Origin of the sequence: Desulfatiglans anilini DSM 4660 (assembly GCF_000422285.1) — a bacterium.
Taxonomy (GTDB): Bacteria; Desulfobacterota; DSM-4660; order Desulfatiglandales; family Desulfatiglandaceae; genus Desulfatiglans; species Desulfatiglans anilini.
In genome coordinates, this window is the sequence record NZ_AULM01000015.1 from 1 (window position 1) to 57,671 (window position 57,671).

The window sequence follows — 57,671 nt, forward strand, 5'->3', positions numbered from 1 at the left end:
GCAGATTGACGCCGAGATTGGCCAAAAAGACCATTTCCGGATTGGAAACTACTTGAGTTCGGTGATCCGGTACAGGTCCAGGCGGCGGGTCTGAAGGTTGCGGACGCTGCCCTGGTAGCGCACCTCTTTGAGGAGATCGAGGTCCAGGTCGGCCAGAAGGGTCATCTCCGTATTGGGCGTCGCCTCGGCGGCGATGGCGTCGTGGGGGAAGGCGAAATCCGACGGCGTGAAGATGGCGGTCTGGGCGTATTGGATGTCCATGTTTTCCACCTTGGGGAGGTTGCCCACGCTTCCCGAAATGGCGACGTAGCACTCGTTCTCGATGGCGCGCGCCTGCGCACAGCGCCTCACGCGGAGATAGCCGTTTTTGGTGTCCGTCCAGAAAGGCACCAGCAGGATCTGCATGCCGCGGTCGGCCTGGATCCTTGCAAGTTCCGGGAATTCGACGTCGAAGCAGATCTGGATGCCGATTTTGCCGACGTCCGTGTCGAAGACCTTCAGCTCCGGTCCCCCCTGAAGGCCCCAGTACTTCTCTTCATCGGGTGTGATGTGCAGCTTGAACTGGGTGTCCCAGGTCCCGTCCCGCCGGCAGAGATGCGAGACGTTGTAGAGGTGCTCCCCGTCGTACTCGGGAAGGCTCCCGGCGACGATGTTGATGTTGTAGGAGAGGGCCATCTTGACCATCTCCTCCCGAATCCGATCCGTGTATTCGGCGAGTGAGCGCATGGCCTCGGGAGGGTCTTCCTGGTCGAACTGGGCGAGAAGCGGGGCGTTGAACAGCTCCGGAAACAGGATCAGGTCGGCGTTGTAACCCGAGATGGCATCCACGAAAAACTCCACCTGCTGGAGGAGTTCGTCGAGGGAGCTGAAAAGCCGCATCTGCCACTGCACCGTCCCAAGCCGCACATAGGACTTCCGGCCCCAGACGAGCTTCTTCTTCTTGGCCTTGTAATAGATGTTGTTCCACTCCAGCAGCACCGCGTAGCTCGCGGATGCGGTGTCCTGGGGAATGTAGTTGTAGATCGCTTTCTTGGGGTGGAAGTCGTTGGCCAACTGGAAGGTGAGGACCGGGTCGACGAGCTCCTTGTTCTTGACCTTGTCGATGTATTCCTTCGCGCTCATCTCCTTTTGATAGGACGCATACCCGGGGATTCTCCCGCCGACCAGGATCCCTTTCAAATTGAGCTGCTCGCAAAGCTCCTTGCGCGCGTCGTAGAGGCGGCGCCCAAGACGCATCTCCCTATAATCCGGATGGACGAACAGATCGATCCCATAGAGGTAGTCGCCGCCCGGGTCGTGCTGTTTGAACTTCCCGCGGCTGACGACCTCGTTGTAGGAGTGGTCGTCGTCGAGTTTCGCGTCGTCGATGATCAGGCCCAGGGCGGCCGCGACGACCTTGCCGTTGTCCTCGATGCAGATCTGGCCCTGGGGAAAGCGGCCCAGCAGGGTGGTGAACTCTTCGCGTGTCCAGGACCCGCCCATCCCTGCATAGACCACATCCATTATGTTTCGTATGTCTTCGTAATCACGGGGTTCTATGTTGCGTATTTCCAGTTTGTGTTCGATGGTCTCCGATTCCAAAACGTGTCTTCCTCCTTGGTGGGTTTGCATAGCGAAAAAGGTCTTTGTTGTCCCCGTGACCGGGCACGTGTGGCTGCCTCGGCGGCGCGGTCGGGGACGCCGAGAGGGCCACGGTCGTGTGTCCTTGGCTTTGAAAGCGGACGAAGGTTCGTGTAACCCCCGTTCTGTGTCTTTATGACCCCTAGGTCAAGGCCTGAAGGCATCGAAGAATTCCTCGACCCTGTCGGCGTGCAGGGGCTTCAGGTCGGCCAGGGGTTTGCCGGTCATGGTTTCCCTGAAGCGGGAGCCGAAGGCAGCCCCGGGAGTGCCCCGGTGAAGGATGCCCGTCCTGAACCGGTTTTCGGGCAGCATGGCCTGCGAAAGCGCAGAGGTGCGGTCCGATGGGTCATAGCCCTCCGGGAGAGGCTCCACGCGCTCCCTATACCAGCTCAGCGGGTGCGTTCCCCACGTTATGCAGGGCTGGATGACATCCAGGCAGGCCAGACCGGGATGACCAACGGCCTCCACGATCAACTCCGCGAGGTGGTCTATGTCTCCGGCATAGCCGCGCGCGACGAACGTGCACCCGCCGAGGATGGCCGTTGCCGCCGCGCTCATCGGCTCGATCTGGACGCCGTCGGCCTGAATGCTTCGCCGCTCTCCTTTGGCGGTGGTCGGGGAGGCCTGGCCCTTGGTGAGCGCATAGATCTCGTTGTTGTGAACCACGACGGTGATATCGGGGTTGCGCCGCAGGGCGTGGAGGAAATGATTGCCGCCTTCCCCGTAGCAGTCCCCGTCCCCGGTGACGACGATGGTCGTCAGGGCCGGGTTGGCGGCCTTGATTGCCGTGGCGACGGGCAGGGCGCGACCGTGCAGCCCGTTGAAGAAGTTGCAGCGCAGATAGTGGGGCAGCTTGGCCGCCTGTCCGATGCCTGAGACCAGGCACAATTCTTCGGGCGATTTTCCGAGCTTTTCGAAGGCCTGTTTGAAGGCCTTCAGGATGCCGAAGTTGGGGCACCCCGGGCACCACTGGATCTCGACCCGGTTGTCGAAGGGCCCTGCGCTACGCCTGGGTGTTTGCGTTTTTGCTGTCATGGATCCTCCTCCTGATATATTCGGCCGTCAGTGGCAGGCCGTCGTAGCGAAGCACGTGGTTTCGGAAGGGCAGGCCGTATTCACCTGCCAGGAGCCGGGCCAACTGGCCGGCCGCATTGCTTTCCACCACCCAGTACTGTTTGTCCGGAGGAAAGCGGACCTCCGGCAGCGGCCAGACCTCGGTGAAATGGACCATGCCGGCTTTCAGGCCGTCTGCGGCCAGGAGGTCCAAGGCTTCGAGGATGGCGCCCCGGCTGGAGCCCCACCCCACCAGGACGAGTGCGGCTTCCTCCACGTTGTGGAACTCGGGCGGCGCGACCTCATTTTGCAGGGCGCGCGCCTTGCGGAGCCGTTTTTCGACCATCCGGGCCGCGACGCCTTTCAAGTCCTCGGTGATGTGCCCTTCCTCGTCATGCTCGTCGCTGTCTGCAGTGACGAGGTGGGTGCCTGCTCCGGGCCGGAGGCGGGGGGAAACGCCGGTATCGGTTAGGGCATAACGCCGGTAAGGGGCCGGCACGGTAGAAGGGTCGGCCAGGTGAAACTCGGGCGCGGAAGGACGGATATCGAGATCCGCGAATGAAAATTGGGACTCCGCCAGGAACTGATCGGTCATCAGGATGACGGGGATCTGGTACTTGTCGGCCAGGTTGAAGGCGCGCACGGTCTTGTGAAAGAGATCCCGGGGGTCGGAGGGGGCCAGCACCATCTTGGGAAAATCCCCGTGGCCCCCATGAACCGCGAAGAGCAGATCCCCCTGGGCGGTCCGTGTGGGAAGGCCCGTGGCAGGCCCCGGACGCTGCGCCAGCACGATCACCACCGGGGTCTCCGTCATGCCGGCCAGGCTCACGCCTTCGGTCATGAGCGCGAAGCCCCCGCCCGACGTCGCGGTCATCGCCCTCGCGCCCGCATAGGAGGCGCCGATGGCCAGGTTGATGGCCGCGATTTCGTCCTCCGCCTGCTCGGCAAAGATGGACCAATCCTGCGCGTGGTCCGAAAGCGCGGTGATGATGGCCGTCGAGGGGGACATCGGATAGGCGGCGATGAAGTGGCACCCGGCATAGGCGGCTGCGACGGGCAGGGTGTCGTTGCCCGCCACGAGCATGAAGCGCTCGCTGCGGGGGCTGAGCGACCAGGGGCAGCGCTCCCGGCACGATGCATCGGCAAGGGACCAGCCCATTTCGGCGGCCTGCTGGTTTTTGTCGACGACCTCCCGGCCTTTGTCCGAGAATCGTCTGGCAAGGATGGCCTTCATGACGTCCGGGTCCAGTCCGAGGACCCCTGCTAGGGCGCCGGCGGCGACCGTGTTGGCGTAGAGGACGTCCCCGAAGACCTCCTTAGCCACCTTGCGGAATGGGACCGTTATGCTTTCCGGCCCGCTGTCCTGCCCGCTCAGGACCACCCCGCCGGGGTTCAAAAGGGGTCTGTATCGATCCTCTGCACCCGGATTGAGCGCGAGGAGGATGTCCGCGCCTTCGAGCGGTGAATTGACGGCCGCTTCCCCGATGCGCAGCGCGAAACGGCTTTGTCCGCCACGGATGCGCGATTCAAACTCCTGCCACGTGAAAACCGCGTAACCGCAGGACGCGACGGCCTCGGCGAAAACGGCCCCGATGCTCTGGATGCCTTCGCCTGCCGATCCGGTGATAACGACGTTGATCTCCATGGTGAACGGCTCCTTTCCACGATGCTGGTAAAAGGTTCCTGTTGTTTGTCCGCCAGGTGAGTGCCGGCGCCCCGGCCCTTTGTGGGAAGTGCTTGTGAAGTTGTCTCACTCAAAAGAGGGCGCCTGCAGTTCTCCGTATCCCATCCAGTAGCAGAGAAGCGGCGCAGGGACCCTCATGATACGCCCGGGGATTCCGGGGTCTTCTTGCAGGACACCGAAATCGTTCAGGGATTTGGTGACCACGTATCCGCGGGGAAGATTCTTCACGCGGACCAGTTCGAGGAGGCCCTTGAGATCTCGGATCTCTGCATGCTGTGAGCGGTATTTCACCTCAAAAGGGATCAGCATCCCACCGATTTGCGCAACCAGATCGACCTCGAGATTTCTTTTCCCCTTCCAGTAACTGAAGCGCACGTTCTGCGAATAGTAGCGGGTGAAAAGATGTTTGAAAACGGCTGACTCTGTTGCGGTACCGAGCGCGGCGGGATCCTCCAGCATCGTTTTCCCTTTCAGCATGACCGCGGGCGCGATGGCGGCGTCCGCAAGATAGATCTTGAACTTGGCCCTGAGCACATCTTTTCCGTATCCGAAGGGCGGCAAACGGTAAATGAGGTGCGTGGCCTCGAGGAGCTCAATAAAACTCTGAGCTGTAGGCCGTTTTACTTCCAGATTGGAGCAAAGGCTGGGCATGTCCAGGAGTCCCCCATCGTGCATGCAGAGGTAAAGGAAGGTGTGCTCCAGGTCGAGGACGCGCCGCACCCCGAATATCGCCGTCATGTCTCGTTTGAGGACTTTGTCGATGATGTCTTCCCGGAGAAGGCGCTGAGCCTGGGTGATGCTTTCGACCTGTGCGGTTTGGGGGAAGCCGCCCCGAAGCAGATATTCGTGGAAATGTCCGACATAGGCTCCCGCAGCCTCCATGCACCGGTGGATTTCCCGAGGGGTCCAGTCGAAGAGTTCTTTCAAGGACGAGAGTTCGGGAAGGTCGGGCAGTTGGAGTTTCTTGATCTTGATGTATTCATAAAAGGACAGGGTGGTCAGTTTGATGATATGCCAGCGGCCTACGCCCGATTCCTGCTCGGCTTCGACGAGCGGCACCGCGGATCCTGTGAAAGCGATGCGCCGGTGCTTCTGGAAGTCGACCTGATGCTTGATCCATGTACCCCATTGACGGATGAACTGTGCTTCGTCCAGGAAAAGGTATTCAGATCCCTCCGTTCTGGGCTCCATCTCCCGCCATGCAGCGATGACCTCGTCGATGCCGGCCAGTTTGAGCATGGGGTGATCGAAGGTGGCATAAAGGATATTGGCAGGCGGAACACCCTCCTGCAGCAGTTGCTGGATCGCCTGCAGAATGAGCGTCGTCTTGCCCACCTGCCGGGCGCCTGAAAGCATGACCGCCCGGGGGGCGGGAGGGGGCAGAAGCCAGGAGTAAAATTCACGGAAGACCGCCCGCCGCCAATGGGGGAGATCTGGGATGCTTTCCTTCCGCCACCATGGATTGAATTGGGAGAGAACCGAAAAAAGCTCTTCAGAAGGTATTTTCATGGATCGATTCTAACAAAAAAAACCATTTTGTGAAAGTATATTTTTATTAATGCACCCAAGAGCGCTGTGTGCCTGCCCCTTTCCGGTCAACTGAATCGTCGTACTCCTTTTCACTGGCCGGGGAGGAAAATCCGGCCGCCCGTTCTGGAGACATTCGGTTCCTGAAATCGTTGACCGCCCGCCCTTCGGTCGACATCGTCATTCGGCGACCTCCTGAAAATCGATCGTGTGTGCAGAAGCGATCTGAAGATCGCCCAGGTGGGAGCGATGCGGCCTAAGGGGCGGGACCTTTCACCGGGATCTGGAGAGAGGACGTCACCGTTTGGTGATGGACGCACCCGGGGCCATTGGCCTTCGACCGCGAAACCGCCGAATTGACAGAAGAGGTGCACTCCGTTACATTGACAGAAAAAAACTCCACCAACCCTCCGAGGAGCGACACGTGCTGCCCAAGATCGATCCCACCCGGACGAATGCCTGGCGGAAGCTCGCGCGGCATTTCGAGCTGGTCGAGCCCCTCCACATGCGGGACCTCTTCAAACAGGACCCCCGCCGTTTCGAAAAGTTCTCCATCCGATTCGACGACATCCTGGTCGATTATTCCAAGAACCGGATCACCGAAGAAACCCTGGCGCTGCTCTTCGAACTCGCGGAGGAGGTCCGCCTGAAAGACGCGGTCGCGAGCCTTTTCAGCGGCGAGCGGATCAACGAGACCGAGAATCGCCCGGTGCTCCACATGGCCCTGCGCAACCGCCCCGACCAGCCGGTTCGGGTGGACGGGCGGGATGTCATGCCGGAGGTGGACGCGGTGCTCCGCAAGATGGCGCGTTTTTCGGAGGCGGTCCGCGGGGGCGCCTGGACGGGATACACCGGGCGGCGCGTGACCGACATCGTCAACATCGGCATCGGCGGATCCGACCTCGGGCCGTTGATGGTGACGGAGTGCCTGCGCCCCTACGCGCAGCGGGGGCTGAACGTGCACTTCGTCTCGAACGTCGACGGCACCCATCTGGTCGAGACCCTCCGTACCCTCGACCCGGAGACCACCCTCTTCATGATCGCCTCCAAGACCTTTACCACCCAGGAGACGATGACCAACGCCTACTCGGCGCGTGCGTGGTTCCTCGAGAAGGCCGGCGATCCGGGGCATGTCGCGAGGCATTTCGTGGCGCTTTCGACCCATGCGGAAAAGGTGCGGGCCTTCGGGATCGATCCGGAGAACATGTTCGTCTTCTGGGACTGGGTCGGCGGCCGCTACTCGCTCTGGTCGGCCATCGGGCTTTCGATCGCTTGCTCCGTGGGCTTCGACCGGTTCCGGGAGCTCCTGGACGGCGCCTATGCCATGGACCGGCACTTTCAGGAAACCGCTTTCGCAGAGAACATCCCCGTGATCCTCGCGCTCCTCGGGGTCTGGTACAACAATTTCTTCGGCGCCGAAACGCACGCCATCCTGCCTTACGACCAGTACATGCACCGATTCCCCGCCTATTTTCAGCAGGGCGACATGGAAAGCAACGGCAAGTCGGTCGACCGGAGCGGCAGGCCGGCCGGCTGGCAGACCGGCCCGATCCTCTGGGGCGAGCCGGGGACGAACGGGCAGCATGCCTTCTACCAGTTGATCCACCAGGGCACCAAGCTGGTGCCCGCCGATTTCCTGGCACCGGCCGTAAGCCACAATCCGATCGGAGAACACCACGCGATCCTGCTGTCCAACTTCTTCGCCCAGACCGAGGCCCTCATGAACGGCAAGACCCGCGAGGAGGCTGCAGCCGAGCTCAGGCGCGAGGGGAAGGATGAAGCGGAGGTCGAGGCGCTGTCCGCCTACAAAACCTTCGAGGGCAACCGCCCCACGAATTCCATCCTCTTCCGGCAGTTGACCCCGCGGGTCCTGGGGAGCCTGATCGCGATGTACGAGCACAAGATCTTCGTCCAGGGCGTTATCTGGAACATCTTCAGCTTCGACCAGTGGGGCGTGGAACTCGGCAAGCAGTTGGCGAAGAGAATCCTCCCGGAGCTCGAAGGCGGGGATTCGATCGGCAGCCACGATGCCTCTACAAACGGCCTGATCAACGCCTTCAAGAAAATGCGCAACAGCCGCCCCGACTGAGGGGCCGAGCATCGCGTCGCCGGCAGAGGATCGAACCCCCTTTGTCCCCGGTTCGATCCTCGGGTCCGGCCTGGTTCAAGGTCAGCGCCTGAATGGCGCGCCTTGACCCGATGCGCCATCTAATTCAGCCCATCGCTTCAACAGCACGTTTTTTCACGGCACCGGACATTTTTCTGAGAACAGCGGAAAACAAGGCTTTGAGACGGCTTTCTGCGGCATCCGCGCGAAAAATTTTGTCAGAATGATTGCGCATAGGGGAAAGGGGTGGCACAATGTGGTATATCCTCGGCGAGGCCGTCCCCTTCGTTTCGCGTCGTGGTGTGCGGTGCCGCTTGCGCATGAGGAGCCGCAGGGGTGTCGTCCGGGGATGGTTGGGTCGAAACTGGCACGGGAGGTTTCCGATGGGTCCAGGCTCGATTTTGGCTGGAAGAGGGCTGATCGCATACGTCCAGGGCCTCGTGTTCGGCGTGCTGCTGTTAGCGGGCGGCATCGGCTGGGCAGAGGAAGCGGCTTCATCGGAGGCGTCTTTCGGGATGCCCGACCTGAACGGGTACATCGAGGCGGCGCTCCTCGCCAATGGGGAGATCCACGCGGCCGAGGAGAACTGGCGGGCTGCGGTTCAGAGGGCCGAGCAGGCTGGGGCCCCGCCCGATCCGCGGTTCAGCTACGGCTACTACGTTACACCGGTCGAAACCCGCGTGGGGCCGCAGAGGCATCGGTTCGCGCTGGCTCAGACCTTTCCTTGGTTCGGCAGGCTTTCGTTGAAAGAGCGGCAGGCCGTGTTGGAGGCCGAGGCGGTGCGAATCCGGATCGAAGAAGCGCAGGCGAACGTCATCCGGCGGGTGAAAGACGCCTATTTTGAGTACGCCTATGCAGGCCGGGCGATCGCAGTCGCCCGCGGGAACATCGAGCTGCTGCGCTACCTCGAACGGGTGACGGAGGATCGCTACAAGGCCGGGCTTTCTTCCTACGCCCAGTTTCTGAGGATTCAGGTGGAGCTTGCCAGGCTGGAGGACCGCCTGCGATCCCTCGAGGATCTCCTTCTGCCGCTTCAGGCGCGTCTGAACGCCGCCATGAGCCGCCCCTCGACAGACCCTCTGCCCCTGCCGGACGAGATCCCGATCTTGATCGCCGACAGGACGGACGCGGAGATCGCGGCGGCCCTCGCCGAGGGAAACCCCGAGCTGCGCGCCCTCCAGATCCGGGCCGAAGCCGCATCGACCGGTGCCGACTTTGCCCGGAAGGGCTTCTTTCCCGATGTCACCCTCGGGCTCGAGTTCATCCAGACGGACAAGGCCCGTGTCGGCAACCCCGACCGGAACGGCGACGATCCGCTCGTCGCCACCGTTTCGTTCAACATTCCGCTGTGGTTCGATGCACGCAAGGCTGCGGTGGAGGAGGCCCGAAGCCGGGCGGCATCGCTCAAACGACAGAATACGGGCGCCTATGACCGGCTCAGCGCCGCTTTGCAGCTGGCGCTTTTCAAGTACCGGGACGCGGGCCGCAGGATCTCGCTTTTCAGGAACAGCCTTCTCCCCAAGGCGGAGCAGGGCATGGCCGCAACCCTCGACGCCTTTCAGACCGGGGGTCAGTCGGTTCTGGACCTGATCGATGCCGAGCGCACCCTCCTCGAGTTTCAGCTCTCCTATCTGCGCGCCGTGGCGGACCAAGGGCAGTACCTGGCTGAGATGGAAAGCCTGCTGGGGCAGGAGATCCCGTGCAGGGTGCAGGGCGCCCCGGTCCATCTTCCCGGGCTCGAGCGGGCAAAAGACGGGGATGGTCAGCCGGCAGGATCCGTCCGGTAGGGTTCGGCCGGGAGCCGGGACTGGGCACGTTGCGCCGGGCGCCCCATTGCCCGAAACCCCGCGCGGCCTGCATCCGTGCATGTGTCTGATCCGCCGAGCATGCGCTGCTCGAATCGCTGCGTGGTATAGAGCGCCCAGGACCCCGCGGTACGTTCAACGGGGCAGGTTTCTCAGCTGCTGGAACACAGAGTTGTCTCGCGCGTTTCAAGGCATTCAGCCCAGGAAAGGAGTTGCAGCATGATACGACCAGGAAAAGTCCTTGCGGTTTTAGCGGTGTTTTTTTTCGTCTTCGGCGTTTTGCCTGCGGCAGCGGAAGTCAAACAGGAGAAGTGCCCCATCATGGGGTACAAGCCCACGGAGAAGCTCTTTGTGGACTATCAGGGGAAGCGCATCTATTTCTGCTGTGCGAGCTGCCCTGAGACGTTCATGAAGGATCCCGACACCTATTTGCAAAAGATGCGGGAGGAGGGAATCTTCCTGGAAGACAGCCCGGATGCCGTTCCAGGGAGAGGCCCCGGAGACGAATCAAAAGGGGATTTGAAAGGCGGCCGCTGAAGATGGAGGGGGGCGGGTCATGAACGAGGAACGGGGAAAGACCCGGGGGCGTTTTGCCGGACGCCGGGCTGGAGCGGTCCTGGCTTTGATCCTGGCAGGCGGCCTCCTCGGCTGGGGAGCGGCGATGTGGCTCATGCCGGATGAGCTGCACCAGGCCGCCCGGGAAGCGCCTGCCGAGAGGGAACAGGTCCATGCGGGTGGCGAGGCGGCCACCATCTGGACCTGCTCCATGCACCCGCAGATCCAACTCCCTGAGCCGGGGAAGTGCCCGATCTGCTTCATGGACCTGATCCCGCTCAAACAGGAGACCTCGGAAGGCTCCGCCAGGAGCCTCCGGGAGATCCGCCTCTCAGAAAGCGCCCGCAGGCTCGCCCAGGTCCAGACATCGCCTGTCATCCGAAGGACACCTGATGTGGAAACACGCCTCTCCGGGGAGGTGGTCTACGACGAGACCCGGCTCGGGGAGATCACCGCGAGGGTGGGCGGACGGATCGACCAGCTTTACGTGGATTACACCGGCGCCTTCGTCCAGAAAGGCCGGCCCATGGCGGAGATCTACAGTCCGGAGCTCTACGCCGCGCAGTCGGAGTTCATCCAGGCGGTGAAAAGCCTGTCGGATCTGCCGGAAAACGGTCTGCAACTGATCCGCGACTCGGCCCGTCGCACCGCCGATGCCGCACGTGAAAAGCTGCGTCTCCTGGGGATGACGAGGCCCCAGGTGGATGCGCTCGCCGAACGCGGCAGGCCCTCGGAGCATGTCACCCTCTATGCCCCTCTGACCGGGGTCGTCATCCGGCGGGAGGTGACCGAAGGGGTGTATGTGGCTACGGGGAGCCCTGTTTACACGGTCGCCGACATCTCGCGGGTCTGGGTGATGCTCGATGCCTACGAATCCGATCTTCCGTGGGTGCGCCCGGGGGCTGAGGTGCAGTTTCGGACGGAGGCCGTTCCGGGCCGGTCTTTCAGCGGCAAGGTAGTGTTCATCGATCCCTTCCTCGATGAGCGGACGCGCACCGCTAGGGTGCGACTCGAGGCGGAAAACCCGGATCTCCGGCTGCGGCCGGGAATGATCGTGCGGGCGGTGCAGCGGGTCGAAGCCGCGGCCGCTTCAGAGGGTGAGGCGCCCCTCCTGATCCCGGCTTCGGCCCCGCTCCTGACCGGAAAGAGAGCGGTCGTGTATGTGGCGCTCCCGGGCGGGGAGGGGCTTTACGAGGGGCGCGAAGTGGTCCTCGGGCCGCGGGCCGGGGACTGGTACGTGGTCCGGGAAGGGCTGAGGGAAGGGGAAGAGGTGGTGACGCGCGGGGCCTTCAGGCTCGACAGCGCCCTGCAGATCCAGGCCAAACCGAGCATGATGGCCCCGGAGCCGGGTGCGGCACCGGCCGGGGGGCATGACCACGCCATGGAAGGTCCTGAGCGAGGAATGCCGGGAGCCGGGAGCCGCTGGCCTGTCTCCGCTCCGGCGGAAGCGGAGCTCCGGTCGCTGATCGAGGACGCGGGCGCCCTGGAGGGCCTGCTGGCATCCGGAGACCTGAACGCCGCCAGGGTCGCCTTCAAGGGCATCCACGAGCGCATCGGTGCGATCGCCGATGAGGGGCCGGAGGGCGAAGGCGGGCTCCTGTGGCGTGAATGGACCATGCTGATCCGCAATGACAGCCTCCTCGGTTCCGAGGCGGTGGACCTGGGGGAGGCCCGGTTCCTCCACAGCGAGCTTTCCCGGCACATGGCCCGACTGGCGGAGCGCCTGGGACCGGCGGCCGGCGAGGCGCCCCCCGGGCATCCGGATGTGCCTCACGCCTTTCGCCGACAGCTCGGGGATCTGGTCATGGCCTATGTGCCGGTCTCCGAGGCCCTCGCCGCCGATGATGCCGAAGGCGCCCGAAAGAGGGTCCACGCCTTATTGGAGGTCTTTCGGGAGGTTGACGGAGGCGTGCTCCCCGGGCCTGCCCGGGGCGTCTGGGAGGATGCCGCTCGGAGGATCGAGAAGGGGATTCACGGGATGCACGGCGCGGAGGCGATCGATGATCTTCGCAGCGCCTTCGAGCCGGTCTCGAGCGGTCTCATCGCAGCGGTTGCCGCTCTGGGGGTCGTGATGGACCAGCCCGTCTTCGAGGTTTTCTGCCCCATGGCCTTCGAGGATCGAGGCGCGTCGTGGCTCCAGTTGGACGAGCAGGTGCGGAACCCTTATTTCGGCGCTGCGATGCTCGCCTGCGGTGAGGTGAAACGGCGCGTCGACCAACCCTGAGCCAGCTTATGAAAAATGACGGGCAACATATGGAAAAAAGTGATGATAGCGTTGCAATAAAAGATCAGTCCTCCTTCGTTGCGCGCATCGTCGACTTCTGCCTCAGGCAGCGGCTGGTCGTCATCCTCCTGACGCTTCTCGTGATCGGCTGGGGGGTTTTCACGGCGCCCTTCGAGTGGGAAATCGGCATCCCCAGGGACCCGGTTCCCGTCGACGCCATCCCGGACATCGGCGAAAACCAGCAGATCGTCTTCACCGAATGGCCCGGCCGTTCCCCGCAGGACGTGGAAGATCAGGTGACCTACCCCCTCACGGTTTCGCTCCTCGGCATCCCGGGGGTCCGGACGGTCCGCAGCCTCTCCATGTTCGGGTTTTCAAGCATTTACGTGATCTTCGAAGAGGGGGTCGACTTTTACTGGTCCCGCACCCGGCTCCTCGAAAAGCTTTCGAGCCTTCCCCCCGCAGCCCTCCCGGCCGGTGTCCGCCCCACCCTGGGGCCGGATGCGACGGCCCTCGGGCAGGTCTTCTGGTACACCCTCGAAGGGAGGGACCCGGAGGGGAAGCCGGCCGGCGGGTGGGATCTCGATGAGCTCAGGAGCATCCAGGACTGGTATGTGCGCTATGCCCTCCTTTCCGCCGAGGGGGTCAGCGAGGTCGCCTCGGTGGGGGGCTTTGTCCGGGAATACCAGGTGGATGTGGACCCGGATGCCCTGCGGGCCTACGGGGTGAAGTTCGAGCAGGTCCTGGCCGCTGTGAAGATGTCGAACCTGGATGTTGGGGCACGGACGATCGAGCTGAACGACGTCGAGTACATCATCCGCGGGGTCGGCTTCGTCAAGCGGATCCCCGACATCGAGAGCGCAGTCGTTGCAGTGCGGGAGGGCGTTCCCGTGCGGGTCGGCGATGTGGCGAGGGTGGCCGCGGGCCCTGCGCTCCGCCGGGGCGCGCTCGACAAGGAGGGGGTCGAGGCGGTGGGGGGCGTCGTGGTGGCGCGCTACGGGGAAAACCCGCTCGCCGCCATCCGGAACGTGAAAGAGAAGATCGCCGAGATCAGCCCGGGGCTCCCTTCGCGGACCCTGGCCGACGGGACGGTCAGCAAGGTGACGGTGGTGCCCTTCTATGACCGCTCCGGGCTGATCGCCGAGACCCTGGGGACCCTCAACACCGCGCTCGTGGAGGAGATCCTCGTCACCGTCATCGTCATCCTGATCGCGGTCATGCATCTGCGGAGTTCCCTCATCGTCTCGGCGCTGCTGCCCCTCGCGGTGCTCATGTGCTTCATCGGAATGAAGCTCTTCGGCATCGACGCCAATATCGTGGCCCTTTCGGGGATCGCCATCGCCATCGGGACGATGGTGGACATGGGCATCATCATCACCGAGAACATCCTCGCGCACCTGGAGAATGACAAGACAGGCGGAAACAGGCTGACGCTCATCTACCGGGCCACCGTCGAGGTGGGCGGGGCGGTGCTCACCGCGGTCGCGACAACGATCATCGGCTTCCTGCCCGTCTTCGCCATGGAAGGGGCCGAGGGGAAGCTCTTCAAACCCCTCGCCTACACCAAGACCTTTGCTCTGATCGCCTCCCTGATCGTGGCGCTGACCATCCTGCCGACCCTGGCGGCGATGCTGATGGCGCATCGACGGATGCTCGTGCGCGGCGTGCGCCGCTGGCTGCGGCCGGGCTTGTACGCCGCGGCGGGAATCGGCGTCGGGTTTGCCGTCAACGGGTGGCTCGGGCTCGCACTCCTGTGGCTGGCCGCCCGGGCGGCGCTCGAGGGCCGGTTGCCGGCGGGGCCGGAGCGCTGGATTTCGCGGGCCGAGAACTGGCTCCTGATCGCCCTCGTCATGATCCTGCTCTCGAAGCACTGGCTGCCGCTCGGGCCCGAGACGGGGTCCTTCAGAAACTTCCTGTTCGTTTTCGGGCTGATCGGCGGGCTCCTCGCTTTGCTCGGCCTGTTTCGGCTGGTTTACCCGCGCCTCCTTTCCTGGTTCCTTGCCCGGAAAGGCCTCTTCCTGGTCCTTCCCGCAACGGTCGTCCTTCTCGGCGCGATGATCTGGCAGGGGGCGCCGGCGATGACCGCATGGCTTCCGGAGGCCCTGCGCGGGAGCCCGCCCTTCGTCGCCCTCCATCACGTTTTCCCCGGCCTTGGGAAGGAGTTCATGCCGCCCCTCGACGAGGGCTCATACCTCTACATGCCGACCACCATGGTCCACGCCTCGATCGGGGAGGTGCAGGAGATCCTCGCGCTGCAGGACAAGGCGGTCTCAACCATTCCCGAGGTGGCGGGCGCGGTCGGCAAGCTCGGCCGCGCCGAGACGCCCCTGGATCCGGCGCCCGTTTCGATGATCGAGACGGTCATCAACTACCACCCGGAATACCTGACGGATGAAAACGGGAGGCGGCTGACCTTCCGGTTCGAGCCCTCGGGCCGCGACGTCTTCCGGGATGCCGCCGGGAGGCCGGTGCACGCGCCGGACGGTCTGCCCTACATGGTGCCGGGGCGTTATGTGCGGGATGCCGCCGGCGCCCTCATCCCCGATCCGGACGGAAAGCCCTTCCGGTTGTGGCGGCCGCGCCTCGACGCTGATTTGAATCCGGACCGTGAGGCCTGGCCGGGGATTCGATCCCCGCGCGAGATTTGGGACGAGATCGTGCGCGCGGCCGATGTGCCCGGGGTGACGAGCGCCCCGATGCTCCAGCCGATCGCGGCGCGCATCGTGATGCTCCAGTCCGGCATGCGGGCGCCGATGGGGATCAAAATCAAGGGGCCCGATCTGGAGACCATCGAACAGGTGGGCATCCGGATGGAGGGGCTCCTCAAACAGGTTCCTTCCATCGAGCCGGCCACGGTCTTCGCCGACCGAATCGTCGGGAAGCCCTACCTGGAGATCGTCGTCGACCGGGAGGCCGTCTCGCGCTATGGCATCATGGTGAACGAGGTGCAGGAGGTGATCGAGGGCGCCGTCGGCGGTCGGACGGCCACCGTGACGGTGGAGGGCCGGGAGCGCTATGCCGTCCGGGTGCGCTATCAGCGTGAACTGCGCGACAGCGTCGAGGCGCTCGGCCGGGTGCTGGTGGCTTCCCCCGTGATGGGTCAGCAGATCCCGCTCGAGCAGTTGGCCGACATCCGGTATGTGCGGGGGCCCCAGGCGATCAAGAGCGAGGACACCTTCCTGCTGGGCTACGTCCTCTTCGACATGAAGCCGGGCTTCGCCGAGGTGGATGTTGTGGAGCAGGCCGCGCGCTTTCTGAAGGAAAAGGAGCGGAGCGGGGAGCTGGTCCTGCCGGCCGGCGTCTCCTACCGCTTCGCCGGCAGCTACGAGAACCAGGTCCGCGCCCAGAAGAAGCTCGCCGTCGTCCTGCCCCTGGCCCTCCTCCTGATCTTCATCGTGCTCTACCTGCAGTTCCGGTCCACTCTGACCACCTGCATGGTGTTCTCGAGCATCTTCGTGGCCTGGGGCGGGGGCTTCATTATGGTCTGGCTCTACGGCCGGCCCGGGTTTCTGGATTTCAGCCTCTTCGGCGTGTCCATGCAGAGCCTCTTCCAGGTCCACCCCATCAACTTGAGCGTCGCCATCTGGGTGGGGTTCCTGGCCCTTTTCGGCATCGCCTCGGACGACGGCGTCCTGATGGCGACCTACCTGGACGATTCGAGGGCCGAGCGCCCGACCGATTCGATTCCGGCCATCCGCAAGGCGGTGGTGGCCGGGGCGGTCCGCCGCATCCGGCCGGCCTCGATGACCTCCGCCACCACGATCCTGGCCCTGCTGCCGATCCTGACCTCCACGGGGCGCGGCGCGGACGTCATGATTCCGATGGCGATCCCGTCCTTCGGCGGGATGGTCTTCGCCGTGCTGACCTGGTTCGTCGTGCCGGTGCTCTACTGCATGCGTGAAGAGATGCGCTTCCGCTGGTCATCGCGATCCCCATCGGAGGGCTACTCTTCGTCGGTTCAGCCAGCCCCGCGCCGACAAGGATAAGAAGGCCCTCTCAGCGCTGCAACATGACAGCCGCACCCCGTTCCCCTTGACAGCCCGCGGATCTTGGTCTTCAATCAAAAGGAAGCGGGCCCCGGCCCGCCGGGATCATTCAACGGTTGCGCGGTGGCGCTGTCGGCCGGCGGGCGAGGACAGCCTCGCGTTCCCTCTGGAGTTCCTCCAGGAGATCGCACAAGGGCCAGTTCTCGGAGATCGGCGTCAGGGTGGCCCAAAGCTGGGCGGGCAGCCCCGCGTTGCGGTAGGCGGACATCATCCGGTGCAGTTCGTTTTGGGTAAAACCTGACAGGATGAGCGCCCGCGGCATCTCGGAGGGGAGGCCCGTCCCCGAACCATCTGAAAAGGAGAGCAGATCCTTCAAACAAACCGAGGCATCCGCGGTCCGGGCAAAAATGACAGGCCTTTCGCCCATGCCTGCCGCTCTCACGAATTCAAGCAGCAAGGCATGCTCCCCGGCCGGGTACCCGCAGACGATGATCCCTTTCGGCCCGTACATTCTCGTGTTGGACGGTTTCACTTTTTTGAAGGTTCCCTTTTGCATGCAGTCTTTATCCTCCGCTTCCACACGTCACACAATCGGTTTGTCCGGGAAGAAGACCGGCAGCGCGAACAGCTTCTGATCTGCCGGCGTTTTTTCTTTTGCCTGCCGAAATCAGTGGATTTCGACTTCCCGGCATGGGGCGATGCGCCATCATAACCCGGCGGGCGAATAGGGGCCAAGGAGAAAGGACCTGGACGGGAGCGGTCATGGAGGTGGACGGATCATGACGGCGGTAAGTGTTTGGGCGCCGAGGGCGCGCAGCGTGGCCCTGGTGATCGGGGGGCGTGCGCTCGAGATGCAGGGGCTTCCGGGCGGCTGGTGGCAGGTGGAAACCGCCCTGGCTGCGCATGGCGTGGATTACGCCTTCTCTCTAAATGGGGGGGCGCCCCTGCCGGACCCCCGCTCTCCCTGGCAGCCGCACGGCGTCCATGGCTTTTCGCGCTTCCTCGACCACACCCGCTTCGCCTGGCATGATCAAGGGTGGCGGCAGCCTCCCCTGGGCTCCGCGGTCATCTATGAGCTCCACGTGGGCACCTTCACGCCTGAAGGAAGCTTCGACGGTGTCGTGCGGAAGCTCGATTACCTTCAGGATCTCGGCATCAGCCACATCGAACTGATGCCGGTGAACAGTTTTTCCGGAGGCCGGGGGTGGGGGTACGACGGCGTCGCCCTCTACGCCCCGCAGGAGGCGTACGGGGGCCCTGAAGGGCTGAAGCGGCTCGTCGAGGCCTGCCATCTGGCCGGGATCGGTGTCATCCTTGACGTCGTGTACAACCACTTCGGTCCGGAGGGCAATCACCTCGACGCCTTCGGACCTTACCTCTCGGAGCTTCATCCGGTGCCGTGGGGCAAGGCGGTCAACTTCGACGGGCCGCACAGTGACGCGGTGCGGGCATTTTTCCTGGGGAACGCCCGGATGTGGTTCGAGGATTATCACGTCGACGGGCTCCGCCTCGATGCGGTGCATGCGATCCTCGACACCTCCGCGCTGCACATCCTGGAAGAGCTTGCCCGGGAGGCGGCCCTCCTCGAAAACACGATGGGCCGGCAGCTCTGCCTGATCGCGGAAAGCGCCCTCAACGACCCGCGCCTGGTGCGGTCCCCGGAGGCGGGCGGCTACGGCCTCGATGCCCAGTGGAGCGACGATTTCCACCACGCCCTGCATACCCTGCTGACCGGAGAGCAGGACGGGTACTACGTCGATTTCGGCAGTCTCGGGGACCTGGCCAAGGCCTTGACCTCGGGCTTCGTCTACGACGGGCGCTACTCCCGCTACCGCCGCCGGCGCCACGGCAGGCCGTTCACCTCCTTTCCCGGACGCCGTCTGTTCGCCTACAGCCAGAACCACGACCAGGCCGGGAACCGCGCCAGGGGTGAAAGGCTGAGCCGGATCGTGGGCATCGGGCGCCTCAAGATCGCTGCGGCCCTCGTCTTGACCTCGCCCTTCACCCCGCTGATCTTCCAGGGGGAGGAGTGGGGGGCCTCGACGCCTTTTCAGTATTTTACAGACCATCAGGACAAGGACCTGGGGCGCGCCGTGCGGGAGGGCCGACGCAGGGAGTTCGCGGCCTTCGGGTGGGCGCCGGAGGATGTCCCCGATCCGCAGGATTTCGCAACGTTCGCACGTTCGAAACTCGACTGGGGGGAGATGTCGAAGGCGCCGCACGACGAACTCCTGGCCTGGCATCGCAGCCTGATCGCCCTGCGCCGCTCCGAGCCCGATCTGCGCGGCGGGGCGCAGCCCTGCGTTTCCTTCAGCGAACAGGAGCGGTGGCTGAGCGTCAGGCGGGGGAATGTGCTCGTGCTCTGCAACCTCGGCGCAGAGGCGCGAAGGATTCCGCTCCCGTCTGGCGCCCCGAGAGAGGTCCTGCTGGCTTCCTGCTCGACCGGGTTCGAATTCGCCCGGGACGAGGCGGTTTTGCCGCTTGACACGGTGGTCGTTCTCGGGGGTTCTTGACTTTTCGGTTGGAGGATGGAATCGGTGCAGAGGGAGGAAAGCTGACATGGATCTGAATGTGTGGCCCGGAGAGGCGTACCCGTTGGGGGCTACTTATGATGGAGTGGGCACCAATTTTTCGCTCTTTTCCGAGGCGGCCGAAAGGGTCGAGCTGTGCCTTTTCGACGAGCAGGGCAGGGAGGCGCGGGTCGACCTGGCGGAGCGGACGGCCTTTTGCTGGCACGGGTACCTTCCGGATATCGCCCCCGGGCAGCGTTACGGTTACCGGGTCCACGGACCCTGGAATCCGGAGGCTGGTCATCGCTGCAACCCCGGCAAGCTCCTGCTGGATCCTTACTCCAAGGCCGTCGATGGGCTGGTGGATTGGAACGAGGCGGTTTTCCAGCATTGTTTCAACGACCCCGAGGGGCCGGCCAACACTGCGGACAGCGCACCGTATGTGCCGAAATCGGTGGTGGTCAACCCCTATTTCGATTGGGGCAACGACCGTCCGCTTCGCAGGCCCCTTCACGAGACCGTCATCTATGAGGTGCACGTGAAAGGTTTCACCGCCCGCCACCCGGGTATCCCTCCCGAGATCCGCGGCACCTTTTCCGGCTTGAGCCACCCTCTGGTGCTGGACTACCTCCTGGAACTCGGGGTTACGGCCGTCGAATTGATGCCCGTACACCAGTTCATCCACGATGCCCATCTGGTCGAAAAGGGTCTCCGGAACTATTGGGGGTACAACTCCATCGCCTATCTGGCCCCGCACAACGAATATGCAGCGAAGGGGCGCTTGGGGGAGCAGGTCCCCGAGTTCAAGCAGATGGTCAAGATGCTGCACCAGGCCGGCATCGAAGTGATCCTGGATGTCGTTTACAACCACACCGCCGAAGGAAATCATCTTGGTCCGGTGCTTTCTTTCAAAGGGATCGACAATGCAGCCTATTACCGTCTGGTGGAAGGGGATCCCCGGTACTACATGGATTATACCGGGACCGGCAACACCCTCAACATGCGGCATCCTCATGTGCTGCAGTTGATCATGGATTCACTCCGTTACTGGGTGCTCGAGATGCATGTCGACGGCTTCCGCTTCGATCTGGCGGCGGCTCTTGCCCGGGAGCTTCACGATGTCGACCGCCTTTCGGCATTTTTCGACCTGATCCAGCAGGATCCCGTAGTGAGCCAGGTCAAACTGATCGCGGAGCCATGGGATGTAGGCGAGGGGGGGTATCAGGTGGGGAACTTCCCACCTCTTTGGTCCGAATGGAACGGCAAGTACCGCGACTGCATCCGGAGCTTCTGGCTCGGCGAAGACCAGGCGCTTGCCGGGTTCGCTTATCGTCTGACCGGAAGTTCCGATCTTTATGAGAGGAACGGGCGCAGGCCTTACGCCAGCATCAATTTCATTACAGCGCACGATGGGTTCACCTTGCAGGATCTGGTGAGCTACAACGAAAAGCACAATGAAGCGAACGGGGAGGAGAGCAGAGACGGAGAAAACCACAACCGTTCGTGGAACTGCGGGGTGGAAGGACCCACCGCCGACCCGTCGATTCTGGCACTGCGGGGGCGGCAGAAACGAAACCTTTTGGCCACGTTGTTCTTCTCTCAGGGCATTCCGATGCTTCTGCACGGGGATGAGGCCGGGCGAACGCAGAATGGAAACAACAATGTCTATTGTCAGGACAACCCCCTGTCCTGGTTCAACTGGGAGGAACTGGACGAGGACTTCCTTGCCTTCGTACGAAAACTCATCGCGCTGCGGAAGGATCACCCGGTTTTCAGGAGAAGGGGCTGGTTTTTGGGGCGCGCCATCCACGGGAGCGAAGTGCACGATATCGGGTGGTTTGCCCCAGGCGGCGAACAAATGACGGAGGAGGCCTGGCACAGCGCCTCGGTAAAGGCGTTGAGCGTCTTTCTGAACGGGGATGCCATCCTCTATCCGGATGCCTATGGAGAAAGGGTGGTGGACGACAGCTTCTTGATTCTTTTCAATGCCCATCAGGAGGCGCTTTCCTTTAAATTGCCGGGTCCGGAGTGGGGTGAACGCTGGCGCCCGGTGCTCGAGACGGGGGAAGGATGGGGCTTGGCCTCTGGGACCGGGAGGCGGGAGTACGAGAAGGTCTACGGGGCTTTGGAGGAGGTACGGATCGGGGAGCGGACCGTTCTCTTGCTGATGAGGGTGTGACGGAAAAATGAGGTCGGACGGAATGAAGAAGATTCCCAGAGCGACCTACCGCATGCAGTTTCATTCGGGGTTCACGTTTTACGATGCGGCGGGTTTGAGCGACTATCTCGAGGCGCTCGGAATCAGCCATTTATACAGTTCGCCCTGTTTGAAGGCGGTCAAAGGGAGCACCCACGGCTACGATGTGGTGGATCATTCGCGCGTCAACGAGGAACTCGGCGGAGAAGCAGGGCGAAGGGTGCTGTGCGAAGCGCTCGCCAGGCGCGGACTGGGAATGGTGCTCGACATCGTCCCGAACCACATGGCTGTCGGGACCCCTGAAAACCGCTGGTGGTGGGATGTCCTCGAAAATGGTCCGTCGAGCCCTTACGCCGCTTATTTCGACGTGGACTGGAACCCCCCGGAGGACCGCCTGGCCAACAAGATCCTGCTGCCGATCCTGGAAGACCATTACGGCAGGGTCATCGAGGCGGGGAAGGTCAGGGTGCTGCGAGAGGGGGCGCGATTCGTGATCCAGTATGCCGGGCACCGGCTGCCGGTGGCGCCCCGCTCGCTTTCCGCGTTGTTGGCCGAGGCTGCCGAGAGGGCGTCGTCGGACGAACTGGCCTTTTTTTCCGAGGCCTTGTCCGCCCTGCCGCTCCCCACTTCCACCGACGCTGCGAGCATCCGGCGCCGCCAGCGCGACAGGAGGGTCATCGGCGGGCAGCTTTCCGAACTGCTCGAGCGGGCGCCTGCGTGCGCGCGGGCACTCGACGAGGTGGTCGAAGAAGAGAACCGGTCGATCGACCGGCTGGATTTTTTCCTGGACCAGCAGAATTACAGATTGGCTTATTGGCGAGCGGGAGCGCATGAACTCGGCTACCGGCGGTTCTTCGACATCGCCGCTCTGGCGGGCCTGCGCATCGAATTCGAACAGGTATTCCTAGAGACGCATGCCAGGATCCTCGAGTGGGTTCGGGACGGCAGTCTGGACGGCCTGCGGATCGATCATCCGGATGGCCTGCGGGATCCCGGGGAATATCTCACGCGCCTGCGAAGAGCGGCTCCCCATGCCTGGATCGTGGTCGAGAAGATCCTCCAGCCGGGCGAACGTCTGCCGGACGGGTGGGATGCCGCCGGGACGACAGGCTATGACTTCCTGAACCTGCTGGGCGGCCTGTTCGTCCACTCTGCGGGAAAGGAACCGCTCTCGGCGTTTTATGCGGATTTCTGCGGTGAACGGAGCGAATACGCGGCCATAGCCCTGGAGAAAAAGCGCCAGGTCCTGGCCGAGCTCTTCGGGAGCGAAGTGAACCGCCTCACCGAGCAGCTGGTGCAGATCTGCGAGCGCCACCGGCGCTACCGGGACTACACGCGCCACGATATCCAGGGCGCTTTGCGTGAGATCATGGCCTGTTTCGATGTGTACCGGACCTACGTGCGCCCCGGTGAGGGTCCTGTCCGGGAGCAAGACCGTGCCGTCATCGTGGAGGCTGTCGAGAGGGCATCGGAGAACAGGGCCGAGATCGAAACGGACCTCTTCGGGTTTATCGGGAAGATTCTGCTGATGGAGGTCCGCGGTGAGGCAGAGGCGGAGTTCGTCCTGCGTTTCCAGCAGGTGACTGGGCCTGTGGCGGCCAAGGGGCTCGAGGATACGACCTTTTACTGTTACAACCGGCTGATCGGGCTGAACGAGGTAGGGGGGGACCCCGCCGCCTTCGGGGTTTCGCTGCAGGCGTTCCATGAGGCGATGCTGGAGAAGGTGCGGCGTGAGCCTCATGGCATGCTCTCCACCTCGACCCACGACACCAAGCGGAGCGAAGACGTGCGCGCGCGGCTGGCCCTCCTCTCCGAGATTCCGGCGGATTGGGGTAGGGCAGTGCGGGCCTGGTCGCTTGAAAATGAGCGTTACAGGCGCGCCGGTATTCCTGATCGGAATTTCGAGTACCTCCTCTACCAAACCCTTGTGGGGGCCTGGCCTATCGAACCGAAGCGCGTCAGGACCTTCGCGTTGAAGGCCGCCCGCGAGGCCAAGACGCATACCTCCTGGACGAAACCGGTGCGGGAGTACGAGGCCGGTTTGGATCGTTTCGTTCAGCTGATCATGCAGAACGAGGCCTTTCATTCGAAGATCGAGGACTTCGTTCAAAAGCTTGTCCTGCCCGGGAGATTGAATTCCCTATCGCAGATGCTCATCAAACTGACGGCGCCCGGGGTGCCGGATCTCTATCAGGGGAGTGAACTCTGGGATCACAGTCTGGTCGATCCGGACAACCGCCGCCCCGTCGATTTTTCATTGAGACAGCGGCTGCTGTCGGAGTTAAAAGAACTCGGCCCGGCTGATGTGCTTGCGCGGATGGACGAGGGGCTTCCCAAGTTGTGGTTGATCCAGAAGACGCTGGAACTCAGGAAGCGGCGGGAGGCGTTCTTCCTTTCCCAGGACTACGCACCGCTCTACGCCTGCGGGCGGAAGGCCGAAGCGGTTGTAGCCTTCTCCCGCGCCGGAAAGGTTGTCGTTGTTGCGCCGCGCTTCCCCTTGAAAGGCGGCGGAGAGTGGGGGGATACGAGCCTCGCGCTTCCACCGGGGCGCTGGCGGGATGCCTTTTCCGATGCCCGTTTCGAAGGGGGCGAACGGCGGGTGGCAGACCTTCTGCGGCTTTTCCCTGTTGGTCTTTTGTGCGAGGAGGACAAGCAGTCCCCCTCCCGGAAGTGAGCTGTTCAAATGGAGCCGGAGAGGGGGTGAGGGCGTTCTCGATCGAGACCCGGACGTCTGCCTCGCGGGAACCGGAGAGCGGCAGTGTCCTAGGAGGATGGGCGAGTGTGGTCAGGTCCGCCCCCTGGAGTGCGGATTTTTAAGAGAGCTCGATCCGGTCTCTCTGACCGTGCAGGATTCCGAAGATCATGGTCAAGTATTCCCGCAGGTGCCGGGTGATCAGAAAGTTTTCCCGCACGAATGCCTTCGCTTTTGCGCCGATCCTGCGCATTTCCTCAGGCTTGTGGAACAAATACCGGATCCGCAAGGCCGCCCCCTCCGGGGTGTTGACCAGAAATCCGGTGTGGTGGTCGATCACCTGGATCCGGATGCCGCCCGTGTCGCCTCCGATGACGGGTTTTTCCTTCCACATCCCCTCCGTTACGGTCAGCCCGAACCCTTCCTTGACTGATTTTTGGATCACGATGTCCGCGGCCCGCTGAAGGGCGTTGATGGTCCGATGGGCGTCGGGCGGCAGCAGAAGTACATGGATGTCGGGATCGTGGTCTGCGGCTCTGCGCACTTCCTCCAAAACGGCCTCTCCTTCGGGGTCGTCCGAGGCGCCGCCGCCTGCGAGAACCAACTGGATGCCAGGCACGAAGCGCTTCGCCATTCGATAGGCCTCGATGACTCCTACGGGGTCTTTGAAGCGGTCGTAGCGCGAAATCTGAACGACAGTGGGGCGCTCTGGGTCGATACCGAATCGCGCTCGGACCTCCGCGACCTCTTCCAACTCGAGGTCGACGTTCTTTTCGTGCAGGGGGTCGATGCTCGGCGGGATCAAATAGATGGAATGGGGAAGCCGCCGCGCGAAGGCCGCGAGGGAAAAAACGCTGGCATCGTAATGCCTGACATGTTCGTAGAGGTATTTCCAGACCGCGCGGGAGGGGTGACTGGCATCGATATGACAGCGCCAAAGCCACTTGTTTTTCCGGCGCGGATAGTGGCGGATCAGCGCCGCAGGTTGCGGGTCATGAACGATGACGATATCCGCTTCTTCGAGGATGCCCCTCAAATTTTCAGCTGCTTCAGCGTTGGCCGACTCGTATGCCTTGAAATGGAAATCGGGTATGGAAACCTGCCTGCCCTGCATGCCGTTGTGGAAGGCCTTCGTGCATTCGTAGAAATCCTGGCCCCCGCTGATGACCTCCCAATGCGTCTCGATGCCGAGTTCATTCATGAGGGGGACCATTTTGTGCAGAATCTCCGCCACGCCTCCCCCGAGGCGCGTGGAATTGATGTGCACAAGGCGCATTCCCTTGAGCGGGGCGGCGAGTTGATAGAGATGCCCCACCACATCCTGGCCGGTGATCTCGGCATATTGCGCGAGCATAGTCGAGAATCCATTCATTCTAAGGCCTCTGCTCTCCGGAAAAGTGGGAAACGAAAGACTTCAGCAGTTCCATACGCAGGTCTGAAAGGGATGAGAAATAGGGGTCGATCCGTGCGATGGCGTCACACAGCGGCTCGTAGGAATCTCCCTGCGAGCGGAGCCAGAAGCGGAAGTCGTCCAGATGGTTCCGGTTGCGCTGTCTTGCATCGATGAAATGAAAGAAGATGCTCCCGAGCGATATTGTCGGCAGCACCCGCGTCAGCATCGCCGCATCGGTTACCTGGACGTTCGGGTTGAAGACCACGATTTGCGAGCGGATGAACTCGAACTGGCGATCCCTCTCCGCCCAGGCAGGCGTATCGGTCTGGTAGAGGGCGTCTTCCATGATGTCTAAGAGTTCCGCGCGCAGATTCTCGATCGTGTCGAATGCAGCCGGATCGATGACTGCCAGACGTTCGGCGAGGGCCTTGTTGTGGAGGCTCCGATACACCCAGATGGCGAAATCGTTGTGGTATTCCGGGTCATCGAAACGGGGACGGAGAAGCCCGCCCCAGAAGTGGTAATAGATGCTTGCAGGGTCGATACGTTCGATGATCTCTCTTAATTCACGCAGATTCCGGGCTTTTTCTCCGGTGGCGATGGCGATCAGCGCGCAGTCTTTGATGGCGAAAGGGTCGGTCTGGATCGTTTCCATCATAACACCTGTTGAAGCACTAGGGTTGGATGTTTCCCCGGTGTCAGGGGTGAAAAAGCCTCCCGCTGTTAGCCCGGCGACCGATAGTGCCGCAGGGATCGCCTTACGCCTAACAGACACACGGAGGCTGCTCAACCGGGCGGTTTTCTAAACGTGCCCTTTGAGCATTCTATGAAATTCTAGCGCAGATGATTCAACTTTTCAATCGCTTCAGAACAGCGGCGTTTTTCAGGCGCCCCCCGGACTGGCCTGTACGGGCCGTTGAGGCCGGTTTCACATCCGGTGCTCGGGAACGATCATCCGTCACGACCGCGGCGACCTCCAGGTCGCCTCCGCGCAAGCGTGGGATTCCCTTGATATTGCTTAAAAAGCCTCCTTTCTGGATTGGAAACTGGGCTCTAGCGGGAAATCATTTCCGGATGGACGCTTCCTTTAGAAAATAGGCGGTCTGCAAGAAGGGTGCACCCGAGGAACCTCAGGGAGCGGTCCGGCGCATTCCTCAAAACATCAATGAAACTGCCGCCGGAAGCGCCACAGACCGATGCCGAACACCGTGGCGCCGATGAGCGCCATGGCGAGGATGTCGTCCCAGAGGAGCTTCAGGCCGGCGCCCTTGAGGAGGATGCCGAAGCTCGCGTCGATGAAATAGTGCAGCGGGGAAAGGGTCATGAAGAACACCATCACACGGTTCATGGCCTCGGGAGGGGTCCAGTTGCCGGATAGAAAGAGCATCGGGGCCACCATCAGCACGGTCAGCATGCCGACCTGGGCCATGTTCCGGGCGAAGGTGGCGGCGAGAACTCCGAGGCCGGCGGTGGTGAAGACATAGAGCGCCGTCACGGCGAAGAAAAAGAGCAGGCTCCCCCGGAAGGGGAGATGGAAGACGGCCCCGAGGACGGAGAAGAGGCAGAGGGCGGTGCCGGCGAGGATCACCGCCGACATCGCCGCGATCTTGGGCAGCACGATCTGGAAGGAGCTGAGGGGCGAGACGAGGAGCTGCTCGATCGTGCCCCGCTCCTTTTCCCGCACGAGGGCGGCGGCCGGGAGCAGCACGACCAGCACGGTGATGATGTTCAGGAGCTCGGTCAGGGACATGAACCAGGTGTTGTTCTGGTTAGGGTTGAACCAGACGCGCGTCTGGTTTTCGATCAGCGGCATCCGTTCGAGGGCGTCCTCCCCGAGCCCCGCGCGCCGCATGCCGACCTCCATCCCGTACCCGCTGACGATTTCCGACGCATACGATGAGGCCAGGAAACCCAGCACGGAGTTGGTGGTGTCCACCAGGAGGAGGACATCGGCTGATTCGTCTTCGAGCAGCCGCTTTTCGAAGTGCTCAGGAATGTCGAGCACCAGCATCGCCTCGCCCCGGTCGAGAAGAGCGATTCCGCCCCGCTCGTCCGCGGTTTCCCCCATGAAGCGGAAATAGGGCGGGCGGAAGCGGTGGATCAGTTCGCGGGAGGCGGTCGAGCGGTCGTGGTCCTGCACGAAGAGGCGCGCCTGCTTCAGCTCCAGGCTGACGCCCGACCCGGCCAGATAGATGTCCAGGGTGAAGGCGTAAAGGATGAAGAGCATGAGGATCGGGTCGCGGTAGAGCTGTCGCAGCTCCTTCACGGTCAGGGATGCGACGCGCTGAAACCAGACCCTTGGGGAAGACGAAATGCTTCGGGTGTGTCCGCTCATGCCTTCGGCCTCTTGCTGAACAGGATGAAGCCAGCAGAAAAGACGATCAGGGCGTAGACCGCAAGCACCAGGAGATCACCCCACAGGACCTCGAGACCGATGCCCTTCAGGAAGCTTCCTACCGCGATATTGGTGTAATACATGGCCGGGATCAGGTGGGCGGTGATCTTGGCCTGGCCCGAGAGGGAGGCGATGGGGATCAGAAACCCCGAATACAGGACGGCGGGCACCAGGGTCAGGATGACGGTCACGATGATGGCGGCGATCTGGGTCCTCACGAAGACGGAGATCAGGAGCCCGATCCCGGTCGTGCACAGGAGATAGAGGACGGAGGCGGGCAGGAAGAATCCGAGCTGCCCCTTGAAGGGTGCCCCGTAGAGCTGGACCGCCAGGACCCAGAGGAGCGTCATGTTGAGCGTCGAGATGATGACGTAGGGGGCCAGCTTCCCGATCAGGAACTCCCCGCGGCTGACCGTGGAGGCGTAGATATTGTAGATGGAGCCGTTTTCCTTCTCCCGCACGACGCCGATGGCGGTCAGGAAAGGCGGCGCGATCATGAGGATGACCATCAGGAGGCTCGGCGCGATCGACCAGATGCTCTTGGCGCTCTGATTGTAAAGATACCGGATCTGCAGCCCCACCGGCTGGAGCATCTCACGCGCCCGGTCCCTGTCCTTTCCATCCTGTTCGGCCAGGTGCCGCGAGACCAACTCCATGGTGACGGCGTTGTTGATGGCCGTGACGTAGCTCTTGGTAGTCTGGGCGCGTGACGGGAAGGTCCCGTCGATGAGGGTCTGCACGGCGGCCGGACGTCCTGCCAGAAGCCTCTTTTCGAAATGCTCGGGGATGATGACGGCTGCGCGGATGACGTTGTCGCTGAGCAGGGGGTCGATGCCGCGCTCGTCGTCGAGGTATCCCTTGAAATCGAAATAACGCGACTCGATGAATCGGTAGGCGTAATCGCGGCTCAGGCGTGAGCGGTCGTGGTCGACGACGGCGAAGGGAAGGTTCTCTACGTCGAGCGAGATCCCGTATCCGAAGAGCAGCATGAGGACCCCCGGCACCACGAAGGCGAGGGTGAAAAAAAGGCGGTCGCGCAGGATCTCGCGCCACTCCTTCTGGGCGACGATGAAGACGCGCTTCCATTTCATGGGGTCCGGCGCTCCTCCCGCTCGAGGCTCAGCACCCGGTGCACGAAGACGTCCTCCATGCTGAGCGGGCGGGTCACGATCCGCTGGAGGGCGACGCCCCCGGCATCCAGGGCACCCCGGATCCGTGTCTCGCTATCGGCCGGGTCGGGGCTCAGGAGGTGGATGGCGTTGCCGAAAAGGGCCACCCCCTCGAATCCGGCCTCTTCGAGCAGGCCCATGGCCGTCAAAGGCTTCGGGGTCAGGACTTCGATCAGCTTGCCCGCCTCGGCCTCGACCGACTGCTTCATCTCGGCCGGACCGGCATCGGCGACGATCCGGCCTGCGTACATCAACGCCAGGTGGTCGCAGTGCTCCGCCTCGCTCATGTAATGGGTGGTGACGAGGATCGTGACCCGGTCTTCGCGCGAGAGTTTGAAGAGGACGTCCCAGAAGCGGCGGCGGCCGACCGGGTCCACCCCGCTCGTCGGCTCGTCCAGGAAGAGGATCCGGGGCCGATGCACCAGGGCGCAGCCGAGGGCCAGCCGCTGGCGCAGGCCCATCGGAAGCCGGCCTGCCTGGTCGTGCTCGCGTCCTTCGAGCCCGGCCAGGTTCAGGATCCAGGCGGCGCGCTCCCTGGCCAGGCCGCGGCCGAGGCCGTAGATCCCTGCGTAGAGCCGGATGTTTTCGATGACGGTCAGGTCCTGGTAGAGCGAAAAGGCCTGCGACATGTAGCCGATGCGCTCCTTGATGGTCCTGCCGGCCCTCCGCATGTCCGCCCCGGCCACGAGGCCCTCGCCGGCGGTCGGGGGCAGGATGCCCGTGAGCATCTTGATGACGGTGGTCTTGCCGGCGCCGTTGGCCCCGAGCAGGCCGAAGACCTCTCCCTGGGCGACGGTGAAGCTGACCCGGTCCACCGCCCGGAAGGCGCCGAAGTCCCGGACGAGCTCACGGGCCTCGATGGCGTTGCCGGCCGCCTCTCGGCCGGCTGCGGAGGAGGGCGCAGACGGAGCTTTCTCCTCGGCCGCCGGCAGACCCTTTTCCCGGCGGTTGAGCAGGGCGATGAAGACATCCTCCAATTCGGGGTCCAAGGAATAAAGCTCCTCGATCTCCAGCCCATCCAACGCCCGCAGGACCCTTTCCTCGGCGTCCTGGTGCGCTTCCTGCTCGACGAATACCTTGAACCACGGCCCGATGGCCTGGACCTGCGAAAATGAGCGGCGCAGGCGGCTCAAGGCCTCGAGGGGGCGCCCCGTGGGCCGGATGTTCACCTGGGTGCCGGGGACGAGCCGGGTCATTTCGGCGGTTGCCCCTTCGGCCAGGACCTCCCCTCCGTAGAAAAGGGAGCTGCGTTGAAACCGGGCGGCCTCGTCCATGTAGGCCGTCGAAACGAGGGCCGTGATGCCGCGGTCGCGCAGGATGCGCGCCAGGATGGCCCAGAAGTCGCGCCTCGAGACCGGGTCGACGCCTGTCGTAGGTTCGTCGAGGATCACCAGTTCCGGTTCGTGGATCAGGGTGCAGACGAGCCCTAGCTTCTGTTTCATGCCTCCCGAAAGGTTCTTCATCGGCCGCCCGCGGAAAGGCTTCAGGCGCGTCATCGCGAGGAGTGCGTCTTTCCGTTCGGCAAGCTCTCTTTCCGGAAGCAGCCGGAGGCGGGCGAAGAAATCGATGTTCTCCTCGACCGAGAGTTCGGGATACAGGTTGAGACCCAGGCCCTGCGGCATTAAGCCGATCCGCCCCTTGATGCGCTCGGCCGCCCGCTCGCTGTCAAGGGCCGTCCCGAAGACCTGGACCTCGCCGGCATCGAAGGTCAGCACGCCGGCGAGCACCTTCATGAGCGTGCTTTTGCCGGAGCCGTCCGGGCCGATCAGCCCGTAGATCTCTCCGCTGCGGACCTCGAGGCTCACTCCACGAAGGGCGCGGGTCCTGCCGTAGGCCTTTTCGATGGACTCGACGCGGATGACGGGTGGTTCGCCGGGCATAGGATCACCACTGCGGCTCGGTCCACGGGGTTTCCGGGTCCCACTGGATGATGGCGTCGGCCGGCAAGCCCGGGGCGAGGCGATGGTCCGGGTTTTCATCGAGGTAAAGCTTGACGGCGAAGACGAGCTTTACCCGCTCGTCGGGGGTTTGGACCTCCTTGGGGGTGAACTCCGCGTTCGAGGCGATGTATCGGACGCGCGCGGGGAATGGCTGTTCCGGAAAGGCGTCCGTGTAGATGCGGGCCGGCAGGTCCAGCCTGAGCTTGCCGATCTGGATCTCCGGGACGTAGACCTTGAGATAGAGGCTGTCCAGATCGACCAGTTCATACAACGGGCTGCCGGCCTGGACCACTTCGCCGAGGTTGACGATGCGGTGGGTGATCATGCCGTCGGAGGGGGCCGTGATGGTGAGGTCGGCCAGGACGCTTTCGGCCTCGGCAAGCGCGGCACGGGCCTGATCGCGCTGCGCCTGCAGGGCCTTCAACTCGTCCTCTTTGGCTGCGATGCGCTCCCAGCCGAGCTGTGCGTCGGCTGCCTTCTGGCGGGCTTGAATGAGGGAGGCCTCGGCGGAAATCAGGTCGCTTCGGGCCGCCTCCCAGGCCAGATCGGCCTCTTCGCTCCTCCGTGCCTCGACCACCCCCTTGGACACCAGTTCACGGAAGCGTCTGGCGTCCCGTTCGGCCTGGGCCTCGGCGGCCTGCGCCTTCTGGAGCGCCCCCGTCGCTCGGGCCAGATCCGCCTCGGCCATCTCGATCGAAAGCGGCACCTCCTGCCTCAAAACGCCGAGCGCGGTCGAGGTCGCCAGGATCCTGGCCTCGTAGGCGGCCAGCCCCTCCCGGGCCTGATCCACCCGGGCGCGGATCTGGGTGTCGTCCAGGGTGACAAGGGGTTGCCCGGCATCCACCCAGTCGCCTTCATGGACCAGCAACGTTTGGATGCGGCCGGCGAATTTGCCGGCAACGGTGACCCGGTCCCCCTCGATGCGCCCGTTGGCCAGAAGGAGGCCTTCGGGCACCCCCTGCCTTCTTGACCAGTCAAAATAGGCGGCATAGCCTCCGGCAGCCAAAAAACATGCAACCACGATCAGGACGATGATGGACGGGCGGCCTTTCATAAAAACCTCATGAGAGATCCCGGGAAAGGACTTCAGAACCAGCATGAAAAGACGCGAGCCATCATAGTGGATAACCGCTTCGGCTTCAACCTTTATGCCTGGAGAATGGACCTGGCCTCAAGGCATTTGTGTCCTGCGACAGGGGATGGATGTTCTTCTCCCGTCGGATGCTCAATTTCGCTTATTTCTCTTTTTCTATATCCATTTGAGGTTTTTTGATTTGGATTATGTCCACCGGAGTCCCTGCTGCATTCTCGTAACCTTGAGCCGACAGGAGGCGCATATCCTCTATAAACTTTACTTTCGAAAGGTTACGCTTAGTTGAGTCGCCTTGCATGGAGTGGCAGATCAATTTATCGCGCAAGATGCGGATGAGCGGCATCCAGTGGTTCTTTCTAAAGATCAGCATGGGTGAATCCGTTCGTATGGCAGTTGACATAAAGTTCTGCAGCTTTGTCCCTGTAATGTTTGTGAAATTGCTGCTTAGAATGTTGAATTCATCGATATAGAGGTGTTTGATGCTTTGATAAAAATCTCGTGTTGGTTGATTGAGCTTGGATAGCAGGATGTTCGCATGCAAAAATGCTAGATTTGACAAATATAACTGTTGAAATTGATTGTAGCTGTGTTCTTGGTCGCTACGTCTAATTTTTTGGATCCATGTTTTTCTATTCGCTTGACATCTTTTTTTCAGGCCGGTTTTGATTTTTGTTTTCCTTAGGAATTTATTTATAATTACGTTCAATTCTTTCTGTGTGTCGAAGCTGATCGATCGCTGCTTTTTGAGATAGGTTGATATATTGTCACATAATAAATTTATTGTATCAGGTTTTAAAACATTTTTATGACCAAAAAATATATCCTGGTTATTGTTAATAATGTCTTTTATCGTTTCATTTAACTTTTTAATATTTTTGATGTGTTGCTCATCATTGTCATATTCAAGCAATATAAATTCATCCGTTATAAAAGTGATAATGTCTGCAATGCACGATGATATAAAATTCTCATCGCGTTTTTTGGCTTGAATATTCAATAGTAGCATCAAAGTTTTTTGGGATTCGTTTTTTAAGGCGGCGAAAGGGTTTTGTTCTCCTTGCGCTTTTTGAGCAGACGCTAAAAGAGACGTGTAAAACTGATGGATTGCCGGCTGTACCTGCTTTTCCAGAAACTCTTCGGTAGTTTGAGTACACAGACGGCTCCTTTCCCCCGTGAGCAAAGGGGATTGCTCGGAATCGCCGAATAGTCGGGCAAACATCTTGTTGTAAAGGTACTGGACCTCAGTTGAAAGATTTTGCTTTTCCTCATTAGTGCCAAAGTGGAGGGAATTCGCTTGGCTCAGCAATGCCTTTTTCATATAACGGATGTTGAAGTTCACGTCTTGCGAAAATTCGCTCTGGCTTTTTGCTGAGAGTTGTCCCAAAGCCAACGATCTGTGCAGTTCAGCGGCGATTTCCTGCGATTCGATCAGCGAAACAAAGTCCAATCCGAGGCTTTCCAGCACTGCTTGGGGATTTCCCCATTCAGATCGATCCTTTTGAAGATGCGCCGCAACAACCGATTCAAACAAAGGAATCAGCAACTTCTTATCATGTCTATCGTATGTGAATTGGCAGGAATTTGGAGTGTTTGAAGGCTTCAGTTTTAGACGAATGGACAGGTGTTGCGCTTCTTGCGAATGAGTGATACGGTCTTTCGGTATTGAAGATATCTGACATAACCCTTTTAAGAAATCCCTCCCCCAATCCTTGTTCAGTAAAGCTGCAAGGACACACAGAATATAGCAGGTCTGGCCATCCTGTATTACCTCAGTATAATGCAGGTCATCGATGAGATTTGAAAGGGAAAAGTTTTGTGAAATGGGTATAGTATAGGTTGCGGTTCCTTCTGTTCGTTCGATAACTGGAACAATGGTGCATTCTTCTTGTCGAAAAGAAATGGGCTGATACAACGAAAATTTCGTGGTTAGGGGAATCCAGTCGATCGGGGGAGATTGCCAAGCTTCGTACGTTCTTCCAGATGATTTCACCATGCGTGTCGGGGGAGTGCGGGGGGTTGTATCATCTTGTAGATGTTGTGCATTGACGGGTTTCTCGACAGGCTCTTCGGTAACCGTATGCTGCTGCGGAGGGGGCGTCAGGTGTATTGAATTCGCGTTCTCTCGATGTTCAAGGTCATCATTCGAGTGGTCACCTGTAGGCCTTCCGATCGCCGTTGGTTCCCCGATGAGCGGTGTAGATTTCGGGTTTGGGTTGGGATCCGTCGTTTGCGTTATCGCATCCAGAGGAAGGTCTCTCGGATTGCTTGGTCCGGGCACGGGTCCTTGGGCAACGGAAGGATTTTCGTGGCTGGGTAGAGGGGGTTGCTCGCCTTCGTCAAGGGGTTGGACCGGCTGCCGCACAACGTGAGAAGGCATCACGATCGGTATAAATGGTTGCTCGGCTTTGGGGATAGCGATCTGGCGGAATAGCGAGGCGTCTTTCGGCAGCCGTCTGACCGGTTTATGGAAAGGGTGGTTTACGAGACGGGCGGCGAAATTCGAGTCGTTCACGGAGGGGGGGATTTCCGTTCCGGCGATGATTTTCCAGACGCGCCGCATGGACAATACGGGCTTCCCGACCAAATCCTCATGGTTTTCATCATCCCGATTGTTTTCATAATCCCGGGTGATCGTTTCGATATGCTGTACGAGGAGTTCGGTGTATCTCTCAAAATCATCCAATGACGCGGGTCTGCGAGACCATTCCGGGGTCGTTAGGGCGAGAAAAAGCGTCTTCTGCAGACCTTCGAGCCGCTGAGCCTTTTGCTGACGGATGCGGTTTTCTGCGCTGGCCCTGTAAAGAGCGTGAACCAGATTGGATTCATCGACCTTCAGAAATGTCCTGTCGATCTTCTTCGGGAAGAAAAGTGAAAACACCTCGTTCGGATCGAGCGGCGTCTCCTCGCTTTCAGCCATTTTCCCGAGCGGCTCGTTCTCGACCGAATCCCATTCAGGTAGGATCTCGGTTCTGTACCTGTGGGTCAGGAGCTGCATGGCCAGCGCTCTTTCAGCTGCGGGGATGTTTGCCATGCTTGGATGCAGAAGGATCTTCTGGAGGAAGGATCTTTGGACTGGTTGATCTTCCGGCAAGGTGGAAATATGCCTTGCAACAGCAGCAAGATGTGATTTGAATCGTTCAGCGGATGCTTCTATGAAGTGTTGAAAGCTGGGTATTTTCTGCGAAGATGATGTCGCCTCTTTGCAGAGCTCATTGGCGATATTTATAAATAATTGAACTGCAGCCTTGTTGTTCGGAATGTTGGTATTCGGCAATTCAATATTGAATGTTTTAAAAACTTCACTTAATTTTGATGATAATACAGACGAATTGTTGTTATCTAAATTGCCAATTGTCCAACTGTTTATGTAATTTACTAATTGATCGAAATACTTGAAATTGAATTTTCTGAGATGATCGTTGGCTCCTTGGATGGCATTGATGACTTCTCTAGCGGTAAGGGGCGTATCTTTTGGACGAACGAGGTCTTGCACGTCTTTTTCGGTTAATATTCGTTTATAATCTTCTTCCAACGCGCGGCGAAACATGCGGCGGAGTTCAGCGTTTCTTTGCTGCTGAAACTTCTGCAGCGTTTGATTGGAAGGCTTCGAGAAGTAGTTGGACATGCCCATACGTTTTCGGACGAACCATCCGCGTATACCCGTTCCTGTCCCGACGGGTACTCCCTTATCGCTTGCGGGTTTGGAATACAGGATTTGGCCGCCTTGACGGGCAGCCGCCATGTAAGGTGCCGTAGCATTCGTTGCCATGAAAACCTCCTGAGGGAACCGCTCGCTATGGGGAGCGCTCAGAGCGCCTTGGCGAAGGATGGTTTCGGAAGGTTCCGAGGGGCCCCCTGGAGTCAGGCGTTCTATTGCCTCCGCAGAAAGGCGCAATGCGCTTTCGCTGGATACTGGAGAGGGCCGCTGATTGCCGTACCCATCTGGAAATCATCAGCCGGGACGATCAAGTCTTTCTCCCGGCGAGGTCTATTGCCCGTCCGTTTTCGGTCTTTCCAGGTTGGCCGTAAGGCGGTTTATAGGATGCTTCTGCATAGATGCCTGAGTGCATTGAAGGTGGTGAGAGAAGCTCCACCCAGAATTACAAAGAGATTAGCAATTTGCGGGCCGCAAAAGCGGAGGCTTGTGGGACGAAAATCCGCCAGAGGGAGGGGCATCCCCTACGCGGCCGTGCCTCGGTCGGAAAGACCGCCGTGGAGGCCGTTTACCGGCTTTGTGGAAAAACTTTGGAGGCTGTAGATCAGCGTTCGGATTCCATTCCGGGAAGAGCGAGTCGACAGGTTTTCATTTGAGGGGGCCAAAAGATGCGGCACACGAGGGGATGCGTGCACACAAAAGAGTGCATAAACGCAGGGTGCTTCAGGCCTGTTTTCAGGCGGAGGGATTTGGGGACCGAGAAACACCTGAAACAGGGAAGGCTGCGTGTTGCTCTTTCTACAAAAATCGCTCCTGTATGGTGAGCGTTTCCTCATAGGCGTCGGCGAGCGCGCGCGCCAGGAATCGGGGGCCCGCTTCGGCGGCGATCTTGAGCCCTGACTGCAGGGCCAGGAGGCGCCCAATGACATCGAGCAGCGGTTTGAGGCTTTTCAGGTAAGCAGGTGCAATCTTGTCGGGCTGTTCGAAATGCTCGATGACGGCATCGGCCGCCAGAAGGCCGCTCTTGAGCGCCGAGCCGATCCCTTCATAGGTGATGGGCAGGATAAGCCCCCCGGCATCCCCTACCAGCAGGACATTTTCGAGGGCGGGCGCGAACCGCCCCGCAAGGAGCGGTTCGTGAAGCAGCGCGATGCTGCAGCCGTCCTTCCACAGGGGTTCGCTGCCCGGCTTGAAGCCATGGGCCGAGAGGATCTCGTCGATCTCCTTCCGAAGCTCGCGGAGGCCGGAGCCCTCGATCAGGAACACATCCCCCTTGTGATTGACGTTGAAGCGCGGGCGGGCCTGTCCCTTCGGGAAAAACCAGTGGAAGACGTCTTTTTCCAGGCCGAGTTCGCCCGCGTAGCATTCCCGGATGGGGCCCGAGAATCGAACCTTCAGTTCGGGGAAGAGGGATCTGCGCACGATGGAGACGGCCCCGTCGGCGCCGATGACGCAGCGCGCCCGGAGGGTCTCCTTGAGGCCTTCTTTTTCGAGGAGGATGCGGCAACCCGCTTTTTCCCGTTCCATGCAGGCCACGCGCACCTCGTCCTTCAGCTGCACGCCGCAAGTGAGCGCTCCCTGGACCAGCCAGAAATCCAGATCCTTCCGCCAGGAGAGGGCGGTGGGCCATTTCAGCTCCGTCGGTTCCTCCTCGCCTACATAAAAGCGATGTCCGGCGAGCAGGGGCGGCTCGGTCAACACGGAACGGGGGATGACGCCGAACTCCTGCTCGATGGTCTGTGCGGCCCACCGCCCCATGACCATCCCCGAGCAGACCTTGTCGCGGGGAAGCCGTTTTTTTTCGATCAGCAGCGTGTTCAACCCTTTTTCAGCGCACCGTTTCGCAGCCGCTGCACCGCCGGGGCCGGCGCCCACTACGACGACATCGAAAACCTGAGGATCCGCCATTTCACGACCTCCCGTTTGCCGGAAAACCGGCAAGATTCACCTTCCAAAAGCCAGGATTCCACCCGGCGCTCGCAATCCGAGCCGGCAGCCGGATGAGGTTCTTCCGTTCGCGACAAGATAGTGTAGGGGGGTTGCTGCCCGAGGTGGAAACCCTTCCTCTCAGGATCGCAAGGTGTCGGACGACCCATGTCGATCCCCCTGCCTGGCTGCGGATGATTCTACCCAAAAAGACCTTCATCTCAAAACAGAATCCCTAGAGGACATCCTTCAAGACTGAAATGCATCCTGCTGCACCGCAGTCGGCCGCTCAAGGGGGTTGAACTCGGATGAGCAAAGCGCCTCATCGACCACAGGCTTTCGGTGCGTGCAAGCCAGGCAGAGCGAGCATGACGACTGAACCCGTATGCGGACTGCCCCTGTTGGCGAACGCTTTCTCCTCTCTCGTTTTTTGCCGGAAAGAGGGCCTTCCCCATGAGAGGATTCAAAGATCCGATCCAGCTTCTCTCCGAACCCCGAGAAAGTCCAGGATGCGTGGAGACGCCTCATTCAGCCTCGCCTCGATCATCTCTATGACCTGATCCGTGAATTCCCAGTGATCGCACTCGAGCATGCAGAAGGTGTCCGGGGGCATCAGACCGGGGGGTTCGTTGGCGATTTCAGGGAGGGTGAAGGGGGTCGAAAAATCCTCCAGGCAGAAAGTCTTTTGTTCGGCATGCGGATAGGCTTCGAGCACGGCTTCTTTGTGTTTCCGCACGACGCCCATGACCAGGTCGGCTTCTTCGATGATCCGGCTGTTCAACGGCCGCGACCGGTGCTTGAAAGAATCGATGCCGCGCTGCATCAGATAGAACATCACACAGGCGAGCGGCCGGTATCCGAACAGGGGTTCGGGCAGGGTCAGCCCCTGTGCAAAGAGGGCTTCCTCTTCCTTCCGCGGCACGATGCCGGCGGATGAGACGTCGATCCGGCTCAGGAGATCGCGGCCTCTTTTTTCAAGGATATCCCGGAAGAGATATTCCGCCATCGGACTTCGCCAGCGATTGACGCTGCAGACAAATACGATCTTCTTCATGGGGGAATCCTCTCTCATCGCAGGGGTCTCAGGGCAGCAATGGGGATGACAAGCGGACAATATAGGATCCCCTTTCATCGCGGGAGCATCAGGGATAGCCTCCAGGTTCGACTCGCTGTCGGACCGTTCCGCACCGTTTCGACCGGCTGCGCGAATTCACCTCCGGGTTCTACTTGCTGTCGGACCGTTCCTTTGGCGGCTCCGCTGCCGAAAACCCGGTCCCAACGAACGGCCATAAGCCTCTTATCGGTCCAGCCGCCACGATCGTCCGCAATCCTTCAATGGGCCGTCCATCCGCCGTCCGATGCGAAAACCTGGCCGGTCGTGTAAGTCGAGGCGTCGGAGGCCAGGAAGAGCAGCATCCCTTGAAGCTCCTCCAACCGGCCGCGCCGTTTCATCGGGGTGCGGGCGAGCATCCGCATTTCCCGCTCCGCCTGCTCCTGCTCGGTCTGTATGTCCGAGCGCGCCTTGGCGAGGGAGGTGCCCGAATGCCAGGCCGGCGCCATGGCATTGACCCGGATTCCGCGGTCCGCATATTCCACTGCGGCCTGGCGGGTCAGGCCGATCACCCCGTGCTTGGAGGCGATGTAGTTCACGCGCGGGTTCAGGTCGGCGTCCAGCCCCACCAGGCCGAGGACCGAGGAGATGTTGATGATGCTGCCCCCCGCTTGCTGGTGCAGCATCCGGCCGATCTCCTGCTGCATGCACAGGAAGACCCCGGTCAGATTCACCGAGATAACCTGGTTCCAGTCCTCGAGGGTCATTTCATGGAAGCGGACCGGCCGGGTGAGAAGCCCGGCGTTGTTGACCGCAATGTCGAGATGGCCGAAGACGGAGACGGCCTCGTCGATCATCCGGGAGACATCCTCCGGAACGGACATATCACCGAAGATCTTGAGTACGCGTCTGCCCGTCGCTTTCAAGAGGTCTTCCGTCTCGGTGAGACGCTCCGGATTCCGGGCCGATATGACGACATCGGCACCGGCCTCCGCCAGGGTCAGCGCGAAGCTCCGCCCGAAGCCTGAACTGGCTCCCGTTACCAGGGCCGTCTTCCCGGACAGATCGAAAAGCTGCTTTGTCGTAGGCATACCGCTCCTCCATGGCCGGCTTTGACAGGTATGTGGCTGCACCCGAAGGGCGGCTACTCGGGCTCCCGCAGTCCATAATCCTCTGCGATCACCTTGTAGCAGTTGTAGCTGGACCCGCGCCCGATTCCGCCCCCTCCGACGATGGAGGAGGAGCACATGTAGAGGTTGTCGATAAACGTCCGGAATCCGCCGGGCATCCCTCTGAACCGCCCGTTCTGCGAACCCGACATGCTCCCCTCGCTCCAGGACCCGTCCCGCATATCCAGGTGGGTTTCCTGAACGTCGACGGGCGTGATGATCCGGGAGGCGACGATATTGTCCTTCTTCATATTGGGGGCGTACTTCCTCCACTGCTGCATGAGTTCCTCCATGAACTCATTGCCCAGCTGACGCCATTCACGCCTGGAGAAGAACGGGGTTGGGCAGGTGTATTCCTCGAACAGGACGGAGTGCTTTCCCTCCGGGGCGCGGGTCGGGTCCCAGATGCTGTCGGGCGCCGACAGGCAGAAGAGCTTGCTGCTCATGCCGAGGAGGAAGATCTCGTGCATGTACTTGTTTTCCATGTAAGCCAGATCCTTGGGGGCCCAGTAGGTCCGCGGGGTGGCGTTGAGGTCCGGATTGTCCTTGGCCGCCTTGTATTGGGGAAGCTCGTGTACGCCGATCGTTCCCCACCAGACGTGGCCCCGGTCGTATAAATTGGTGTCGAGCCTGCGCTTCATCTCGGGGTTGGTGTGCTCCTCACCGACCAGACGGGCGAAGAGCTGCGGCGTCCCGACGTCCCCCACCACCATCTTTCTGGCCTCGATCTCGGTCCCGTCGGCCAGGACCACCCCCTTGGCCTTGCCGTTTTCGATCTTGATCCCCTTGATCTCCGAGTTGATGAAATACTCGACCCCGAGCTTTTTCCCCGCCGAAACCAGGGCGTCGGTGATGGACTGGGTGCCGCCCTTGGCGATCGCCGCGGACTCCCAGCCTAGGGCGAGGTGGATCGTCGCGATCATGAGGCCGAGCCCCGGAATGTCGTCCGGAAAGATCCCCCCCGACGTGAGAAACCCCCTCAGCATCAGGATCCTGAGCTCCGGACTTTCAAAAAAATAGCGGGCGAACTGCTTGCAGTTCATGAACTGCATCGATGGGTCCAGTCCGCTCGAAGGGTCCGAAAAGAGGGCCTCGAGGGCATCCGGAGTCCCCCAGGGTGTCGGGGACGAGTAGCGGTATTTCTTGAAGGCCGGCCGCCACTTCTCCTTGTACAGCTCTGTCAGGCGGAGATAGGTTTCCGCATCGTTCTTGGAAAACCGGCGAATTTGCTCGTAGGTCTTCTGGACGTTTTTTTCGCTGAACTCCACCCGGCCGGTCTTGGGATCCACGACCCGCCAGGCGGCGTATCCCAGATAGGACGTGTCGTCATCGAAGACGATCGCCTCGTTGGTGTCGGGAAACACATACTCCAGGCCCTCGTCCCGGAGATTGAATTCCTTGTAGGCGGGATGCCCGAAGAAGCGCGTGAAGTGGGCGCAGAAGTTCATCCTGAAGCCCGGCGCGGGCCCGTCTTCCGAGACGGCGCCCCCGCCTAAATGATCCAGACGTTCGAAAACCCCCACGCTCAACCCTGCCTTCGCCAGGTAGGGGGCGATGATGGTGCCGTGATGTCCGCCCCCGATGACCACCGCATCGAATGATTTATCCGCCACTGGAGGTACCTCCTCTCCCTGTTGAAATATTTATAGATGGTGTCCATCCGAAAATGGTCTTTTTTGCCAATCTCGGCGTCAATCTGCACGTTTGCTTGTGCGGCGACCTAAAGGTCGCCTCCGCAGAAACGCTTGATTTCCTTGATATTGGCAAAAAATCCTCATTGCCGAATTGGAAACTGGGTTCTGCCGGGAAATCATTTCCGGAAAGACACTGATGGTTTCCGCCCGGTTTTCACGCCCTGGCCGCGAAGCAGTCCGCTATTTCTCCCAGAATCAGGACATCACTCATATCGCATCTCCTTTGGCAGGGCATGTCGTCTCGTCGCAGTCCGACGGTATCCGGGGGTCAGCCCGGCCGCTTTGTGGGAGGGGGCGAGAGGATTCATTCTCGAGGTTTTTTGTCCTCTTTTTGGAGGGATGCATGGAATTCCTTGAAAAAGGCATCCTTTTCCTTCCAATCGGAGCCGTAGCGTTCTGTAAAGAACGCGTCCGTTCGATCCAGCGTTTTCATCCACCAGAAGCGCTTGCCGCCTCCGCCCATGACTTCCTCCAGCAGCTCTTTCAACTCCATCATGTACTCTTTGGGGAGGAAGCCTGCCGCGCCGAGGTTGATCGAGTTTTTCAAGGATTCGAGAGTAGCTGCATGGGCGGTCAGCATGAGTGTCGGAAAGCCCTTTGAAACGGAGAATTTCAGCAGATCGAACCCCCTGACCCCCTGAATATCCAATACCACCGCGTCATAAGGTTGAATCGAAAGACAGTCCATAGCGGAGTCAAAGTCAGCAGCCTGATCGACCACACAGACATCGAGAATTTCCCGGACCGTTTCCAATACATCCGGTTCGTCATCCACAATCAGGATCCGTTTACCTCTTACCGGACTATCCGCGTTCATCATGGCCTCGCTCCTTAAGTAGTTTCCGTCCGGAAAGGGTCTTTTTTGCCAATCTCGGCGTCAATCTGCGCGGTTGCCTGTGCGTTGATCTAAAGGTCGCCTCCGGGCAAACGGTTGATTTTCTTGATATTGGCAAAAAATCCTCCTTTCCGGATTGGAGACTGGGTTGTGCCGGGAAATCATTTCCGGACTGGAAACGTTGTCGTGCTGGATGCTCTTTCCCGGATAGATACTCTAAACACTGCTACACATGAGGCGCATAGGGGGCGAAGACCCCCGCAGCGATTTTTTCCTTTTCAGCAGGCGATTGCGACCGTGGGGTCACTTGTCGAGGATGAAGATGGCCCCTTCCGCCGCATGGATTCGCAGCCTTTGCCCGGTCTTGATCTTCGCGGTTCCTTCGAAGGTGTTGACGATGGTCGGGACGCCGTATTCACGGCCGATGATGGCCGCGTGGGACAAGGTGCCGCCCCTGTCGGCGACGACCGCCGCCACCATCCCGTAGACCGGTGTCCAGGCGGGGTTCGTCCCGGGGCAGACGAGAATATCGCCCGGCTGAACGTCCTTCAGGTCTTCGTAATTGATCACGACGCGGGCCGGGCCCTCGATCTCACCGGCGCATCCGCAGATGCCGAACATGTCCGCCCCCAACTCGGGTTTGTGCTCGGGCAGCTCGCCCACGACGATCTTCATGGCGACGGCGTCCATCGATGGCAGAAGATCCATGGCGACGGCCTCTTCCATGCCGGAGCGGTCGGTGATGACCGGGGGATTGGGCCGGTTGTGCCATTCCAGCCATTCCGCCCGGCGCCTCCGGGTGATGAACCTGAGGTCATGCCGGTCCGGAACCATCAGGACCCGGTCGATCTCGTCCGGGTTCAGCATGAAGATGTCATCCGGCTGATCGATGGTTCCGCTCTTGGCGAGCCTCCGCCCCATCCCCAGATAACCGCGGCGCAGAAGGGCATGGGAGATCAGTTCGCAGTAGAGGTCGTGCTCTTCGCTGTAAGAGCTGGCCTTGCCCGCCAGGTTGATCAGCCCTTCGAAAAAAGGCCTTTCGGGGGGCGGAACCCTTTGGAGAAACCGGGCGACGGCTGCTTCACGGTTTTTGCTCAACTCCGCATGCACATTGCCGAAGACATCGGCGGTCTCCTTCTGGACGTGATTCCGGATGACCCCGAGGGGTGTACAGGGATCCTCCAGCCAATAGGGCTCGGTCAGGTCGTTCATCCGCCTCATGCGCCACCCCCCGACCTCGTCCGTCTCGAGGTAGTGCATGAATTTCCGGAACCATTCGCGCCCCTTTTCAGACATTTCCAGCTTGGCGCGAAGGTCGTCAGGCTTGTTTTGCACGAAGACATCCTTGAGTCCCATGTCAACGGCCAACTGCGAGAAGTCCCAGAGGCTCTTGTCCATCTCGTAGACCTTGTTGTTGAAGCCCCGCAGCATGTCCTGGAACTCCGGGTCCTGGTCCTTCATCCCGAAGCGCTCTTTGCAGAGGTCCTCGAGGAGCAGCCAGGCGCTGTAGGACGAATACATCCCGAGGAAATGGATCTCGAACATCCGGCGATAGGTGTTCATCAGGTCGTAATTGTGTCGGTAGAGCTCGACATGGGAGGCATTCTCCATATCGACCGCCTTGAGCTTGTCATACATGCCGAGCAGTTCCCGTTTGCCGGATTCCCAGAGGCCGTCGAAATTGTCGATCCAGGGGCGAAGGGCCTGACGGAATTTCACGGCCCGCTCCGCGATCTCCTTTTTGTCCCGGACGATATGGAAGGCATTGTAGGATCCCCCGTCCCGGTACCGCATTTCCCAGCCTTTGCAGGTGGGGATGCTCAGTTCGTCGCAGACGACCTTCATCCCGTGGCAGCAGAAGCGGATCCAATACCAGCCGAAGAGCGGGGTCCAGGGAGGGACGCTGTGGGTGGCATCCAGAAACCAGGAATGCATCTCAGGGAGATCGACCTCTTCGATCAGGTCATAGCCGGGCAGCGCATCCCATAAAGCGGTTCTTCCTCCGATGTTTTCTCCCATGATCTGTTCTCCTTTTATCGTTGATTGTTCATCCCAGGGGTTCGAGCCGCATGCCATCTGTCGACAGGCCCATTTTCACTGATAGCGTTTCGCCAGGAGGTCGATGATCTGATCCGTGGTCGAGACGGGTTTCTTCACCTGCACCTTGGCGGGGCGTGTTTGGAGCCAGAAGAGGTTTTTCGGGAAGGGGAGATCGCCGTCGACCGCCCATTCCATATCCTGGGGGCAGCCGAGCCGTTTTTCCACGGTGATCCCCGTTTTGACGATCTCGAGGACCTCCTCGTCGGCCAGGCACGGGATGCGCTGCATTTTCTCCGGGACATCCACCCACTCGGCGCCCTTTTCCCTGTTGACGACGCAGCGGGTCTTCTGGCCGATGTGCCGGTTCACGATCGCGAGGGTCTCCTTTTCGACCACGAAACCGTCGACGCTGCCCGAGCCGCTGACGACCCCTTCGCCGAGGCCCCAGTTGGCCTCGAGGATGATCCGCGTGTCGTCCCCCGTCACGGGATCGACGGTGAAGCTCACACCCGAGGACCTCGAATTCACCATCTTGGGGACGGCCACGCCCAGCTCATCGCCGATCAGAGGGAAGCCCTTGTTGACGCGGAACGCTACGGCCCGCGGGGTGTAGGCGCTGGCCCACACCTTCTTGATCTTGTCCAGCAGGTCCGTGGCGCCGATGACGTTCAGATAGGTTTCGAACATCCCCGGACGGCTCTCCGTTCCGGCGCTCCGGACGGAGACCGCGGCATCCGGCATGCCCAGCCGTTCGCAGAGCTCTTCGTAATAGCGCAGGATCGGATCCCGCACCTCTGCGGGCACGTCCTTTTCCTCGATGATGTCCTGGAGCCTCCGGCTCACCTCGTCGAAGGTTCCGATCCCCACCCCCTTGAGATCCCCCAGGTCTTCGGCATAGATCCGCATCTCCTTAGAGGCACCGCTGAGATCCAAAAACCTTCGGTACATCTCGATGGAGATGGCAAACCCCGGCGGCACGGGCATCCCAAGATGGACCATCTGTCCGAGGTTCGCGCATTTCTTCCCTACGATGTCGTTGTGCTTCTCCTCCAACTCCTCAAACCAGAAGATCCGTTTTTCCGTTGACATGCTTCCCCTCCCTCGATTGCGCCGAAAGCCGGATCGATCCGAAGGCGGCTTCCCGCTGGATCATGCTGCCACTTCCTTGAATGAGCTGGGCTGAATCTTTGTGAAATCATGTCTGGAAAGAAAAAATCAGCACCGGTGTCCGAAATCGGCCCTATGAATTGTATTCAAAAGTGATCTGCAAAGTGCATACCATGGGGTGTATTAATGATAACAAACTGTTTTTACTATATTTAAAAAAATACGATTCGGTTTGACGGAATAGTATTGATACGATATATAGTAGTTATACGAAAAATTGGGAAAATGATCCGTTTGATGTTTTGCTCTGTGAACCTGCATACCCATGTCAGAGGCGCCGGATGGACAACCACGAATGGTGGGAGCGGCTGGATGCAAGACAAAAAGAGATCCTGGCTTTCCTGGCGATGGTCCCGCACCCGCTCCCCCTCGATGCATTGATAGCGGCGAGCGGATGGAAGGCGGTGGATATACTGCAGATCCTCGAAGAGATCACGGAACTGGATTTCCTGTTATCGAATGCCTCTTCGAGAAAGGGATTTTACGCGCTCTCCGACGGCGGAATCGCGAGGTTCATCCTGGAGCAGATGCCCCGGAAGGATCTGGAGGCCGGCGCCCGAAAGCTCATCGACTATTACGAAGGGGAAGGCGCAGAAGGAGAGGGCCGGTGCCTGACGCTGGCGCATCTGCACAGAACGGCGGCGGTTGCGCCTGTCAGGCTGGATTATTTTCTGGCTGCGGCGGTTTATTGCCAGAAAAAGGAGATGCATGCAGAGGCCCTGTCCTATTACCGGGCGATCCTCGAGAGAGAGGCGGGCCGCATGGAATCTCTCGCGGAAAAGCAGCTGTATATCGAGGCCTCGGTCGGGGTCACGGCTGCATACGGGCACATGCTTTTCCTGCCCGAGCAGAGGGCCTTCCTCGAAAAGGCCCGGCTCTTTGCCGAGGAAATCCATGATCGGGGGCAGCTTCTGACCGTCCAGTTGGCCTTGGGAAAAACCCTCGAAAAGGAGGGCTTTTACGATAAGGCTGCCCGCCATTTGGAGCAGGCCTGGGAAAATGCGCAAACGCTGGGAGAGGAAAAACTTCTGAAAAAGGCGGCGCTCATGACCAGCGATTTCCTTTTCCGGCAGGGGCTGGTGGCCGAAGCGGTGCGAAGGTACGAGGAGGTCATCGGCGATCTGGAGGATTTTTCCCTGGATGAGGCCACGCTCAGGGGCTGCACGACCCTCGGCTGGTGCTACGGGGTGTGCGGGCAGACCTCCCGGGGCCTTGGTCTCATTGAAATGGTCCGGATCAAGGCGAAAGAGCATCGCCTGACAGATATCGGCATCTTTGCCGACCTCATGATGGTTTTTACGCTGCTGGAGGCCCGGCGGATCTCGGAGGCGCAGGTCTATCTCGACAAGATCCTCAGCCTGCCGGAGGGCGTTGCGGGCCCGTCCATCCTCTGGGCGACGCATTGGTGCGTCGGTTACGTGGCTTTCTGCCGCGGGGATCTCGAAGCGTGCTTGCGAGAACATATCCGTGGCTGCCAACTGCTCAAGCAGTACGGCCGCCCTCATCATCGGGGCGGCTGGGTGATGGAATATCTCGAAGGTCTCGACATCGCAGGACTGGCCAATCCCGAAATGAGTCTGACGTCCGAACTGGAACGGTTGGCCGAGTGGCCGGACATCTTCATGAGGGGCGTGGCCCACCGCTTCAAAGGGCAGAGGGGCGAACGGACCTCTCAACCGGCGGACCGCGTCAAAGCGGATTACGAGAAAAGCCTCGAGTTGCTGCAGCGCTCGGGGGCCCGACTGGAGTTGGCAAGGACCCAGATCGCCCTGGCGCGCGTGCTGATCGGAGAGGGGGCGACCGAGAGGGCGAGGCGTCTGCTCGAAGAAGCGTGGGAGGCCATGGCCCGGTCGAACATCGCCCTTTTCCCCGAGGATCTGAAACGGCACCTCGAAGAAAAGACCCACGAGGAGCTTCTGGTGAACACGATTGTCGAGATTACCAACGTGCTGGGGACGGTCAGAGACAAGAAGAGGCTGCTGCAGATCGTCATCCAGCTCACGATGCGCTTTACGTTCGCCGAGCGGGGGGGCTTCTTTTTGAACGGGGAAGACGGCCGCCTGGAACTCGTAGCCAGCCGCAATCTGGATCTGCCGATGCTCCAATCGGATCGTTTCCGGCCCTATCTGCAGGAGATCGAAGAGGTGGCCCGGACGGGAAAAGAAGTCGTCAAGAAGACGGTCGGGTCTGAGGAATCCAGTCTCCCCCAGGCATTGCGGGTCAACTGGATGATCTGCTGCCCGGTCATTTTGCAGGATCGCGTTCTGGGGGCCCTGTACCTGGCGGCCAAAGTGACTCCGGAATCGCTCAAAAACGACCTGCCTCTGCTTCGTGCCATCAGCACCCAGATGGCGGTGGCCCTGGACAATGTCCAGGCCTATGAGAAGATCGCCGCGCTGAAAGACCGGCTCGAGGAAGAGACGCGGTACTACCGCATGGACTCCGAGGTGTCCCCCCAGCTGAAGTCGATGGTGGGCTGTTCGAAAGCGATCGGCCTCGTCCAGCAGCAGATGCAGAAGGTCGCGCCGATGGACTCCACGGTCCTAATCACCGGGGAGACCGGGGTGGGAAAGGAACTGGTGGCCCGGGGCATTCACCGGCTGAGCAAGCGTTCCAGCGGAGCGTTCATCGTCGTGAATGTCGCATCGCTCTCCGAAGGGCTGATCGAAAGCGAGCTCTTCGGGCATGAGAAGGGGGCGTTCACCGGGGCCCTGCGGTCGCGCCTGGGCCGTTTCGAACTCGCCCAGGGCGGAACGCTCTTTCTGGACGATATCCAGAACCTCTCCCTCGACATCCAGGCCAAACTCCTGAGGGTCCTGGAGGGCAAAGAGTTCGAGAGAGTCGGCGGCTCGAGTCTGCTGAAGGCGGATTTTCGGTTGATCGCCGCGACCAATCGGCCTCTCCATGCCCTGGTGGCGGAGGGCGGATTCCGATCGGACCTCTATTACCGCCTGAATGTATTCCCCATCCAGGTCCCTCCGCTGAGGGAGCGCCGGGAGGACATCCCGCTGCTCGTTCTTCACTTCCTCGAAATGTACAAGAAGGGCCTGGGGAAAGACATCCGCGGCGTTTCCAAAGGCAGGATGAAGGACCTCACGGACTACCCCTGGCCGGGAAACGTCCGTGAATTGCGCCATGTCATCGAGCGGGCGGTCATCCTCAGCGAGGGCAGTTCCCTGATGCTTCCGAGCTTCCAGGCCCCCGCGGATGAGGAAGGGGGATTGCCGGGCAGCATGACCCTCGAAGAGATGGAAAGGGCCTATATCATCAAGGCCCTCGAACGATGCAGTTGGAAGGTGGGCGGGGAGGGCGGCGCAGCCTGCCAGCTGGGCCTCAAGCCCACCACGCTCCATTCGAAGATGAAGAAACTCGGCATCCGCAAGAAGATCACCCCAGCCTGACAGGCTCTTGAAAAACGCCCGTCTGCAGCGTTAGGCTCATCCCGTGCCGCTGCGGCGACACCTGCCTCCCTTGGGAAGCCGCGACCGCACATCGGGCAGCATCACCGTTTATAACTGGTATCCATCCGGAAATGATTTCCCGGCAGAACTCAGTTTCCAATCCGGAAATGAGGATTTTTCTTCACCGCTTCGCCGCTCAGTCCCACCGCTGCGCGGCGGGTCCCGGTTTGGCCAATATCAAGGAAATCAAGCGCTTGCGCGGAGACGACCTGTAGGTCGCCGCACAAGCAAACGTGCAGATTGACGCCGAGATTGGCCAAAAAGACCATTTCCGGATTGGAAACTAACTGGAGATTCGGCCATAATCAGATCGTCCTCCATGTGCTATACCGGCACTTTGTACTACGTGCCCAATAATCGCCGCTGCAGCAGTGACTGCATGTCACGCCGGCCATCGGCGATCAGGAGAACGTAAACGTTCTTGTCGATAACCCGAAAAATGATGCGGTATGGTTTGAAAAAGACCTCGCGGTATTCACGAATCCCCAGGGACAGCAGTTCCTTGGGATATGCACCCCGCTCGGGAGATTCAGACAGTCTGGAGAAGGCTTTCTCGATCTGCGTCAAAACATAGTCCGCCTCTTGAGGGGCATCGTGGGCAGCAATATAGTCGTAAACCTCCTCGAGATCTCGTGCTGCATCATTGGTTAGCAAAACCACGAACGGCATCAGTTACCCTCCTGCCCGCATGCGCAGCCGTTTGATCACGTCCTTGGCTGGCTGAACCTTGCCTTCCTCGATCTGGCGGGTTCCGAGCGCCAGGATTTTCAGGAGAGCCATGGTCTCCTGAGTCTGCTCGTAGCTTTCAATATCCTGTATGACCACCTTGGCTTCGCCATTCTGGGTAATGACGAGCGGCTCCCGCTTTTCCCCAAGTTCCCTTACGATTTCAGCGGCATGGGCCTTCAGGTAACTAATGGGCTTAATCTGACTGGAGAATTTCATGGGTGATACCTCCATCGCTTGGTTATGACTAAATATAGTCCATAAACAGGTCAGATGTCAAGATGGTGGTTTGTTCTTGATCGCGCTCTCCCCCCGTTTCGGATCTTTCCCCCTCGGTCGTTCCGCCTTTCCAAGAGGCCCCCATACGCAGCACCGGCGAGTTCGGCCAAGCAGGCCAACATGAAGGCAAGCCGAAATGGCATCAATGCAGGGTCTGCCCGCACCTCAGAGGAGGTATGCCACGGGCAAACCCAAGTTCCTTGACCAAGTCAGGAATGATCTTTGCACCAGTGACGTGAGCTATCGCCGTTCTTGTTCATATTCCGATCCAGGGCATAAATCGCCGGGGGTAGGCATCGCCTTTTTCTTAGTGAGATAGAAGCCCCTTCAGCAGGCTGAAAAACTCATCGAAGAGGCCGTCAATCACCTCCGCCGCATGAAGTGCGGACGGACGCTTCTGGAAGGCTATCGCGGCTCGGCAGCATGATCGAGCCTCGGGGAGAACAGGGCGAAGGCCAGGACGCCCAGGCTCAGGATGAAGGCCGCCAGCAGGGCATCCTGGAAGGCCGGGGGGATGGAAGCCCTCAGCACATGGGCTGCATCCATGCCCTGGAGGTGCAGCAGGTTCTGGTGGACCTCCTGCCTGGCGGAGAAGATCGCGCTTGCCAGTGCCATCCCGAGTGAGATGCCCACCTGCCGCTCGGTGGCGATCAGGGCGGAGGCCGAACCGAGATGATTGGATCCCGCCGCGCTCATGATGGTGCTGTTGTTGGGCGGCTGGAAGGCGCCGACGCCCAGTCCGAGAAGCACCAGGACCGGGATGATCGCCCACACCTGCGTCTCGAGGTCGAACCCGAGCATGCAGAAAAACGCGGCGGCGGCGGCCGCGGCCCCGAAGGAGGACGGCCAGCGCCGGCCGATCCGGTCCGAGACGGCTCCGCTGACGGGGCTTGCAATCAAGGTGCTCGCCGAAACCACGGCCAGGAGCATTCCGGATTCGAGGGGGGATAAGCGGAGGGCTTCCAATAAGTAAAAGGGCATCAGAAGGACGTAGGCGGGGCCGGCAAGGAAGAAGAGGAAAAGACCCGCCATGGCATACGAGAGGGTCTTGTTTTTGAAAAGCGTCAGGTCGACGATGGGGTTCACGGCCCGGCGTTCGACCCAGATGAAAACGATGAGAAGCATGATGCCGGTGCCTAAGAAAAAAAGGACGACGGGGGAGGCGGGTCCATGGGTTTTGACCAGGCCCATGCCGAAGACCAGACAGAAGATGGCGGCGGATGAGACCACCGTGCCGAGGATGTCCAATCGGATCCTGCCGGGCTGAATGGTGTCCTTTTTCAGGAGCACGATGGCCATGATCAGGGTGCAGAGCCCGACGGGGATCCGCACGTAGAAAAGGGCGCGCCAGTCCAGCCATTCGAGGAGAATCCCCCCAACGAAGGGACCCAGGATGAAGCCCAAAGAGACCGATATGCTGAGCAGCCCGAGCCCCCTGCCGGTCTCGGCGGCCGGGAAGGCCTCGGTGACGATGGCGGTGCCGCAGCTGACGCACATGGCCGCACCGATCGCCTGGACAAGGCGGAAAAGGACCAATTGGGCAATGCTCTGTGCGAGCCCGCAGGCCATGAGCCCCAGCGTGAAGACCGCTATCCCCGTCGTGTAGATCCTGCTCCTTCCGACCGAATCGCTCAGTTTCCCCACCACGAGCATCAAACTGCTGCTGACCAGGATATAGCCCACCATCACCCACATGACCGTGGGAAGATCGGTCCGAAACACGCGGGTGAGCTCGGGGAAGGCGATGGTCGTGATGCTGGCATCCATAGTCGCCATCATGGTCCCCATGGCGACGGTCAGAAGGGCCTTCCATTTGTAGGGCAGAGACGGCATAGGGCCTCATCGAGGACGGACAAAGAGGGGTCTCCACCCCGCAGGTCGGATCCTTTTCTAGGGTTGCTGTATCGGTTTGAATTTCGGGAGACTGAACCCCTCGCCGGCATCCTCCCAGGTCAGTTCGACGGGCATGCCGCAGTGAACCGCCTCGGGCGCGCAATCGACGATGGCGCTCAGGAAATGGGGGCCCTCCTCGAGCGCTATGACCGCCGTGACATACGGGATGTCCCCGGCGAAGGCGGGATGGAAGGCCTGACGGTAGACGACGTAGCTGTAGACCGTCCCTTTGCCCTCCGACTGGACCCATTCAGAGGCCTTCTCGTAACACATGGGGCAGATGAAAGAGGCAGGCCAGCGGAGGTGCCCGCATGCAGCGCATTTCTGGAATCGGAGTTCATGGCGGCTGCAGAAGTCCCAGAAGGGACGGGTGTCGGCGTTCGGCTGTGGCAGGATCTTTCCGGGCATCGCTGGTTTCATCCTTTCCTCAAGATCGTGGTGGAATGGGTCTGAAAAACACCGCCGTTGTCGCTGCAAAGGATAAGCTCAGGCGTTTTGGTCCCCGTAGCCGGCCCCAGCTGCCTTTCTCCGCAGCGCCCCATGAGCTGCAGGGCGGCCTCGGTCAACGGTGTGAGGCCCATGAAGTACGCCTCCGATAGAAGCCCGCCGGAGGTGTTGACCGGCAGACTGCCGCCCGGGGCGGTCCGCCCGTTGTCGTACCAGCCTTCCCCCTCGCCGGGGGCGAAAAAACCATAGTCCTGCAGCGTGATCTCCACGGTGTAGGTGAAGCAGTCGTAGATCTGACAGGCATCGATGTCATCCCGGGTCACACCGGCCATGCGGAAGGCCGTCTGCCCGGCCAAGAAGGCGCCCGTCGGGCCGTCCATCGCCGTCGAGGCCTGGATCTCGCGGGAGGGGTTGTGCTGCCCGATCCCCATGATCACGGCGGGGGGATGCCGCAGGTCGCGCGCCCTTTCGAGCGATGTGATCACGCAGGCCCGGCCGCCGTCGTTCACGAGGCAGCAGTCGGCCAGCCGGAAGGGTTCCACCACCCATCGGGACCGTTCGTAGTCCTCCTCGCTCATGCTTTGGCCGTGCATCAGGGCGGCCGGGTTCAAGTTCGCCCACTTCCGCTGGGAGACGGCGATCTTTTTCCAGGTTTCCGGGCCGGTGTGCTGCGTGTGCATGGCGCGCCGGGCGGCCATGGCATAGTCGGCGGCCAGCCCGAAATGTCCAAACACCGCCTTGTCGGTGTAAGGGGGTGGGCTGCCGAACGTTCCCAGGCGGGAGGTGTCCGCGTAGCTCAAAACGACGTACCGGCAAAGACCCGCCTCCAGCATCGCCAGGGCATGCAGGAGGTGGGAGCGCGCGCAGTTGGCCTCCTGGCCGATGGCATTGGGAGAAAGACCGAGATGTTGTGCGACGAGGTAGGCGGATATTTCCTCTTCGCCGGGCCTTGTGGGAAACTGACGGTAGCAGATCAGTCCGTCGATGTCCTTGCGCTCGAGCCCTGCATCCAGGATGGCGTCGGCGCAGGATTCCACGTAAAAGCTGAGCGCCGTCCTGTCGGGGAAGCGTCCCTGGGGCGTGCAGCCGACGCCGACGATGGCATACCGGTCCTTCAGATTCATTGTTCTCACCTCTCGCTCGGGGGATAGAAAGATCTATTTATATCATTTTCACGGCCCGGGATTCAACCACCTGCTCGAGGGCCGGAGGAGGAGACGGAGTGGATTTCACGCGCCCATCATTTCAAAAAGAGAGGGAGAAATGGATGCTCGTTTCGAAATTGGAAACATAAAAACATTTTTAAATATATATATTATCTATTTGATAGTATATTATATTTAGTTTTTCATATTCCGCAAAACGAAAAGCAATGTTTCTTTTTAGTTGACAAAGAGGACACCGTCCGCTAGAGATTGAACCTGAATCAGATTCAAATAACAGCGGATCTGTTTCTTTTTTAATCAATTGATATATAAGCTGATTTATTGAAGTTGAGTTACGTTCATCTTTTTACGTCCCCTGGGATAGCCGGTAAGAATGGGTAGTATGTCAACCAAATGTAAACAGCGCATGTTTCCTGAGATCGAAAACCGGTCTGCTGTTTCCCCCTTTCCCGCGAAGCGGACTTTGGTTGCATGTCATGCCATGTTCCAAGGCTTGATCGATAATAAGACGAATTCGTGTGTTTTCCCTCTATCGGAAAGAGCAGATGAAACCACGGGGCGGGTTTCCAATCCCGAGGTGCGTTGTCTGTCCGGATTGTTGAAACCTGTTCCAGGGATCATGAAAAACGGCAGACCACTTTTGAATCAGTGACCGGGATCGGGGTCGAGTCAGGCCGACAAACGCCCCTTCCGGTTGGAAGCGCACAAGGACTGTATCCCATGATCACCCTGAACGCCGAACCGGAAGCCATTTCATTGGAGCGCGCACGAAGCGCTCTGGTGATCGTGGACATGCAGAACGCGTTTCTGCGCCCCGAAGGATATTTCGGAATGTTAGGGGTCGATCTGGAAGAAGTGCCTTCCGTCATAGATCGGTGTCGAAGGCTTGCAGATGCCTGCAGGAGAAGTTCCATCCAAATCATTTATCTGAAGATGGTATATCCCGGGGAAACGGAACGATCCAAAATAGTCAATACCCCTCTTTTTTACAAATCCAAGACCTTTCGCTTGGCTAAAGACCAACCCGATATATTGAAACGCCTCCCGTTAGAGGGTTCCTGGGGGATCGATATCATAGACGAACTCACGCCCCATTCCGAAGACCTCGTCATAGTGAAGGAAAGACATGACGGATTCGTCGGTACAAATTTTCAGATCCATCTTTCACAAAAGAGGATCAAGTCCCTCATCTTTGCCGGAACTGCTACCAACGTATGCGTCGAATCCACATTGCGACATGCGGCCGCGCTGGACTATTTCGCGACCCTCGTGGCGGATGCGACCAGCCCGCTTGGCAGTCATGAATTGCATGAAGCAACCATTTCGAATGTCAAAGCCAGTTTTGGATGGGTGACCGACACGCAGAGCGTGTTGGCAGCTTTGCAGTACCCTGACCAGAGTCCAACCGGAAGCGATTTTCCGGAAGCAACGCTTTTATAGCAGGAAAACAGGTGTTTCGTAACGCCCGGATCGACGGTTGATCCTCGTTCGGATCGGTGGGGCAAAGAGCTCTTTGCCCCGTGGCCATCCGTCCTCCGTGCCGCGCGAGGTATGTTCCTCTTGTTTCCACGAAAAAGCATTGTACGGTTCCAGGCGTAGGACATTCCGGTCGGCGTGGCGTCAAGGGCGGCGGGACGATGTGAAGGACGGCAGATAAAAGCTGTTCCAGGGGAGACGATACTGTCTCTTGAATCACAAAGATAAACACAACAGGAAGGGGGGCATTTTGATGAAATGGGTAGTCTGGATCGAAAAGCTTGGTCAGGAGCACAAAGAACTCGTTGGGAAGAAATGCGCTCATCTCGGTGAGATGGCGCAGATGGGTCTGAGGGTTCCGTCTGGCTTTGCGCTGAGTGTAAACGCTTATAAAGATTTCATGAGGCTGTCAGGCGCGGGGGAGGAGATCGAAAAGCATCTAGCGGGCATCGATCTGAGGCCGGAGAATCTTGGGGCCTTCAAGGATGTCAGTCGGGTGCTGCGCGGGATCGTGGAGTCGAAAAAGATTCCGGATGAACTCGAGGATTCGATTCTGTCGCACTACAGGGAGCTGAACGAAAGATTGGGCATGAGAGATGTGGCCGTCTCGGTCCGCTCCGCTGGCGCGGTCAGCCACCCCGGACAGTATGAAACCTGCTTGAATGTGAAGGGGGAGACGGATCTGCTCGAAAAAGTGAAAAAGGTCTGGTCGAGCACTTTCAACCTGGTCTCGTTGACGTCCCGCAGCCGACACGGCCTGCCCCTCGAGAGCGATCCGATCGGTGTCGCAGTGCTGAAAATGGTGAGGGCAAAAGCGGCAGGCGTGCTGTTTACCGTCGATCCGAACAGCGGCAATGCGTCCCGGATGATCATCGAGGCGAACTGGGGACTGGGAGAGAGTGTGGTAAGCGGCAATGCACGCCCTGATCTCCTTGTTCTCGACAAGGCCACCCTGAAACCGGTGGAGAAGACGTTGGGAACCAAAGAGAGCTATATCGGCTTCGATGCTCTGGGAACAAAAGAGGTGGAAACACCTGAGAATATGCGCCGTCAGTTCTGTATCAGCGATGAAGAGGCTGCAGAATTGGGCCGTCTCGGAAAGGTGCTCGAAGAACATTTCAATGTTCCACAAGACTGCGAGTGGGCCATCGATCAGGATCTCGTCTTTCCGATGAGCATCCTCCTTCTTCAGACCCGCGCTGAAGTCGTAGCCAAGCAAAAAGACCCTGTCGACAAGGTGCTCGATATGATGCTATCGAGGATGGGGACCTGAGACATGCGCGGAAAAGGGATCCAGTAAATCACATTTTTTTAACGCACTGACCAAAGGGAGGCCTTTATGCTTCATCCTGCTTATGATCTGTCTTTCTACGAATTCGACGATGAGAAAGATCCCCAAAGCTACGGCGTGCTGCTGTGCGATGTCGTGCATGGAAAACCGGCTATGAAGCCTCTTTATATCGGGATCGGCTGGTACTGGTATTATTCCGGATTCAGATACGGCTCGGAAACCCTCTTTCTGCCGACGACGCGTGGATGGGATTCGAGATTTATTCAGGGATACCCCTACATCACCGCCATTCGGACCACTGAGGAGGAGCGGAGGGAGAGGGAACCTTATTTCAGACAGAAGATCAAGCCGTTTCTGCAGGATTTCGATGCGGTCTGGGATGGGTACAAGAAGGAACTGATCGAGCTTTACACAGAGGCCAAAGAATCGAGGGGGCTGAAGGACTGGGGTGATATCAAGAGGCTGACCAACATCGAGCTGCTTTCGTTTTTCCTCGACTTCACCTATACCATCAACCGCAAGGAAGGTGAAATCCACATGATCATGATGATGGCCTCCTATTATATCAACGGCCTCTTTCAGTTGATGTGGAAGGACCTTTTCGGCCGCGACGCCCCCATCGATCCGGATTTCGGCAAGCTCATGTCCGGTTTCGAAAACCAGGATGTCAAGGTGATGCGGGAATTGTGGCGGCTCAGCAGAAAAGCGGTTTCGATGGGACTCGAAGAGGCATTTTCAGGCTCGGACAGGGAGGAGATTCTGCGCCTGTTGAACGAGAACGAAAGAGGGAAAGAGTGGCTGGAAGAATACCACGCGTTCCTTACCCGGCATGGGTGGCGGTGTGAACGGATGCATGCCTATGACACCCCGGCCTGGATCGAAAGGCCTTCGCTGGCCTTGAACCGGGTGAAGATGCTGATGAAGGATGAGGAGTTCACCTTCGACACCGAGCGGGGCCGCATCATATTGGAAAGGGAGCAAACCGAGAAAAGTGTTCTCGAAAAGGTTCCGGCGGAGGTGAAGGATTCCTTTGAGGTGCTGATGAAAGCGGCGCAGAGATCGGGGTATTGGAGCGAAGACCACACCTACTTCTGTGATTTTTATGTCGGGGCGCTCGGGCGGTGGATCGTGACCGAGTTCGGCCGCAGATTCGCCCAGGCCGGATGCATCGACTCGGCCGAAGACATCCATTTCCTGCACCCCGATGAAATCCGCAAGGCTGCCATCCCTATGGGGAAGGTCGACCTGCGGCCTTATGTCCAGAGGCGCAAGGAGGCCTGGGAAGCGAATTCGAAGATCGAGCCGGTTCCTTTTTACGGGGACATCTCCCAGGCGCAGGACGTCCTGAAGAGTGACCCGACACTCTCGGTTTCGACGCAGGTCCCGATCGTACGGGAGGAACTCAAGGCGGATCTTTACGGCGCAGCCGCAGCCCCGGGTGTGTA

General features: G+C 60.2%; 37 protein-coding genes (1 of these 37 running past the window's edge). 12 read left to right on the forward strand and 25 right to left on the reverse strand.

All coding sequences use genetic code 11. The features are described from left to right. Window positions 1-48 precede the first annotated feature (48 nt). The 4 genes from H567_RS0111770 to H567_RS0111785 form a co-directional block, all read right to left on the reverse strand. Window positions 49-1,611 carry a bifunctional GNAT family N-acetyltransferase/carbon-nitrogen hydrolase family protein gene (locus H567_RS0111770; protein WP_051184769.1) on the reverse strand — a complete coding sequence of 521 codons (1,563 nt, stop codon included), beginning with the start codon at window positions 1,609-1,611 and terminating at the stop codon, window positions 49-51. Window positions 1,612-1,767: 156 nt separating this feature from the next. Next, window positions 1,768-2,655: a thiamine pyrophosphate-dependent enzyme gene (locus tag H567_RS0111775; RefSeq protein WP_084517209.1), complete on the reverse strand. Its 888-nt coding sequence runs from the start codon at window positions 2,653-2,655 to the stop codon at window positions 1,768-1,770. Next, window positions 2,624-4,318, reverse strand: a complete 1,695-nt coding sequence (locus tag H567_RS0111780; RefSeq protein WP_028321556.1) for a 2-oxoacid:acceptor oxidoreductase subunit alpha — start codon at window positions 4,316-4,318, stop codon at window positions 2,624-2,626. The genes H567_RS0111775 and H567_RS0111780 overlap by 32 nt, the downstream gene beginning before the upstream one ends. Before the next feature lie 105 nt (window positions 4,319-4,423). Then, a complete protein-coding gene (locus H567_RS0111785; RefSeq protein ID WP_028321557.1) occupies window positions 4,424-5,866 on the reverse strand; it encodes an ATP-binding protein in 1,443 nt (480 codons plus the stop codon). Between the two features lie 442 nt (window positions 5,867-6,308). Here H567_RS0111785 and pgi point away from each other — a divergent pair, with 442 nt between their 5' ends. From pgi to H567_RS24585, 5 genes are all read left to right on the forward strand, one after another. Next, the gene (gene pgi, locus H567_RS0111795; protein WP_028321558.1) at window positions 6,309-7,973 is read left to right on the forward strand and encodes a glucose-6-phosphate isomerase; all 1,665 of its coding nucleotides are present in this window, start codon (window positions 6,309-6,311) and stop codon (window positions 7,971-7,973) included. A gap of 401 nt (window positions 7,974-8,374) precedes the next feature. Next, window positions 8,375-9,778 (forward strand): TolC family protein, encoded by a 1,404-nt coding sequence (locus H567_RS24575; RefSeq protein WP_161626613.1) that lies wholly within the window; start codon window positions 8,375-8,377, stop codon window positions 9,776-9,778. A 237-nt stretch (window positions 9,779-10,015) separates the two neighbouring features. Continuing rightward, window positions 10,016-10,333: a YHS domain-containing protein gene (locus H567_RS24580; protein WP_051184771.1), complete on the forward strand. Its 318-nt coding sequence runs from the start codon at window positions 10,016-10,018 to the stop codon at window positions 10,331-10,333. A 19-nt stretch (window positions 10,334-10,352) separates the two neighbouring features. Next, window positions 10,353-12,575 carry an efflux RND transporter periplasmic adaptor subunit gene (locus tag H567_RS0111815; RefSeq protein ID WP_051184772.1) on the forward strand — a complete coding sequence of 741 codons (2,223 nt, stop codon included), beginning with the start codon at window positions 10,353-10,355 and terminating at the stop codon, window positions 12,573-12,575. Between the two features lie 29 nt (window positions 12,576-12,604). Further along, on the forward strand, window positions 12,605-16,561 hold the full coding sequence (locus H567_RS24585; protein WP_051184773.1) for an efflux RND transporter permease subunit: 3,957 nt from the start codon (window positions 12,605-12,607) through the stop codon (window positions 16,559-16,561). 109 nt (window positions 16,562-16,670) lie between these two features. Here the strand turns inward: H567_RS24585 and H567_RS0111825 are convergent, their stop codons facing one another. Further along, on the reverse strand, window positions 16,671-17,117 hold the full coding sequence (locus H567_RS0111825) for a DUF3783 domain-containing protein (protein WP_028321560.1): 447 nt from the start codon (window positions 17,115-17,117) through the stop codon (window positions 16,671-16,673). Window positions 17,118-17,340: 223 nt separating this feature from the next. On the opposite strand from H567_RS0111825, the gene treZ reads away from it, so the two are divergent. Genes treZ through treY form a run of 3 tightly spaced genes read left to right on the forward strand, consistent with a single transcriptional unit; the run spans window position 17,341 to window position 23,942 of the window. Continuing rightward, entirely contained in the window at window positions 17,341-19,074 is a 1,734-nt protein-coding gene (treZ, locus tag H567_RS0111835; RefSeq protein ID WP_028321561.1) for a malto-oligosyltrehalose trehalohydrolase, read from the forward strand. Window positions 19,075-19,120: 46 nt separating this feature from the next. Beyond that, a complete protein-coding gene (gene glgX / locus H567_RS24590; protein ID WP_084517211.1) occupies window positions 19,121-21,250 on the forward strand; it encodes a glycogen debranching protein GlgX in 2,130 nt (709 codons plus the stop codon). 22 nt (window positions 21,251-21,272) lie between these two features. After that, entirely contained in the window at window positions 21,273-23,942 is a 2,670-nt protein-coding gene (gene treY / locus H567_RS0111845) for a malto-oligosyltrehalose synthase (protein WP_028321562.1), read from the forward strand. A 139-nt stretch (window positions 23,943-24,081) separates the two neighbouring features. Here the strand turns inward: treY and H567_RS0111850 are convergent, their stop codons facing one another. The 14 genes from H567_RS0111850 to H567_RS0111930 all read right to left on the reverse strand — a co-directional run bounded on the left by H567_RS0111850 (window position 24,082) and on the right by H567_RS0111930 (window position 45,409). Next, entirely contained in the window at window positions 24,082-25,332 is a 1,251-nt protein-coding gene (locus tag H567_RS0111850) for a glycosyltransferase (RefSeq protein WP_028321563.1), read from the reverse strand. A gap of 1 nt (window position 25,333) precedes the next feature. Next, a complete protein-coding gene (locus tag H567_RS0111855; protein ID WP_153306158.1) occupies window positions 25,334-26,011 on the reverse strand; it encodes a DUF5752 family protein in 678 nt (225 codons plus the stop codon). A gap of 504 nt (window positions 26,012-26,515) precedes the next feature. Then, complete coding sequence (locus tag H567_RS0111865; RefSeq protein WP_035254226.1) at window positions 26,516-27,688, reverse strand: ABC transporter permease; 1,173 nt, start codon at window positions 27,686-27,688, stop codon at window positions 26,516-26,518. Continuing rightward, the gene (locus tag H567_RS0111870; RefSeq protein WP_028321566.1) at window positions 27,685-28,839 is read right to left on the reverse strand and encodes an ABC transporter permease; all 1,155 of its coding nucleotides are present in this window, start codon (window positions 28,837-28,839) and stop codon (window positions 27,685-27,687) included. The genes H567_RS0111865 and H567_RS0111870 overlap by 4 nt, the downstream gene beginning before the upstream one ends. After that, window positions 28,836-30,797: an ATP-binding cassette domain-containing protein gene (locus H567_RS0111875; RefSeq protein ID WP_028321567.1), complete on the reverse strand. Its 1,962-nt coding sequence runs from the start codon at window positions 30,795-30,797 to the stop codon at window positions 28,836-28,838. Before H567_RS0111875 ends, H567_RS0111870 begins: the two co-directional genes overlap by 4 nt. Window positions 30,798-30,801: 4 nt before the next feature. Further along, window positions 30,802-31,911 carry an HlyD family secretion protein gene (locus H567_RS0111880; protein WP_028321568.1) on the reverse strand — a complete coding sequence of 370 codons (1,110 nt, stop codon included), beginning with the start codon at window positions 31,909-31,911 and terminating at the stop codon, window positions 30,802-30,804. A gap of 181 nt (window positions 31,912-32,092) precedes the next feature. Continuing rightward, entirely contained in the window at window positions 32,093-35,719 is a 3,627-nt protein-coding gene (locus H567_RS0111885; RefSeq protein ID WP_028321569.1) for a hypothetical protein, read from the reverse strand. A 684-nt stretch (window positions 35,720-36,403) separates the two neighbouring features. Continuing rightward, the gene (locus tag H567_RS0111890; protein ID WP_028321570.1) at window positions 36,404-37,513 is read right to left on the reverse strand and encodes an NAD(P)/FAD-dependent oxidoreductase; all 1,110 of its coding nucleotides are present in this window, start codon (window positions 37,511-37,513) and stop codon (window positions 36,404-36,406) included. A gap of 481 nt (window positions 37,514-37,994) precedes the next feature. After that, the gene (locus tag H567_RS27210) at window positions 37,995-38,585 is read right to left on the reverse strand and encodes an arsenate reductase/protein-tyrosine-phosphatase family protein (RefSeq protein WP_051184774.1); all 591 of its coding nucleotides are present in this window, start codon (window positions 38,583-38,585) and stop codon (window positions 37,995-37,997) included. Between the two features lie 278 nt (window positions 38,586-38,863). Then, window positions 38,864-39,673, reverse strand: a complete 810-nt coding sequence (locus tag H567_RS0111905) for an SDR family NAD(P)-dependent oxidoreductase (protein WP_028321571.1) — start codon at window positions 39,671-39,673, stop codon at window positions 38,864-38,866. A gap of 53 nt (window positions 39,674-39,726) precedes the next feature. Continuing rightward, window positions 39,727-41,364, reverse strand: coding sequence for a phytoene desaturase family protein (locus H567_RS0111910; protein WP_028321572.1), 1,638 nt, complete (start codon window positions 41,362-41,364; stop codon window positions 39,727-39,729). A gap of 385 nt (window positions 41,365-41,749) precedes the next feature. Then, window positions 41,750-42,265, reverse strand: coding sequence for a response regulator (locus H567_RS0111920; protein WP_208598372.1), 516 nt, complete (start codon window positions 42,263-42,265; stop codon window positions 41,750-41,752). A 318-nt stretch (window positions 42,266-42,583) separates the two neighbouring features. After that, entirely contained in the window at window positions 42,584-44,299 is a 1,716-nt protein-coding gene (locus tag H567_RS0111925) for a PEP-utilizing enzyme (protein ID WP_028321574.1), read from the reverse strand. Between the two features lie 75 nt (window positions 44,300-44,374). Then, complete coding sequence (locus tag H567_RS0111930; RefSeq protein ID WP_084517217.1) at window positions 44,375-45,409, reverse strand: PEP/pyruvate-binding domain-containing protein; 1,035 nt, start codon at window positions 45,407-45,409, stop codon at window positions 44,375-44,377. A gap of 359 nt (window positions 45,410-45,768) precedes the next feature. Here H567_RS0111930 and H567_RS27215 point away from each other — a divergent pair, with 359 nt between their 5' ends. Next, window positions 45,769-48,888, forward strand: a complete 3,120-nt coding sequence (locus H567_RS27215) for a sigma-54-dependent Fis family transcriptional regulator (protein ID WP_051184775.1) — start codon at window positions 45,769-45,771, stop codon at window positions 48,886-48,888. A gap of 149 nt (window positions 48,889-49,037) precedes the next feature. Here the strand turns inward: H567_RS27215 and H567_RS28550 are convergent, their stop codons facing one another. The 6 genes from H567_RS28550 to H567_RS0111970 all read right to left on the reverse strand — a co-directional run bounded on the left by H567_RS28550 (window position 49,038) and on the right by H567_RS0111970 (window position 53,417). Further along, window positions 49,038-49,208 (reverse strand): hypothetical protein, encoded by a 171-nt coding sequence (locus tag H567_RS28550; RefSeq protein WP_153306160.1) that lies wholly within the window; start codon window positions 49,206-49,208, stop codon window positions 49,038-49,040. Between the two features lie 82 nt (window positions 49,209-49,290). Then, window positions 49,291-49,617: a type II toxin-antitoxin system RelE/ParE family toxin gene (locus H567_RS0111950; protein ID WP_028321576.1), complete on the reverse strand. Its 327-nt coding sequence runs from the start codon at window positions 49,615-49,617 to the stop codon at window positions 49,291-49,293. Window positions 49,618-49,620: 3 nt separating this feature from the next. Beyond that, window positions 49,621-49,893, reverse strand: a complete 273-nt coding sequence (locus tag H567_RS0111955; RefSeq protein WP_028321577.1) for a type II toxin-antitoxin system Phd/YefM family antitoxin — start codon at window positions 49,891-49,893, stop codon at window positions 49,621-49,623. A 465-nt stretch (window positions 49,894-50,358) separates the two neighbouring features. Next, window positions 50,359-51,786, reverse strand: coding sequence for an MFS transporter (locus H567_RS0111960; RefSeq protein WP_028321578.1), 1,428 nt, complete (start codon window positions 51,784-51,786; stop codon window positions 50,359-50,361). 57 nt (window positions 51,787-51,843) lie between these two features. After that, on the reverse strand, window positions 51,844-52,254 hold the full coding sequence (locus H567_RS0111965) for a Zn-ribbon domain-containing OB-fold protein (protein WP_051184776.1): 411 nt from the start codon (window positions 52,252-52,254) through the stop codon (window positions 51,844-51,846). An 8-nt stretch (window positions 52,255-52,262) separates the two neighbouring features. Beyond that, window positions 52,263-53,417, reverse strand: coding sequence for a thiolase family protein (locus H567_RS0111970; RefSeq protein WP_028321580.1), 1,155 nt, complete (start codon window positions 53,415-53,417; stop codon window positions 52,263-52,265). Window positions 53,418-54,179: 762 nt separating this feature from the next. On the opposite strand from H567_RS0111970, the gene H567_RS24605 reads away from it, so the two are divergent. From H567_RS24605 to H567_RS0111985, 3 genes are all read left to right on the forward strand, one after another. Then, entirely contained in the window at window positions 54,180-54,899 is a 720-nt protein-coding gene (locus tag H567_RS24605) for a cysteine hydrolase family protein (protein WP_051184777.1), read from the forward strand. Window positions 54,900-55,188: 289 nt separating this feature from the next. After that, window positions 55,189-56,208 (forward strand): PEP/pyruvate-binding domain-containing protein, encoded by a 1,020-nt coding sequence (locus H567_RS0111980; RefSeq protein ID WP_028321581.1) that lies wholly within the window; start codon window positions 55,189-55,191, stop codon window positions 56,206-56,208. A gap of 66 nt (window positions 56,209-56,274) precedes the next feature. Next, window positions 56,275-57,671, forward strand: the 5' portion of a protein-coding gene (locus tag H567_RS0111985) for a PEP-utilizing enzyme (RefSeq protein ID WP_028321582.1). Its footprint extends 283 nt past the window's final position; the window shows 1,397 of its 1,680 coding nt (coding positions 1-1,397); it begins with the start codon at window positions 56,275-56,277; the stop codon falls past the right edge of the window.

Coding starts and splice junctions, on each gene's coding strand:
- H567_RS0111880 (WP_028321568.1), bottom strand. CDS start 31,911: ATGAAAGGCCGCCCGTCCATCATCGTCCTGATCGTGGTTGCATGTTTT.
- H567_RS0111850 (WP_028321563.1), bottom strand. CDS start 25,332: ATGAATGGATTCTCGACTATGCTCGCGCAATATGCCGAGATCACCGGC.
- H567_RS0111925 (WP_028321574.1), bottom strand. CDS start 44,299: ATGGGAGAAAACATCGGAGGAAGAACCGCTTTATGGGATGCGCTGCCC.
- treZ (WP_028321561.1), top strand. CDS start 17,341: ATGACGGCGGTAAGTGTTTGGGCGCCGAGGGCGCGCAGCGTGGCCCTG.
- H567_RS0111965 (WP_051184776.1), bottom strand. CDS start 52,254: ATGCCCGGAAAGATCCTGCCACAGCCGAACGCCGACACCCGTCCCTTC.
- H567_RS0111955 (WP_028321577.1), bottom strand. CDS start 49,893: ATGAAATTCTCCAGTCAGATTAAGCCCATTAGTTACCTGAAGGCCCAT.
- H567_RS24575 (WP_161626613.1), top strand. CDS start 8,375: ATGGGTCCAGGCTCGATTTTGGCTGGAAGAGGGCTGATCGCATACGTC.
- H567_RS0111875 (WP_028321567.1), bottom strand. CDS start 30,797: ATGCCCGGCGAACCACCCGTCATCCGCGTCGAGTCCATCGAAAAGGCC.
- H567_RS0111950 (WP_028321576.1), bottom strand. CDS start 49,617: ATGCCGTTCGTGGTTTTGCTAACCAATGATGCAGCACGAGATCTCGAG.
- H567_RS0111865 (WP_035254226.1), bottom strand. CDS start 27,688: ATGAGCGGACACACCCGAAGCATTTCGTCTTCCCCAAGGGTCTGGTTT.
- H567_RS24585 (WP_051184773.1), top strand. CDS start 12,605: ATGGAAAAAAGTGATGATAGCGTTGCAATAAAAGATCAGTCCTCCTTC.
- H567_RS0111980 (WP_028321581.1), top strand. CDS start 55,189: ATGAAATGGGTAGTCTGGATCGAAAAGCTTGGTCAGGAGCACAAAGAA.
- H567_RS27210 (WP_051184774.1), bottom strand. CDS start 38,585: ATGAAGAAGATCGTATTTGTCTGCAGCGTCAATCGCTGGCGAAGTCCG.
- H567_RS24580 (WP_051184771.1), top strand. CDS start 10,016: ATGATACGACCAGGAAAAGTCCTTGCGGTTTTAGCGGTGTTTTTTTTC.
- H567_RS0111930 (WP_084517217.1), bottom strand. CDS start 45,409: ATGTCAACGGAAAAACGGATCTTCTGGTTTGAGGAGTTGGAGGAGAAG.
- H567_RS0111855 (WP_153306158.1), bottom strand. CDS start 26,011: ATGATGGAAACGATCCAGACCGACCCTTTCGCCATCAAAGACTGCGCG.
- H567_RS0111825 (WP_028321560.1), bottom strand. CDS start 17,117: ATGCAAAAGGGAACCTTCAAAAAAGTGAAACCGTCCAACACGAGAATG.
- H567_RS27215 (WP_051184775.1), top strand. CDS start 45,769: ATGGACAACCACGAATGGTGGGAGCGGCTGGATGCAAGACAAAAAGAG.
- H567_RS0111815 (WP_051184772.1), top strand. CDS start 10,353: ATGAACGAGGAACGGGGAAAGACCCGGGGGCGTTTTGCCGGACGCCGG.
- glgX (WP_084517211.1), top strand. CDS start 19,121: ATGGATCTGAATGTGTGGCCCGGAGAGGCGTACCCGTTGGGGGCTACT.
- H567_RS0111920 (WP_208598372.1), bottom strand. CDS start 42,265: ATGATGAACGCGGATAGTCCGGTAAGAGGTAAACGGATCCTGATTGTG.
- treY (WP_028321562.1), top strand. CDS start 21,273: ATGAAGAAGATTCCCAGAGCGACCTACCGCATGCAGTTTCATTCGGGG.
- H567_RS0111885 (WP_028321569.1), bottom strand. CDS start 35,719: ATGGCAACGAATGCTACGGCACCTTACATGGCGGCTGCCCGTCAAGGC.
- H567_RS24605 (WP_051184777.1), top strand. CDS start 54,180: ATGATCACCCTGAACGCCGAACCGGAAGCCATTTCATTGGAGCGCGCA.
- H567_RS0111905 (WP_028321571.1), bottom strand. CDS start 39,673: ATGCCTACGACAAAGCAGCTTTTCGATCTGTCCGGGAAGACGGCCCTG.
- H567_RS0111785 (WP_028321557.1), bottom strand. CDS start 5,866: ATGAAAATACCTTCTGAAGAGCTTTTTTCGGTTCTCTCCCAATTCAAT.
- H567_RS0111870 (WP_028321566.1), bottom strand. CDS start 28,839: ATGAAATGGAAGCGCGTCTTCATCGTCGCCCAGAAGGAGTGGCGCGAG.
- H567_RS0111890 (WP_028321570.1), bottom strand. CDS start 37,513: ATGGCGGATCCTCAGGTTTTCGATGTCGTCGTAGTGGGCGCCGGCCCC.
- H567_RS0111770 (WP_051184769.1), bottom strand. CDS start 1,611: ATGCAAACCCACCAAGGAGGAAGACACGTTTTGGAATCGGAGACCATC.
- H567_RS0111775 (WP_084517209.1), bottom strand. CDS start 2,655: ATGACAGCAAAAACGCAAACACCCAGGCGTAGCGCAGGGCCCTTCGAC.
- H567_RS0111780 (WP_028321556.1), bottom strand. CDS start 4,318: ATGGAGATCAACGTCGTTATCACCGGATCGGCAGGCGAAGGCATCCAG.
- H567_RS0111960 (WP_028321578.1), bottom strand. CDS start 51,786: ATGCCGTCTCTGCCCTACAAATGGAAGGCCCTTCTGACCGTCGCCATG.
- H567_RS0111970 (WP_028321580.1), bottom strand. CDS start 53,417: ATGAATCTGAAGGACCGGTATGCCATCGTCGGCGTCGGCTGCACGCCC.